Here is a 57,671-nt window from a genome sequence, read left to right on the forward strand (position 1 = left end):
ATGGTAACTACCGACACCGAAGAGTGACAAAATAATGCCAGCTACAACCAGTACCGCGAGGTTGGTAAGCAAAAACAAACCAATCCGCATCATTGAGAAAATCCTCTTATAAATAAAATGTTATCTGATTTACAAATTCTAAATCATGCAGCTAATATGCGGGGCTTAGGGGAAAAATTCAAGAAAAAAATAAGGAATTGATACATTCTTTCATTTAGCAGAATGTGCCTAAATTTAAAGAATAATTGGCTAAGTTCGTCAAAATGGTAAAGATCAGGTAATAGATCATTACAATTTAAAGCATCTGAACTTAACTATATAGAACCGTGAGCCACAGTTCTTCTTCATTGTTTATTCAATTCTTATATGGGCAATTGCGGTGGCATTATTGGTGACATAAGTGCCTGTCGGTGCATCTGTATAGCTACCGTCAGATAAGGTCACGATTTGACGAGAAGATGAATATTTCGGTGATTGAGTCGTGATTTGAGCTGTTGTGTTTTCTACCAAATTGGAAGAATGAGAAACGGTTTGTGCTGAAGTATTCGTAAAAGATGAAAAACCTGAACCCGATGCATATAGGTTTTGATATCGACTTGTCACACGGCGCACATAATCTTGTGTTTCGCGGAAAGGGGGAATACCACCATATTTATCGACATTACCTTCACCTGCATTGTAAGCCGCAAGTGCCATTTGTGTATTTCCATTAAAACGCTTGAGTAACCAGCTTAAATATTTCGCACCGGCAAAAATATTTTGTTGCGGGTCATACGCGTTAGATACGTTAAAACGACGGGCCGTCGCAGGCATAAGCTGCATTAAACCTTGAGCACCTACTGGCGAACGAGCTTTTACATTAAATCCAGACTCGGTGTGCATAACGGCTTTAATTAAACCTTCCGATACACCATGTTGCTGTGCAGCTTGTCTAATAATATGGTCGAAAGCATTTTTATTCTTGTTGTAACTTGGCAGAACAGAAGCTTCTGACGTTCCCCAGTTTGTATAACTGTGAATATTACTATCTGGATAATAGGTTACTTTTACTTTTTTTAGAGAGTGATCATAGCTTTTTCGGTTGGTGAGCAATGTACTACCGTTTTTATCTTGGTAAATATACATTTGACCTGCTGAACTTGATGTTATGCCGACCATAAAAGTGGTCATCCCCAGCGAACAAGAAATAAGAAATTGAACCGATTTTTTCATTTTATGTTATTCACAATTTTAAGGTACTCAAAACTTGCAAAAGAGTTTATCAAAAAATACAACTTAAAGAAGATTTGTGTAATTTTTTTTATTTCGACTCTTTCAAAAAATCAAGCTTATTTGTTCGAATGCTCATCAAAAAAAATTAAAAAATTTTTTTAAAATGATTCTATTGACTTGAATAACATGTTGATTATTAAAGGTAAAAAACATTGGTTAAAAAATGATCAATTTAAATAAAACCCTTAACAGAAGGTCAAAACAGTTTGTCAAGTACGAAGAAATCCACAATTTTATCCACAGGTTTTGTGGAAAACTGTGGAAAAGTCCAAAAAGTAAGCATTTTGCACAAAATTTGAACGCTTGAGTCAAAAATAAAGCATGTGTTTTGCATCATGCATGAGCAATGTGACGACTTCAAGAATTGAAACTATTCTTTTGATGCGATTCTCTTCTGAATCATATAAAATTGCGCGGTATTTTTATTTATGGGTATACCTCGTCTATGTACGCGCCAGTTGAGTCCAATCAGGGATTTAATTTTAAGCCTGAACTTCCAACAAGCTCGGCCTATTACCGTTTGCTCAAGAAGCTTCGCCGTCAAGTTGGGCATGCTATTCGTGACTTCAATATGATTGAAGATGGCGATAAGGTCATGGTGTGTGTGTCTGGTGGTAAAGACAGTTATACCTTGCTCGATATTTTGTTGCAGTTTAAGCGTATCGCACCGATTGATTTTGATGTGGTTGCGGTTAACCTTGACCAAAAACAACCAGGCTTTCCTGAAGATGTTTTGCCTCGTTATATGGAAGAGAACAACATTCCATATTACATTTTAGAAAAAGACACCTATACCATTACTAAACGTTTAACACCGGAAGGTAAAACCTACTGCGCAGTATGTTCACGTTTACGCCGTGGTTCTTTATATGGCTTTGCACAAGAGATTGGTGCAACTAAAGTGGCTTTAGGTCATCACCGTGACGATATCATCGCGACGTTCTTCTTAAACCTATTTCATGGCGGTAGCTTAAAGGCGATGCCTCCAAAGCTTTTATCGTCAGATAAAAAGAACATTTTGATTCGTCCTTTGGCATATGTTGAAGAAAAAGACATTATTAAATATGCCGAGTTGCGTCAGTTCCCAATCATTCCATGTAACCTTTGTGGTTCGCAGGAAAACCTACAACGTGCCATGCTTAATGAAATGCTACGTGAATGGGATAAACAATATCCAAAGCGCTTACACAGCATTTTCGGTGCGTTACAGAACGTATCTCCATCTCAGTTAGCGGACCGCGAGCTGTTCGATTTTGAAGCTCTAGACTCTCAGCGTGAGTTGGATATTAAAGATCCAGAAGAGCTTAAGAAACGTTTAGATGTAGTGAACTTAAGCTTTGCTGCTGAATAAACGCTAGCATAAAGAATGTTAAAGGCACTTTATAATCAAGTGCCTTTAATGTATCAAAATACTAAAAAATGAATGTTCCGTACAAAAAGTCATAGCCCAAAATTTAAATTACATGCTATAACAACCCACAAGCAGAATTGCTTCACATGATGTTGTCTGGATAGGCAACTAGAGAAATTGAACAAATAAATTTGAGGAAGAATCATGCCTGCATTTTTAACTGAAGATTGGTTTGCGACTGTCGAAAAATTAACTGCTGAAGCAGGTGATCTTAATTTGCCACCCGCTCTTGCGAATTTGGCAATTAATTTAGTAGTTACAGATGCTGCTGGAAATACCGAATTAGCTTTAGATGGGGGTAAAATCCAAAAAGGTTTGTCTTCAAATGCCAAAACAACTTTAAATATGGATGCTGAAACTTTACGTAAAGTATTCTTAGAGTTTGATATGGCTGCTGCTATGCAGGCATTCATGACTGGTAAAATTAAAGTTCAAGGCGATATGTCTCAATTGATGGCTCTACAAACAGCTAAGCCAAGCCAAGAACAAAAAGATTTGTTTAAGAAAGTATTAGAGCATACTGCTTAAACTTAAAAGAATTCATATAAAAAGCTTACCCAAAGAGGTAAGCTTTTTATTTATACAAACAATGAATTTATCAACTTTTAAATAATAAAAATTAGATATTGATTCGTGTTTGCGCCGTTTTAATATGTTCAAGATAAGCACGAATACGAGTGACATATTGAACCGCTTGCTTATATCGACCATTTCGCATTTTATTACTTTGCAAATAATCGTAAAGATTAACCCACTGATTTGGGTCTTTCCCTTGTGCTTGCAAGCGTTTCTGAATCTGACTTACCGCACCCGGTCCCATGTTATAGGCCACAAGCGCGTACCAGTTCCGATCAGGGAAGGGAATATTATCAAATTCACTTAACATTAAATCGTAATACTTCGCTCCACCTTGAATGCTCTGAGTTGGATCACTACGATTGCTCACACCCATTGCTCGAGCAGTGCTATTGGTCAGCATCATTAAGCCACGTACACCTGTGGGAGAAACAGATTCAGGCTTTAAATACGATTCTTGATAACCAATTGCGGCAAGTAAATGCCAATCTAGATCATACTTCGCTGCACTTTGCTTAAAGCTCGCTTTATAAATCGGTAAACGTGTGCTTAAGTCACGTTGAATGGTTGACCATGCTTCTGGTTTCACCACATTGCGATTATAAAAAGAAGCTAGCTGCTGGGTTACACCATTTTGCTTACTCTGGCATACAAAGCCACTGGCAGTCTGGGTGAGTGGGTCATCAGCCTGTTTAAATACCCAACTTAACTCTGGGTTTAAGCCATTTTTTTGCAAATTTGCTATATCACCACAACTTGCAGAAAACGACATCAAACCTTTGTTTTCGATTGTGCTTAAACCTGCTGTAGTCATTGCAAAGTTTGCTTTACCTTGCTGGACCCATCTAAGTGCAGTGGCATTGTCTGCCACGATTTTAAAGTCCAGCTTTACATTTAGGTTCTGTGCATAGTTACGCGCTAGGTCATAACCAAAACCATGTAAAAACTGATCTTCTTTAAAAACGGTTGTCGGGCTTTCTACCGCAACAACAGTTAGAGTGTTTGTGTTAACTACAGTATTGTACTGTAGGGTTTTACCTGCATTAAGACTATGAAATGGGAGAAGCATAGTACTGAGTGCAAGCGCTTTTAACGGGAGAGAAGAAAATAAAGAGTTAAGGCAAAGCCTCGACCCAGAACTTGAATTACTGTGCATGTTGTCTCCGCTACAGATAATTTATGCCCTAAAAGTCAGACAATAAGCTGCCATAACTTCTAAAAGTTGATAAATTCAATAAGGGGTGGGCAGTCATGACGTCATTCAAAATGACATGAAATGAAAAATATAAACTGTGTAGAAAATCTACATAGTTTTCGAGTGGGTTAAAAAATGCTCAACATTTAATCTGCGCGCATCATAATATTGAAAAAAAGTAATGTCAAATTTTGTACAATTAAATCTTCGATATAACATCATAAACACATGAATTTCTTAAGGAAGAAAATTTATACACTTCTGATGTGAGAAAATAGGGTATAAAATGCTACATCTTGTAAGCGATATGTTGTTGAACAGTGGTTTTTAATCATGAAATCTAACTTAATCACTCGGTCAGGGCATGACAAATTAGTTGCTGAATTAAAACAACTTTGGCATGAAGAACGGCCTGAAATCACCAAAAAAGTAAACTGGGCTGCAAGCTTGGGTGACCGCAGTGAAAATGCGGATTATCAATACAATAAGCAGCTCCTTAGAAAAATTGATCGACGTGTACGCTATTTAGGAAAACGCTTAGAAGAATTAAAAATTGTTGATTACTCACCAGAGCAAGACGGCAAGGTTTACTTTGGCGCTTGGGTACAGATTGAAAATGAAGAAGGCGAGCAAAAAACTTTACGTATTGTAGGAATCGATGAAATTTATGATCATCATGCACAACATATCTCAATTGAATCGCCAATGGCGCGCGCATTACTCGGTAAAGAAGTCGATGATGAGATCGAAGTGCACACGCCATCTGGGAAAAAGTTGTGGTATATCAATACAATTCGCTATGAAAAGACAGAAAACCCAGAAAATTAAACAGATTTGTGTTTATTTTGAGCGGTTGAATTAAAAATTAAATAAAAGATTTGCCAACTTGTGTTTTTGTTTATATTATAGCGCTCGTTGGAAGCGTGGCAGAGCGGTTTAATGCACCGGTCTTGAAAACCGACGAGGGTGTGAGTCCTCCGTGAGTTCGAATCTCACCGCTTCCGCCAAAATTCTTAAAAAGCCCTTGTTAATGACAAGGGCTTTTTTTTATCTATATTCTCTAGCACATAATAAATATAAATTATGACTTTTATATTTAATAAGTTGAAAATATATAAGAAATTATCTATTGATATCCGCTATTAAATTAGCACATTCATCTACTACTTTTTTCTCATGTGGTAATAATTCGTTACCACCCATTTCCCCAACCATGTCCATTAAAGGATCGTCGAGAGTATGCATTCCTGTTAAAGCTTCAATGACTGCAAGGCCGCAGAAAGGAAGGTAGTGTGGGCTATAGCCGCCTTCTTGCACGAATAAACACTTGCCACCATTGATTTCATTCGAAACTTCTAAGATTAAAGAAGCCATTTTTTTAAAACCTTCACTTGAAACCATCATTCGTGAAAGTGGATCTAAAATGCTTGCATCAAAGCCGCTGCCTACAATAATTAGTTCTGGTTCATATTTTTTTAAGGCAGGTACAATTACCTTTTCGAATGCATAGATATAAGCACCATTTCCACTGCCTGGAGGTAGGGGGATATTTAGGTTATAACCAAAACCATTGCCTGCCCCGCGCTCATTAATAAATCCAGAATTAGTTGGGAAACACTTATTTTGATGAATTGAAATAGTTAAAACAGAAGAATCTTCCCACCAAATATCTTGAGTGCCATTACCGTGGTGTACATCCCAATCAACTATAGCAACACGTTTTAATCCCAAAATATCTTTAGCATAGGCTGCGGCTATCGAAGTATTGTTAAAGATACAAAAACCCATAGAGTCTTTTTTTGTTGCGTGATGACCAGGAGGGCTCACTAGAGCATAACCTGTATGAAGTTCGCCACTAATTACTTTCTTAGTTAACTCTATTGCGCCACCAGCAGAAAGATACGCAATTTCAATCCCTCCATTTCCTAAATGAGTAATTCTATCGCCTATGTCTCCACCACATTCTTTGTTACTTACATTCTTTGCGTTATCTAGTAGTTGTTTATCATGTACACGCAAAATATCTGCATCTGTTGCAGGATGAGGTTTAATAGGTGTAAGGAAATCAATTTGACCCGATGTCATTACCAATTCATTAAACCGTCTTTTAGTATCCGGATGATTCATGTGGTGGGTTATGGGTTGAATCCTTTTAGATAAATTTGCAGCAAATACTCCACCCGTACCTGTGTCTACCCAGCTATATAGCGTATCCCATACATATCCTACTTTTTTCATTTCTTGCATTTCCTTATCTCCATGAAATTTATGCTGAGATTAAAAATTAGCAGGATTAAGAATAAAAAAAATCCGTAGTATTACGGATTTTTCTATTTCATTGTTGAAAAAATAAGCTATTCTGGAAGTTGTTAGGGACATTTTTGCGTTATAGCATGAAGCTATATTAAGGACGCATTAATTAATTTTTAAAGGAATAAATAAATTATTATCTAATAAATTATTAGGAATAGTTTAAATTGTTGAGTCTAGAATGTTATGAATATTCACTCACTGATTAAGACAATGCATAATTTCTTTTATTTTGATGCAATGCAAATATTATGGTATTGTCCAAATAATAATAAACATTATGAAATTTTTAATTTTGGTTATAATCAAGAATGTTCAGACTCTTTAGCTAATGAGTTTACATTATTATATCCTCCAGGTTTTACAAAGCTAGTCTCTAATGATTCACTTCCTGTGTCAATTTGTGAGACTGCTGAATTAATGAGTCCTTCTTTTATAGAAACTGAAATATATATTAATAATTTATATAAGTCGGGGTTTGAGGATGGACTTACACTAGAGCTTGATAGCTCTAATGATTATGTTGGTATTGTTCATTTTTCATCAAAAAATAAAAATACTTTCAATAGGAATATTAGAGTTTTGATAAATGGCTTTAAAGATATATTTGAGGCATGGATAAGTTCACAAGTAAATTCAAGTAAAATTGAAAATGGAAATATAATTTTTCTTAAAAACTCTAATTTTGAGTTAATTCAAGGAAGTTATGAAATAGCTAATAGTTTTATTTGTAGTAATTTTGATTTAATTAAAAAGCCAGTAGATGTTAAATTTTTATCAATAGTTTTAAATAATATTTACGAAGTTAGAACTGTTTTTTTGCCTAATGAGTCAAAAATAATATATTTATTGCCATTTAATAATAAGTTTCATTTGTCTCGCAAAGAATTAATTGTATTAAGTTGGATGGTGATAGGCTTAACGGATAAAGAAATATCTGAAATAATGAATATAGGTGTTAGAACAGTAAATACGCATGTTAATAATATCTTTAGAAAGTTAAATGTGAAAAATAGAGTGGAAGCAGCAGTATTTTCCGCACTAAATTGTCTGAATGTTGTTGATGATAAAATTTTATTGTCTTATAGGAATAAAAAATAATTTTTATTTATTACTAAGATGTTGCCACTTTATATTTATTTTTTTAAAGATAGTATGCCGAAAATTTATCGCTGAAGATATTTCTCCTAAAAATATTCTTCACTAAGCTGTTTTTTACACCTTTATAAACCCCAATTTAACAATAACTCTTTCATTATTTATCTTTACTTTTTAATGATCTAATTTAAAACAAATGTCATTTTGTGTGCTTGACTGCAAAAGGGTTGGGCACTATTCTTTGCCTGCTGGCCTACATTGCCAGTCGGTCGTCGCAGACCGCATAATAACTCCCGCATCAGAGTCATTCCTTCTGAGGAATAGTCTTGTGTGGTAGCTACTCGTCCCTTTCCCGTAGCGGTAGGACGGGAGAGGGACACCTTCGGGTGTGCTAGTTTGAGTTATTACTAGTCTGCGAACCCTTTCTCGTTCTGCCACCATAATTCTATAAATGTCTGGCAGAACTCCCAAAATAAAAAGGAGTTGGCTTTGCACATCCATTATTTCTTGGCAGCCTTTGCCAAAGTCTATATTGACACAACTTAAACTTTTAAAGCGGTTTGAACACCTAAGGGTTTTCAGGCTTTAAATCGTCACGACTAAAACTTAGCAACAATAAAACTTGAGATGTGCCAAGCACAGTCTTTATAGGCTTTGCTATGCCTTTTTTCTCCCCAAAAAAGCAAAGGTTTTTATATCTCTTTTATATACAACAAAAATTTATTTTATAACGGTAAAACTATGCCATATGTAGATCTCCCATTTCGTGCTTTAAGCGTGCTTCATACTTCCCGATATCTTTTTAATAAATATGGCTTCCATAAGGTCGGGGTAGATCGAATTATCGAATCAGCAAAAGTGCCGAAAGCGACTTTTTATAATTACTTTCACTCAAAAGCACGACTCATTGAAATGAGTTTAACCTTTCAAAAAGATGGCCTTAAACAAGAAGTGCTTTCAATTATCTATTCATATCGTGAACTTATGGTGTTTGATAAACTCAAAAAAATTTACTTTCTGCATGCCAATTTAGAAGGTCTTTATCATTTGCCATTTAAGGCAATTTTTGAAATTGAAAAGCTTTATCCTGCAGCCTATAAAGTCGTAATTGACTATCGAAATTGGTTTATTAATGAAATTTATAAATTGCTTTTAACGGTAAAACTTACGGCTACACTTGAAGATGCTCACATGTTTTTGTTTGTGATTGATGGGGCTATGGTTCAGCTTTTAAGTGAAAATAAAGTCGATGATCGAGAGCGGTTGTTAGATTATTTTTTAAAGCAGACTATGTCGATGTAGAGAATATATTTCTAGATTGGTTTTTTTAAAGCTCATCGAAAGATGGGCTTTTTTATTCTAAAACTGACCGTAATTATTGATTGGCCGCTTATAACGGCAACTGCTCAATAAGGACAATAGGTAATTACTTAAAGTGACAAAGATTCATAAAAAAGGGGAACAAAACTAAAATTTTTAATCATTCTTAAAAGTTATATATTAAAAAACTTAAATTTATGTATTGATTTTTTGATTTTTTTGGGAACTTATTTATGAATAAAAAGCACATTATTTTGTCTGCAATCATTGGTTTACTAGTGGGTGGTTTAGTAGGTGCATTTGGTTATGCAAAAACTGCTGCAAAATATGATGCGATCTCTACCGCTTGTGTAATGGTCAACCAAGCTGTAGAAAGTAAGCTTTTAGCTCCAGAACAAGTTAAAGAATACGGTGAGTTAACAGGAACTGCTTTAAAGAAAAATTATCCTGCTGTAGCGGCTAAATTTACCTTTTCACAAGAAGCGTTAAATAAAGCATCTGCTGCTTCTAGCTGTAGCCAGTTCTTAGTAGGTTTCAATAGCGCAAAATAAGTTAAATTTTGTGAAAGAGCTGCACTTATTGCATTAAATCAAGCCCGTCCAATAATCACTATTGACGGGCTTTTTATGTTTTTATTTTAATTCGGGGTATTTATGAAATTTCTTCCTTTAATTTTTATATTTTGCGTTTTTTCAACGAGTTGTACCACATTGAAATCACAACAAAATCATGAGACAAATGAATGTCTACGTTTTAGAAGCATGATGGTAGATTTGTTAGAACCCGCAGCACTTTATGCATTACAAGAAGCATGTATTAACTCTAAAGCTAGAAATCACTAATTCTCTATTAAGTGCTTTATTAGAAATTAAAAAATAACTCTATACACTTATATCGAGAACTTGTAATGAAAATGAAATTTATTGCGTATGACCCCAATACTGGTCAAAAAATTAAATTAATCGAGTATCGGTTTAACGAGAGAGGGAAAGCGACTAAATACTATTTTAGTGATGAGCACGGTAATTTTGTTTATAACCCACTCGATAAACAATTATTTGAGCGTGATTGTTATGCTTCAGTAATGAAAGTCATTATTGCCAAAAGAGATTATTACCTGATAGGTGAATGTTAAAAATAGTTTTTGACTTACAACCAATGATAGAAAACTCTACAGTCTTATAAATTGTATTTCAATCAAGATTAATGTAGGTTGATATTGCTAGGCATCCAAATGCTTAGAATTTCAGGTTTTGTGAATTTCACAAAGTTCATTTCTAAATAGGAAATGAGCTTTTTTTATTTTTATGCTTTTAACATAGTGCATTGTATTTACTATATTTTAATTAAGTTGTGGTTATGTATAGAAAGCTTTAATACTTGATTTGAAATGACAGAATTTAAACAATGACTAATGATCTTATGCGCTCCAATAGTTATAGTACAAACGAAATATTGTGAAGTGTAATACAAGTATGAAATATCTACCTTTTCTACTCATTTGTGGTCTTTTTACTGGTTGCGCAATGACTGGTAAAAACTCACCGCAAGAGACCAGTGAATGCATGAATTATAGAAGCATGATGACTGCCCCAATGGTGCCATCAGCTTTAGATGAGCTTAAAGAAAAATGTATTAAATCGAAAGCTCGTTAAATTGAGTTTGCTTAGGCGAGTTAAGAATATTAGCTATTACGCAATGTCCTCATAATGGCTAATTTTCAGCGGCTTTTACTTACATTCTTAGATAGGGTAGACTTTTTGGCCTTTTCTTTGTACTCAAGTGATAAGAGCGTGTCTATTTCAAATTGCTTAAAACTAATTTTTCTCATTACTACAATTCATCTTACCGCTTGTGCATCGTTATCATTGGAGTCTAAATATCCAAGCTACGAGCAGAAATTTACTAGTAAGGTATTACAAGAAGACAATATTATTGGAGTAGGCGAGACAAAATCTAAAAACCAACAATCGTCTGGTGCTCTACTTATCGGTGAGAAATTTAATTATCTACTTACCGAAGGTGGAACTGACTTATTAAAAATTATGCAAAAGTTACCTAACCAAGATCGTGTTCTACTTAATAAATTACCGCTTGAATTAGACGTTTATAATGACAATGTCTTTTATGGGCACATCTATTTTTATCATCCCGTACCAGTTAATCAGCTGAGTAATACAAAGAAGCAGGAGTTGCTTAAATTGGGTTTTCTGGAAGAATCTTTGCAGGTGAAGAATCAAGAGAAAGGAATATATTTAAGTAGAAATATTGCGATAAAAGGTACTGTTTATGAGGGTACAAAACAGACGAGTCAGTTATCGTTAGCGGGTTCTATCCCAATTGTACTTCAAGAACAGCGCTTAACTATGCAAGAAAATAAAAATAATACTTTAAAGAAAAATCTACTGTCTCCACTAGCACTAGGCTTGGATATTATTACTTTACCTATTCAGTTCGGTGCAGAGAAACTTTCTAAAAAATAGTTTAGAAGCATATTTATAAACGGTTTTAAATTGGTTAATAGCAAAGCTTTCAACTATTTATATTAAAAGTTAAAAATAGTTGAAAGCCTAAAACTTTAATAACTTAGAATGTGTTTTTAGTAATTACATCATCGTAAGGAAGTTTGCCCACACGTGGGTAAGGCTGAGAAGCCGACTTACCAACTGCAATCATTAAACACACCACGTGATCTTCAGGTAAGTTAATCAGTTTCGCCATCGCATCAAAGTCAAAACCATCCATAGGGCAGCTATCTAAACCATGCTCTTGAGCAAGCAGCATTAATGTTTGAGCAAAGATACCCGCACTACGCATAACTTCATCACGTTGGGTTTGTGGACGGTCACGGTAATATTGGTCAATCGCGCCAACCATAATATTTTGTACTTCCGGAGTCGCTCCATCCCATACACGTTTAGCATCAGCTTCCCATGTACTTACTTTTGCGCATAGTACAATCAGTAATGATGACTCTGTAACTTGTGGTTGGTCCCAAGCAATGGTACGGATGTTTTGTCTTAACTCAGCATCTTCAATGATGACTGGACGCCAGTGTTGTAAGTTGAAAGCGCTTGGGGCATTTGCTAAAACTTCTTGTAATAATTGCTTCTTGTCATCGTCAGAGATTTGAAAAGCAGGGTCAAAGCGTTTAACTGCGCGACGGTTACGGATGGCATCAATAACATTCATAAGATTTTCCTACTTAATAGGGGGTAGCGATACTAGTTAATTTTATAACGTTGAGCTACATCAGCCGAAGAAAAGTTTGGTAGTAATGTAATACGTAATTTTTCAAAATTATTCCATTGATTTTCGTCTTTCAGCACAGGAATTGTAATTATTTCTTTACGGTCAAAACCAATCAGAGCTGCATCTACCAAATCATTTACCTCCATTAATGGCGGTATTTGGCTTAAATCTATGCCTGAACGTTCCCAAATTTCGGTTTTAGTGGCAGAAGGCAATACGGCTTGCACATGCACGCCATGATCTTTTAATTCTAAATGTAAACCTTGGCTAAAATATTGGATGAAAGATTTACTTGCACCGTAAATGGTAGAACCAAATTCAGGCGCTAATCCAAGCACAGAACCTAAATTGATAATAGCGCCTTTACCTTTACGTATAAGTTGCTGGGAAATTGCATGAGATAACCGAACAACTGCAGTCATATTTAAAGTCAGAAGTTTTTCAATCTCATGACGATCTTGAGTTAAAAAGTTTCCGCTAAGGGCAATCCCTGCATTGTTGACTAAAATTTCAATATCAGCCTCGTTTTTGAGTACATCTTCAATTTTACTAATGTCTTGATCTTTTGATAAATCGGCTTGAATGAACTCGACCTGTACACCGTATTTTTCTTGAAGATCTTTTGAGATCTTATCTAAGCGGTTTGTGTCTCGTGCAACCAAGATTAAGTGATAGCCACGTTGAGCAAATCGATCTGCATAAACAGAACCAATTCCTGACGAAGCCCCTGTAATAAGTACTTTTGATTGAGCTGACATGTGATATCTCCACGCTTTAATTTTTAGATGATGGTTGTAATCTAAAATATACAGGTTTTGATGTCAATCATAATCAATGTATAATTATAATGAGCAGGGTAAATAAAAGTGGGTGCGCCATCATGAAAGTCAGTAAAACTCAGGTAAAAGAAAACCGAGATAAAATTGTTGAAAAGGCGACTCAACTGTTTCGCAGCAAAGGCTATGACGGCGTCGGTATTGCCGAGTTAATGTCTAGCGCAGGCTTTACCCACGGTGGGTTTTATAAACATTTCAGCTCGAAAACAGACCTTGTTTCCATTACCGCCAAATATGGTCTTGAGCAGGTTTTAAAAAGAATAGAAGGTCTAAACTTAACTCAATTTATTGAAATGTACGTATCTCGTACTCATCGAGACAATCGAGATCAGGGTTGCACTTTAACAGCACTATCTTGTGATGCCGCAAGACAGCCAGATGAAGTGAAAGTCGAATATGAACAGGGCGTCGAGCAGCTTATTCAGTTCATTATGAATGAACGAGCAAAACAAGCTTCTTTAGAAACGGCAGAGTTAAGAAAGCAAGCCATTAATATTCTTGCCCAGTCTGTAGGAGCAATTGCTTTATCTCGTGCATGCCCCGATCAGTCTACGCTTAGCGATGAAATATTAGAAAGTTGTAGAGAGAGCCTGTTAAAGTTAGCCGATTAAACTTTTTTATCTCTCAAACTTGTTTGGCTAAATTGAACTAGCCTCGCAATATCTACTGTTCGCTCATAAATCAGTTCGGCTGCATGTTCGCAGGCGTGTTCTAATGTAATTGGACCATTGGCCAGTGAAAAAACAGCCGTAACGCCGTGCTCATAAAGCGCTTGGTAGCCTTCACCTAATGTTCCTGCAATGACAATAACAGGAACATTGTGCGCTTTGGCAATTTGACTCACTCCAAACACTGTTTTGCCACTTAAGGTTTGTTGGTCAAATTTACCTTCACCTGTAATGACCCAATCTGCATTTGAAATTTTATGGGCCAGTTGGTTAAGTTCGGCGACAACTTCAACTCCAGCTTTAAAATCCGCATTTAAATAACTTTTGGCTGCGAAACCTAGACCACCAGCAGCACCAGAACCCGCTTCATCTCGTTTGTCGTAACCCAAAAGGTGTGCAGAGACATCGGCAAAATGGGAAAGCGCTTCATCGAGTAACTGGACTTGAGCAGGAGAAGCACCTTTTTGTGGTCCAAAAATATGTGATGCACCGTTTGCACCGCAAAGTGGATTAGTTACATCGGCAGCCAGTAAAAACCGTGTGTGCTGAATACGTGAGTCGAAATGTGTTAAATCAACTTTTGAAAGATGACTAAGGGCAAGGCCACCAGCAGGTAAAACGTTTTGGTTAGCATCGAGCAAAACTGCGCCTAAAGCACTGAGCAATCCTGTGCCACCATCATTGGTGGCGCTACCGCCCACAGTTAAAATGATGTCTTTTGCACCTGCATCTAAAGCATCCAAAATGAGCTGGCCCGTTCCAAACGTTGTACTGTGGCAGGCATCACGTTGTGAAGGCGGCACTAACTGTATGCCGCTCGCTTGAGCCATTTCAATCATGGCAATACTTTGATTTTCTAACCATCCCCATTTAGCTTGAACAGGCTGACCTAATGGTCCGACCACGGTTTTTTCACGCCATTGACCACCGCAGACTTCTAAAACAGCTTCAATGGTTCCTTCACCGCCATCTGCCATAGGACATAAAATCGTTTCGGCATGGGGGAAAACTGCTTGCCATCCTTTGGCAATTGCTTGAGCTACGTTTAAAGCAGATAAGCTGTCTTTAAAAGAGTCAGGGGCAATAATGACTTTCATAAGCACTCTAATTCTGATGGGTTTTTAATTGATTTATACTGCTTAATACGAAAAAAGCATAGATAAAACCAAATCAGAGTCAATTTGAAAAATCGGTCTAATCTGTTAAAAATGAAAACCAATAATAATGTTTTTATCTGTAAAAAACACATCCAATAAATTTTTAATTATTTGTTATATATAATTTTTTAAAAATAACACTAATAGACTGAATTATTGTAATTGTAAAGAATATGGCACATATTATAAGCAGGGTTGAGCCAGCTTTTAAAATATTGTGAATAAGATAAAAAGCGTACTCTCCTGACCAGCTAAACAGCAGATTGCCTAGATATAACCATAATTAAATTGTGATTTTATTGAATCTGTTGAGTGTGTAAGAAGAAATAAGAGGATGAAAAAGTGGATAATTCAGAAGAACAAAAGCACATACAGGAAAATAATGGCTTTGCGCGAATTGAGCCATATACTCATCCTGCTGGCGGTTGGGGAGCGCTTCTTAGTGTTGCTCGAAACTTAAAGCGACAAGATATTTTAAAAAAAGGTTCAATTACCTTACTCAACATTAACCAGCCTACAGGTTTTGACTGTCCCGGTTGTGCTTGGCCAGAAAAGAAAGATGCTCATGCATTTAACTTCTGTGAAAATGGCGCAAAGGCAGTTGCTTTTGAAGCGACCAGTAAAACCGTTACTCCTGAATATTTTGCAGGTCACACTGTTAGTTGGTTATCAGAACAAAGTGATTTTTTTCTAGAAGACTTAGGCCGCTTGACCGATCCAGTCCGCTACGATGCTGCAACCGATAAATATATTTCTATTTCATGGGATGAAGCATTTCAGATTATTGCGAAACACCTCCATGCGCTAGACCACCCAGACCAAGCTGCGTTTTATACCTCTGGTCGTGCCAGTAACGAAGCGGCATTTTTATATCAATTGTTTGTGCGAAGCTTTGGTACAAATAACTTTCCAGACTGTTCGAACATGTGCCATGAAACCACAAGTGTTGGCTTACTTGACTCGATTGGTTTAGGAAAGGGCACCGTCACCCTAGAAGACTTTGATTTGGCTGATGCTATTTTTAGTTTTGGACATAACCCCGGAACCAATCATCCGCGTATGTTAGGTACTTTACGAGAAGTGTCTAAACGTGGCGGTAATATTGTTGCGATTAACCCGATTAAAGAGCGAGGTCTAGAGCGCTTTCAAGACCCGCAAGCACCGCTTGAAATGATGACCAATGGTAGTACACCAATTAGTCGCTATTATTTCCAACCTAAAATTGGTGGTGACTATGCGCTAATGTTAGGAATTTTAAAGCACTTAAATGAGTGGGATAAAAAAGCAGTCGCTTCAGGTAAACCCAGTGTTTTTGACCGAAACTTTATTGCGGTTAATACAGTCGGTTTTGATGAGATGATTGCTGAGATCGAGAGAACTGAGTGGGAAGATATTTATAAACACTCGGGGCTATCACCAGAGCATTTAGAAAAACTCGCCCAACTGTTTTTAGAGTCCGAGCGTTCAATTTTCTGTTGGGGAATGGGTATTACTCAACACCGCCACGGAACAGCCAATGTGCATATGTTAGCCAATTTATTATTGGCGCGTGGTCAAATTGGTAGACCGGGTGCAGGGCTTTGTCCAGTTCGTGGGCATAGTAATGTGCAGGGCGACCGCACCATGGGTATTAATGAGCTACCTAGTCCTAAATTACTCGACAACATTGATCGCGTGTTTGGAATTAAATCACCAAGAAAAAATGGTTTTGGTGTGGTCGAAACCATTAAAGCCATGGCTGAAGGTGAGGTCAAAGTCTTTATTGGTTTAGGTGGAAACTTTGCTGTTGCAACGCCCGATACCACCTATACGCAAGAAGCACTTAGAAAGTGTGATTTAACTGTTCATGTTGCCACCAAGTTAAACCGTAGTCATTTGGTGTGTGGTAAAGATGCGCTTATTTTGCCATGTTTGGGGCGTACCGAAATTGATGAGCAGCTTCATGGTCCGCAGGCCATTTCTGTCGAAGATTCGATGAGTAATATTCATTTGTCGGCAGGGCGTAATACGCCAATTTCTGAAAATATTTTGTCTGAACCAGACATTGTGGCAAGAATGGCTGAAGCGGTGCTGCCAGACAGTAAGATCAAATGGAAATGGTACATTGAAAGTTATGACCGTATTCGTGACTCAATTGCCGATGTATTTGATGAGTTCCATGACTTTAATTTACGTGTCTATAAACCGGGTGGATTCCACCTAGAGCATCCGGCCAATCAGCACATCTGGAATACAAAAAGTGGCAAAGCGCAGTTTATAATTACACCGCTGAGTGAAGTCTATGCCGATAAAGAACATCAATATGCTGCTGCATATACCGAGAGTAAAGTTTATACCTTAATGACCACTCGCTCTCATGACCAATACAACACGACGCTTTATGGTCTCGATGACCGTTACCGTGGGGTGTTCGGTCAGCGCCGTGTGTTATTTATGAATCAAGCCGATATTGATGAAGCTGGTTTTGAAGCAAATCAGTGGGTTGATATTGAAAGTGTTTTCTCAGATGGCGTGAAGCGTATTGTGCACAGTTTCCGTATTGTGCCATACAACATTCCACGTGGCAGCTTAGCGGCTTACTATCCTGAAACTAATCCTTTAGTGGCCTTAAGCAGTCATGACAAATATGCCAAGATTCCGGCTTCCAAAAGTGTTCCGGTGATTTTGCATCCCGGTAATGCACCAGAGCACTTCAACTTGGCAACAGCAGTTGACCCTGAAGATGCAGATAGAAAAGTAAGCAGCCTTTAAATCAAAGGCGATATTAACAATATCATCTCAACAAGTGGTGCTATTCAAAGCGCCACTTCAAGATAAAGGAAATTATTTTGACACCAGATTCTTATGGGGTTGAAACATTACAAGTAAAGCGGTTTAAGAAAGCCGAGTCTAAAAGTGTTTTAGATCATATTGTTCAAGAGCATCCGATTGCTTTGGTATATAACGGTATTTCTCATGCGGTGATGATGGCAACACCGACAAATGTCGATTTATTTGCCAAAGGTTTTAGCCTCTCCGAAGGTATTTTAACGAGCTTAAAAGAACTATATGCCATTGAGGTGTATCAAAGTGAATTGGGCATTACGGTTGAAATGACTATTTCATCCAGAGCTTTTACTGCCTTAAAAGAAAGGCGACGTATGTTGGTGGGTCGTACAGGTTGTGGTTTGTGTGGTATTGAAAGTTTAGAGCAGCTTCAGCTCGACATTTCTAAAATTACGATCGAACCTTCCAAAAAGTGGCTTGAGCAAATTCCAGTTGCGATTTCTCAATTAAAAGATCAACAAAAAATTACTGCCTTAACAGGTGGAGCACATGCCGCAGCTTGGGTGGTTGAAGGCAAAATTATAGCTTTATTTGAAGATGTTGGCCGTCACAATGCCTTAGATAAATTGCTGGGTTATTTAGCTCAAGAAAACTATGACACCAGTGCAGGTTTTGTGGTGATGACCAGTCGTGCAAGCTATGAGCTGATACGAAAATGTGCCCAGCTTAATATTGGTTTATTGGCTTCAATTTCTGCTCCAACCAGTATGGCCATTAAGCTCGCAAAAATATCTGGTTTAACATTGGCAAGCTTTTGTCGCGGAGATGATTTTGTTTTATATACATGAGCATAGTGCTTTAAAATATTGATGAAATAAGTTCAAATCAAAAGAATGCTCAAAAATAATGGCAATATACATTTCTATTTTGCCCAATTTTAAGTTAAGCACGAGCTTTATACTTTATGATCAGATGTATGTAGTTCAGAGTGTGTCCCAATGGCTTGGTTGCAGTCTTTAAAAGATTGGGCAAAACGTCTAAAAAAACAAATTATTATGCTTTGGTTTGCATCAAAGCATCCTCAAATGCCGTGGTTACCCAAAATTATTGCTGTGGTGGCTGTGGCTTATGCTTTTAGTCCGATCGATTTAATTCCAGATTTTATTCCCATTTTAGGATTTATTGATGACGCTTTAATTTTGCCCATACTGATTTGGTTAGCGGTTCAATTTACGCCTAAACAAGTCATTTTAGAAGCAGAACAACAAGCTGAAGAATGGCTAGAACAGCAAGAGCGTCGACCTCAAAATTATTTGGTTGCTGTACTCATTATTTTAATTTGGATAACTTTGGCAATGATGGCTTATTTTTATTTTGGTGGTGGGTTGTAATTTATAAACCATCAAAGTTTAGAATCGTGAATTTAAAGGCATTAACATTGTGCTTTGCTACAACTCAAAGGATAATAACGTTTTTATAAGCTATGGGTTGCAGACAATGAAAATCGTCGCAGATGAAAATTTGGCATTTACCGATTACTTTTTTTCTGAGTTTGGCGATATTCAACACAAAGCAGGGCGCACTTTAACTCATGCAGATGTCAAAGATGCTGAAGCATTATTAGTTCGCTCAGTCACCGCAGTGAATGAAAGTTTAATTGAAAATACAGCATTAAAATATGTGGGCAGCGCGACAATCGGCACTGATCATTTAGACATTGCGGCTTTAGAAAAACAAAGAATTACATGGGCTAATGCCGCAGGGTGTAATGCACAGGCTGTGGCTGAATATGTCATTACTGCTTTACTTCATTTAGATGAGAGCCTTTTAGAACAACAAGAAAAATTTACGCTAGGCATTGTGGGTCTTGGAAATGTCGGTAAGCGTTTGGCCTATATGGCCCAGTTACTTGGTTGGAATGTGATTGGTTTTGACCCATATGTGCATTTAGATTCAATTGAAAATGTAAACTTTCAAACTTTATTGCAACAAGCCAATGCAATTTCAATTCATGTACCTTTAACCAAAAATGATGAACATGCCACATATCATCTGTTTGATGAAAAAGCTTTTGCAGCGCTTCAACCGAACACGATTTTAATTAATAGTGCACGTGGCCCAGTCGTTAAAGAAGCCGCTTTAATCGAAGACCTTCAACATACTCAGCGTAAAGTCGTGCTTGATGTATTTGAACATGAACCCGTCATCTCTGAAGAACTTATAGATATGTTGGCTTTAGCAACACCGCATATTGCAGGTTATAGCTTGGAAGGTAAGGCCCGTGGTACGCAAATGATTTATGAAGCGTTCTGCCAAAAGTTTGGATTCGATATAAATAAACGTTTCGAAACTCAGTTGCCTGCATGCGACGACTATTTTTCAGGAAATGATTTAAAAGCAGTGTTAAAGCAAAAATTAGCTCAAATTTATGATGTTGCTCAAGATGATGCCAACATTCGTGCCTGCATTAAAGATGGCAAAGTTGAGCAAAAAGCATTTGATTTATTACGTAAGAATTATCCGCTGCGCCGTGAATGGGCAGCACATGGGGGGCCACAGGCATGAGTTTAAGTTATCAACCAACTTGTTCAATTGATGCTTTAAAGGCTCGTGCTAAGCTTTACACTCAAATTCGTCAGTTTTTTGCTGAACGTGATGTGATGGAGGTCGAAACTCCCATTGTTTCACAAGCAGGTGTCACCGATGTACATTTAGCTTCTGTTCAGGTTTTACGTCATATTAATGGCAAATTGCGAACTCAATATTTACAAACCTCACCAGAGTTTGCCATGAAGCGTTTGCTGGCAAGTGGCAGCGGGCCGATTTATCAAATCTGTAAGGTTTTCCGAGACGATGAACATGGACGCAAACACAACAGTGAATTTACCATGCTTGAATGGTATCGTCCGGGTCTAGACTTAAAAGCTTTAATGCATGAAACCGCTGATTTATTGCAAACCTGTTTACAGCATCGTTTTGGTGAAGTTCGTCCGTTTATTCTAAGTTATAAGCATGCCTTTCAAGATCGCCTAGACATCAACCCTTTACAAGCAACGCTGAAGCAACTCAAAGATACGGCAAATCGTGTGGGGTTAAATCTTGATTTAGGCGATGACCGTTTAGCTTATATGGATTTGTTGTTTTCTCATTTTGTTGAGCCAAGTTTAGGTTTTGATGCGCCTGTCTTTTTAACTGACTTTCCGCCAGAAATGGCGTCTTTAGCAAAAGTAAAAGTAGATGAAGATGGGGAAGAGGTTGCAGCACGGTTTGAGGTTTATATTGAAGGTTTAGAGCTTGCCAATGCATACGATGAATTACTTGATGCAGACGTGTTACGTTCACGCTTTGAAGCAGACAATGCAGAGCGTGCTAAACAAGGCCTTCATGTCATGCCATTAGATGAGCATTTATTATCAGCGTTACCTCATATGCCTGAATGTTCTGGTATCGCTTTAGGTGTAGACCGTTTACTCATGGTTGCCACAGATCAGGTCAAAATTGAAAAAGTAGTTACCTTTCCAGCAGAAATTGCTTAAAACTGACAAATAAAAAAGCCACAAATTGTGGCTTTTTTATTTAAGACGGATTCAAATTAAGCTTGTTGAATACCAGCAACGACCCAGTCTTGCTGAGAACCAACTGGCTTAACAAAGTGCCAGATTTCAGTAAACGGTTGTGGCAAGCTGTTTAAATCTTCACTTACTGTACCAGTGAAGCGTACGCTTACTACGTATTGACCATTTTCAGTCGCACTGTCTACAACCATCGCATTCAAGTTACTAAATTCAGCAACGTCTTGATCTTGGTTTTCCATAATGTCGTTATACATAGAACTATAAAGTTCTGGTGTTAAGTAACGGCGAATCTCTTCAATGTTACTTGCAGTATTCATCGACTGGATGTGATTAAAACGTTGACGTGCAATACGCAAGAACGCAGCAGGCTCAGTACCATCTGGAAGTTGATTGCCATTGCTCGTTGTTGCACCACCAAAAGGCGCTTGGGTTGCTGCACCGCCACCCACAGATTGACCAAAGATATTTGTATTATCTCCAGCATTACGTGGAGCAGCTTGTGGTGCAGCAGAACGGCCAAATGGGTTTTGACCGTCATTATTTGGTGCGTAAGGGTTGTTACCCGCTAATTTTTTTTTTGATCCCAATTTACGGAATACAAAGAAAGCGAGAGCTGCGGCAAGTAAGACCCAAATCCAGCCAGGGATTCCGCCTTTTTTCTCTTCTTGGGCTTGAGCAGCTTGTTCATTTCCAGGTTGTGTTGCTTGCTGTTCAGTTGATGTTGATTTGTCATCAGCTAAAGCATTTGCTGCAACAGCACCTACGGCAGCACCAGCCACACCAGCCGCAACCATTGAACCTACGCCTGGACCTGATCTTTGAGGTGCCGTAGCAGGTTGTTGAGCAGGAGTCACTTGACGAGGTTGTTGATAAGACTGGCTTGAAGTAGTAGAACGTGCCATACCGTGGCTTTTACCACCACCTGCACGTTTAGCTTCAGCAAGAGGAGAAATTGCTAAAGCAGCCATTAAAATACCGGTAATCAAGCCACGCTGGTGTACTTCCATAGGAAATTCCTGTTTAAAGTTAATTTGTAATAGTATTTATGCAGGTATTTACTCTAAATTTCAACCTTAAAAGTATGTTTTTTTATGTCAATTCATCACTGAGTTGCATCGCTTCGGTCAACGCTTCATGCAAGCGGGCAACGGCAATGACTTGAACGCCCGGAATTGCTTTTTGAGGGGCGTTTCCTCTTGGTAAAATGACATATTTAAAGCCATGTTTTGCAGCTTCTTTTAGACGTTCTTGTCCGTTAGGAACTGGGCGAATTTCACCAGAAAGACCAACTTCACCAAAAACTGCAAGCTGTTGAGGTAACGCTTTAGTGCGCAAACTTGAAGCACATGCGAGTAAGACAGCCAAGTCAGAACCTGTTTCGGTAATTTTTAAGCCACCTACAATGTTGACATAAACGTCTTGTCCCGTGGTTTGAACACCACCATGACGATGCATTACAGCAAGCAGCATATTTAAACGGTTTTGCTCAAGACCCAAAGCAACACGTCGTGGTTGTCCTTGAGCATCATCAACTAACGCTTGTACTTCAACTAAAAGCGGGCGAGTTCCTTCACGGCTAATCATAACAATTGAACCGGGAATCGCTTCATCATATCGACTTAAGAAAATGGCAGAAGGGTTGGCAACTTCACGTAGGCCTTTATCAGTCATGCCAAATACGCCAAGTTCGTTCACTGCACCAAAACGGTTTTTAACTGCACGAATCATGCGATAACGAGAGTCTGATTGGCCTTCAAAGTAAAGTACGCAGTCCACCATATGTTCTAAAACACGTGGGCCTGCTAGTGCACCTTCTTTAGTCACATGACCAACAATGAAGAGTGCCGTGCCACTATTTTTTGCATAGCGGGTTAATAAAGCGGCAGATTCACGAATTTGTGAAACACCACCCGGAGCAGATTGGAGGGTTTCTGTATAAAGTGTTTGAATCGAATCTAGAATAGCCACTACAGGTTTTTCTTGTTCTAAAACTTCGCAAATTCGTTCTACACAGGTTTCCGCCATGACTTTTAATTGGTCAGTAGGTAAGTCAAGGCGTTGAGCACGAAGCGCAACCTGAGACAAAGATTCTTCACCGGTAATATAAAGCGCAGAGCTTTTTGCGCTTGCCATATGAGTTGCTGTTTGTAAAAGAATGGTCGATTTACCAATACCAGGGTCACCACCAATCAGCACAACAGAACCTGTCACCAAACCGCCACCAAGTACACGGTCAAATTCGCTAATACCTGTAGGTAAGCGGGTTTCATGCGAAACTGAAACTTTATTTAATGTTGTAATATTCGCGACTTGACCGGCATAGCCTCCAATTTTTGGACGTGCACGGTGAGCAGTGGTCGGCTCAAGTTTGACTTCAGTCAGAGAATTCCATTCACCACACTCTGAGCATTGACCAGCCCATTTAAGATGATCGGCCCCACATTGCTCGCAACGGTAAACAGTTTTGACTTTGCTCATATTCGATTCAGTTGAAAACTTCTTAATTAATAGTAGAAACGGAGTATAACAAAACCAAAATAGAGAATCAGTTTTGAAGTGGAATACATTTTGCTTAATTTAAAACAACGTAAAAATCAGGTCCTTGTCATGTGTTAACTAATCTAAAAGATTAAGATCGAGCAGAGTGTTTTTTATAAACAGATGAAGGACTGAAATGAAATTGAAAATTAGAGAAACAATCAAATTGAGTTGTCTTTTTAATTTAAAAATCAGACCAGTTCAAGTCATGTTTTTAGACCGTAAAGTGCGTTGTATTGCTATGGGCTTGTGCGTATTATCAGATTTAATTGTATGTAGCTTGAAATCATCAGCAATACAGATAAAAATCGGTTAGCTGAAAAATTGTCAAAAAATATACATTTAAAAGATACCTGCAAATGGTGCGATATCGTCTTTTTGATTTTAGCTAACGGACTAAAAAAAATTACTGGAGTGTATTAATAAGATGTCGAATCAAAATCTGAGTGAGTCTCATGAACATGGTGAGCTCCATCGTAGCCTCTCAAATCGGCATTTACAGCTGATCGCGATTGGCGGTGCAATTGGTACAGGATTGTTTATGGGATCAGGCAAAACAATTAGTCTTGCTGGCCCATCGATCTTATTCATTTATCTAATTATTGGTGTGATGGTGTTTTTTGTCATGCGTGCGCTTGGCGAATTACTTCTTTCAAATCTTGAATATAAATCATTTATTGACTTCTCTACAGATTTAATTGGTCCATGGGCCGGTTACTTTGTGGGATGGACCTATTGGCTGTGTTGGATCACGATTGGTATCGCCGATCTGTCTGCAATTATCTATTACTTACAGTTCTTCAATAATGGTCTGCCTTTCACACCTGTTGAGGGGGCGATGATCAGTGTTGCTGCCATTGTATTTATTATGGGTTTAAACCTATTAACTGTACGTCTATTTGGTGAATTAGAGTTCTGGTTTGCGCTCATTAAGATTCTTGCGATTATTATTTTAATCGCTGTGGGTCTATGGATGATCTTTACAGGCTTTACTTCGACTACAGGTGAAGTTGCTTCATTTACTCATCTATGGGCAAATGGTGGTTTCTTCCCAACAGGCGTACATGGCTTCTTGGCAGGCTTCCAAATCGCAATCTTTGCCTTCGTTGGTGTAGAACTTGTGGGAACAACAGCTGCCGAAACGAAAGATCCAGCACGTAACTTACCAAAAGCAATTAACTCAATTCCAATTCGTATCATTATTTTCTACGTATTGGCATTGTTAATTGTAATGTCAGTAACACCATGGAATAAAATTGATCCTGCAATCAGCCCGTTTGTAAACTTGTTCAGTCAAGCAGGGGTGGCAGCAGCAGCAATTTTGATGAACTTGGTGGTGTTGTCATCAGTGATGTCATCAATGAACAGTGGCGTGTTTTCAACAAGCCGTATGTTATTTGGTTTATCTCGTGAAGATCAGGGACCAAAAGCTTTTGGTAAATTGAACAGACGTGCAGTACCTGCAAATGCATTGTATTTCTCTGCTGCGTGTTTATTGTTAGGCGCAGCATTACAGTATTTTGTACCAAATACTGTTGAAGCATTTACGCTCGCAACAACACTTTCAACGATTTTGTTCATTTGCGTGTGGTTACTCATTATCTGGAGTTATATCCGTTACTACACGACGCGTCCTGAGCTACATGCAAAATCAACATTTAAATTACCGGGTGGTCTATTTACATGTTGGATCACGATTATTTTCTTTATTGGCATGATTTACGTGTTGTCTTTAGAACCGGATACGTTCAAAGCGCTTAAAGTCAGCCCAATTTGGTTTCTTATCTTGATCATTGGTTATTTCTTCTTCTATAAACCGCGTCATAAAAAGTAATTAAATTTATTTGGTTATGATCAAACGCTGGCTGAAAAGCTGGCGTTTTTTATGCATATTGTTTTTCTCTTTAAGTTTACTCTTTAGCCGCCTGCATGATCACGGTATACTGCATCGAATTGTTTAAATCAGGTGCTCAGATGCGTCGTGTCATTTGCCTCATCAGTTTATTGAGCAGCAGTATTTTGCTAAGCGCTTGTGGTCAGTCAGGAGCATTACAGCTACCTTCTGATCCGAATTATGACAAACGTGCGAAATACTTGCTCTATCGTAATAAAGAACAGAAACAAGTTGTGCAACAGGATGAACAAGCTGAACAGTCAGTTGAAGCATCAGCCCCAACCCAAACAACATCACCTTAAGCTTTGAAATAAGGACACATTCATGAGTTTCACTCGCATTAATGGAGTATTGCATGCAGAGCAATGTTCTATGGAGCAGCTTGCGCAGCAATTTGGCACACCTTTGTATGTTTATTCAAAAGCAGCTTTTGAAAAACATTACTTAGATATGGACCGTGCTTTTGATTTTATTGATCATCAAATCTGTTTTGCGGTGAAATCTAACTCAAATTTAGCTGTTTTGAATGTATTGGCAAAACTTGGTGCTGGCTTTGATATCGTATCGGGTGGGGAACTAGCACGTGTTTTAAAAGCGGGTGGAGATGCATCTAAAGTTGTTTTTTCTGGTTTAGGTAAAACCGAAGCCGATATCGAAACATCGTTAAATGTAGGTATTGCTTGCTTTAATGTAGAGTCTTATGCAGAGCTGGACCGTCTGCAAAAAGTCGCAGCTCGTCTAGGCAAAAAAGCGCCGATTTCTTTACGTGTAAATCCAGACGTAGATGCAAAAACTCATCCTTATATTTCAACAGGTCTTAAAGAAAATAAATTTGGTATTCCAAGTGATACCGTTTATGAAACCTATCAATATGCTGCATCTTTACCAAACCTTGAAATCATTGGTATTGACTGCCACATCGGTTCGCAATTGACCGAGACTAAACCATTCGTTGATGCTTTAGATCGTGTCATGTTGATGATCGAAGAATTGAAAAAGCTTGGTATCAATCTTAAACATATTGATATCGGTGGCGGTTTAGGTGTTTGTTATAAAGATGAAACACCACCAAGTGTTGAAGAATACGCTAACTCAATGAAACCTGCTTTAGAAAAGCTAGGTCTCAAGGTTTATATGGAGCCAGGCCGAAGCATTAGTGCAAATGCAGGTGCGCTTTTAACTAAAGTGGATTTGCTCAAGCCAACAAGCCACCGTAACTTTGCCATTATTGATGCAGCAATGAATGATTTAATTCGTCCTGCATTATATGAAGCTTGGATGGATATCCAACCTGTGGTGCCAAATTCAGATACTGAAGAAAAAACTTGGGATTTGGTGGGTGCAATCTGTGAAACAGGTGACTTCATTGGTAAAGATCGTTCATTGGCTTTAAAAGAAAATGACTTATTAGCTGTTCTTGGCGCTGGCGCTTATGGTTTTGTCATGAGTTCAAATTACAACACACGTGGACGTGCTGCAGAAGTAATGGTGTCTGGCGACAAAGCTCATTTAATTCGTGAGCGTGAAACGGTTGAGTCGCTTTGGGAAAAAGAAAGATTGTTGCCTGAGGAGTAAATGAAATGTTGTTAGAATTTACTAAAATGCATGGGCTAGGCAATGACTTTATGGTGGTTGATCTAATCAGCCAGCGTGCCTATTTGGATACAGAAACAATTCAACGCTTAGCTGACCGTCATTTCGGTATTGGTTTTGATCAGCTTTTAATTGTTGAACCACCAGATTTACCGGAAGCGGATTTTAAATATCGTATTTTTAATGCTGATGGCTCTGAAGTTGAACAATGTGGTAACGGTGTACGTTGTTTTGCTCGCTTTGTACATGAGCGTCATTTAACAACAAAAACGAGTATTACTGTTCAAACCAAAGCTGGGATTGTAAAACCTGAACTGGGGCAAAATGGTTGGGTTCGTGTGAATATGGGCTATCCGAAATTTTTGCCGAATGAAATTCCATTCATTGCTGAACAACCAGAAGCTTTATATACACTTGAGTTAGCCAACGACCAAAACATCAGTATTGATGTGGTCAATATGGGTAATCCTCATGCTGTCACTATTGTTCCAGATGTATTAACTGCAGATGTTGCTGGTATTGGTCCACAAGTTGAGTCACATAAACGGTTTCCTGAACGTGTGAATGCTGGTTTCATGCAAATTATTGATGAAAAACATGTGCGTTTACGTGTATTTGAACGTGGTGTAGGTGAAACACTTGCATGTGGTACAGGCGCTTGTGCTGCTGCGGTCAGTGGTATGCGCCGTGGTTTACTTGCTAACTCAGTTGAAGTTGAACTGGCTGGTGGTAAGTTACAAATTGAATGGCAAGAAGGTGATGTGGTCTGGATGACGGGTCCGACAACTCATGTATATGATGGGCGTTTGGATTTACGTTATTTTCAAGGTTAATTGAATTACCTAAAAAGAAGCCTCTTTTTATCAGCTAAAGTGATAAAAGAGGCTTTCTTTTATATGTACAATAATTTTTTAATTTAATTACCTTTTACTCAAAGCCAATTTCAAAGCAAACAACACAAAAATACTGCCTGTAATTCGGTCCATATATTTCATAAATTTAGGTTGCTTTAGATAACGTGACAGTGGTTGCATAGCCAAAATTAATAAAATTGACCATAAGGTTCCAATCACCACATGAATCATCACAAGTCCCATCACCCAAGTCACAGCCGATGCTTGCGGCGGAATAAATTGTGGAAGAAATGAAATATAAAAAATCCCAACTTTCGGGTTAAGTAAGTTACCGAAAAAACCTTTAATGAACCAATTCTCTGAAGTAGAGCGATTTGAATGACTTTCTTGTGTGTCTGCAAGTTGGCTTCGGGGTTTTAAAATCATATTTAAACCCAGCCACGCGAGATATGCTGCTCCCATCCATTTCAGAATATTAAAAGCTAAATCAGATGCCATGAGCAAAGCCCCTAGACCACAAGCAACCACAATTCCCCATGCAATACAACCAAGGCTAATACCTACTGCTGCTTGAAATGCTTTAGATTTACCTTCCAGTGTAGCGGTGCGAATGATTAAAGTCGTATCCAGACCAGGAGTAAGCGTAAGTAATGTAATCGCAATTAAGTAAGGAATAAGTATGGTGGTCATGACAGCAGATTTCCGACAAATACTTGAGGTGAATTGTAATATATAAGGTTATTCATCGTTATGCTGTGTGCTATCAAATTTTCCTGATTTAATAGTTTTTGGTACACTCAAAAAAATGAGTAAATAAATGGAGAGCAATTTGGATTTTGCATTACAACTGCTCTCGATGTGGTTAAAAGAAAGAAAAATTCAGAACCAATCTGAGCATACAATTACGGCTTATGAAAGGGATGTGAAAAGCTTTCTTGAGTTCTGTGAACAAAAACAACTAGATTTAAGAAATATTGAAGCTTCAGATTTAAGAGAATATTTGGCCCAGCGTGTTGAGCAGGATCAGTTAAGTTCAAGCAGTATGCAACGTCATCTCACCTCAATTCGTCAGTTCATGAAATGGGCGGAACAAGGTAAATATTTAGAAATTAATCCGACTGACGATTTTAAATTAAAACGACAACCTAGACCTTTGCCGGGTATGATCGACATAGAAACAGTCAATCAAATTTTAGATCAACCTATGCCTGAAAAACCTGTGGATCAGCAATTATGGTTAAGAGATAAAGCCATGCTCGAGTTACTTTACTCAAGTGGTTTACGTCTGGCTGAATTGCAGGGTTTAACAGTTAAAGATGTAGATTTTAATCGTCAACTGGTACGTATTACAGGTAAAGGAAATAAGACCCGTATTGTACCGTTTGGAAAAAAGGCAAAAGAAAGCCTATTGAATTGGTTGAAAGTTTACAAAATTTGGAAAGGGTATTTCGATCGAAACGATTCTGTCTTTATTTCTTTACGAGGCGGAGCGCTCACCCCAAGGCAAATCGAAAAAAGAGTAAAGCTTCAAGCTCAACGGGCTGGTGTAAATGTCGATTTACATCCCCATTTACTGAGACATTGTTTTGCTAGCCATATGCTATCAAGTAGCGGTGATTTGCGTTCGGTACAAGAAATGCTAGGTCATAGTAATTTATCTACGACACAAATTTACACCCATATTGATTTTGATCATTTGGCGCAAGTTTATGATCGTGCTCATCCAAGAGCACATAAAAACTAAAAGTTAAAAAATAGACCGAATAAAAAGATAATTAAATTGAGAAGTTTTAGAGGAATGTAGAGATCATTTGTCTTTTTTTACAAATTTGTTTAATAGAAATAGCTAAAACAGCCTAATTGACCATTTTGATCTTTGCATATTTTGTCGACGACTGAGTCTAAAAAACCTCGAATTTAAGGTTTTTAAACGTAATCTTATGTTTCTGGCTAATATGCTAAATAAGATAAAAAGATAATAAAAATCAATGTATAAAATAGAGTTTAAAAAGAATAAAATAGCTTTTAATAGTAGTCTAAATTTTTTTTATGAACTGATGATTTCATTTTTTTTGTACTGTTCCAGAAAATTGTGACTTGACCGAAATGCCAAACACATTGCAAGATAGGGTACCTAAAAAATTTTAATTGAAGAGTTAATATACTTTTCTCAACATTTACTTTTGCTAGAACAGCCGAGGATTACATGAAGGCTCTTGTTGCTGTAAAACGCGTGGTTGATGCCAACGTTAAAGTTCGTGTTAAGCCGGACAATAGTGGGGTTGACCTAACTAACGTTAAAATGTCAATTAACCCATTTTGTGAAATCGCAGTGGAAGAAGCGGTTCGCTTAAAAGAAAAAGGAACAGTATCAGAAATCGTTGTTGTTTCTGTAGGTCCTAAAGAAGCTCAAGAACAAATCCGTTCTGCAATGGCTCTAGGCGCAGATCGCGGTATTTTAGTTGAAACTACTGATGAAATTGGCGCTTTAGAAGTTGCTAAAATTTTAAAAGGTGTTGTTGACGCTGAAAAACCAGAACTTATCCTTCTTGGTAAACAAGCAATTGATGATGACTCTAACCAAGTAGGTCAAATGCTTGGTGCTTTACTAGGTGCTGGTCAAGGTACATTTGCTTCTGAAGTGAAAGTTGATGGCGGTAAAGTACAAGTAACTCGTGAAGTTGACGGTGGTTTACAAACTGTTGAACTTACACTTCCTGCAATCATCACGACTGACTTGCGTTTGAACGAGCCACGTTATGCAGCATTGCCTAACATCATGAAAGCTCGTAAGAAGCCACTTGATACTAAATCTCCTGCTGATTATGGCGTTACAGCTGGTACTAAGCTTAAAACTGTTAAAGTTGAAGCTCCGGCAGAACGTAAAGCTGGTGTACAAGTGAAATCTGTAGATGAGCTTGTTGAAAAATTGAAAAATGAAGCGAAAGTGATCTAATACGGAAGGATAAAATCATGAGTATTTTAGTTATCGCTGACCACAACAACCAAGTACTTAACGGTGCTACTTTAAACGTTGTTGCTGCAGCACAAAAAATCGGTGGTGATATTACTGTATTAGTTGCTGGTTCTGGTGCTCAAGCAGTTGCTGATGCTGCTGCTAAAGTTGCTGGTGTAAGCAAAGTTTTACTTGCTGACAACGCTGCTTATGCAAACCAATTAGCTGAAAACGTAGCTGGCTTAGTTGCTGACTTGGCTAAAGGTTACAAATACGTATTAGCTGCTTCTACAACAACTGGTAAGAACATTCTTCCACGTGTTGCTGCTCTTCTTGATGTGAGCATGATCACAGATATTATTTCTGTTGAATCTGCAAACACATTCAAGCGTCCTATCTACGCTGGTAACGCGATTGCAACTGTTCAATCTGACGAAGCAATCATTGTTGGTACTGTTCGTGGTACAGCATTTGATCCAGTTGCTGCGGAAGGTGGTTCAGCTGCGGTTGAAACAGTTGGCGAAGTAAAAGATGCAGGTATTTCTAACTTCGTATCTGAAGAAATCGTTAAACTTGACCGTCCAGAATTAACTGCAGCGCGCATCGTAGTTTCTGGTGGTCGTGGTGTAGGTTCTGGTGAGAACTACCATAAAGTACTTGATCCATTAGCTGACAAGCTTGGTGCAGCACAAGGTGCTTCACGTGCAGCAGTTGATGCGGGCTTTGTACCTAACGACTTCCAAGTGGGTCAAACTGGTAAAATCGTTGCGCCTGAGCTTTACGTTGCTGTAGGTATCTCTGGTGCGATCCAGCATTTAGCTGGTATGAAAGATTCTAAAGTTATTGTTGCAATCAACAAAGACGAAGAAGCGCCAATCAACAGTGTTGCTGACTACTGGTTAGTTGGTGATTTGAACACTGTAGTACCTGAATTGGTATCTAAACTTTAATCTTTATCGATTAAAGTTAAAAGACCCTTAGTTTTTACTAGGGGTTTTTTTATTGTGGGTAGTGTCCTGAAATGTATAAGTGAGACTTTTAGCTCATTTGAGGTTTGATTTTTATAGAATAAAAATCACATAGTTTTACGAAGATGAGAAGATGCTCGTTATATCGATATGATAAGAATAATATGCAATTAAATTATACAAATATCACTAGATTGGCGGTGTAGATTCCGCACATTACAAAGTGCTTTTATGCTATAGTATACAGCTATATTTTTTTCGATTTTAGTTCAGTTTCCGGAACTAAATTTTTTGCAAGATCAAGACATATAAGCAGATGGAAATTTCTATCTGTAAGAAGGAGTATGCATGAGCGTATCGGAAATCCGACCGATTGCCATTGAGGACGAACTCAAGCATTCATATTTAGATTACGCGATGAGTGTAATCGTATCTCGTGCATTGCCGGATGTGAGAGACGGTCTTAAACCTGTTCACCGTCGTGTGCTATATGCCATGCACGAATTGGGCAATGACTATAACAAAGCCTACAAGAAATCTGCACGTGTTGTTGGGGACGTAATCGGTAAATATCACCCTCATGGTGACTCAGCTGTTTATGAAACCATTGTACGTATGGCTCAGGACTTTAGCTTACGTTATTTATTGGTAGATGGTCAGGGTAACTTCGGTTCGATTGATGGTGATAGTGCAGCTGCGATGCGTTATACCGAAGTCCGTATGACTAAGCTTGCACACGAGCTTCTTGCAGATCTAGAAAAAGACACGGTTGATTGGGAAGACAACTACGACGGTTCTGAGCGTATTCCTCAGGTACTTCCGACACGTGTTCCAAACTTGTTAATTAATGGTGCTGCTGGTATTGCCGTAGGTATGGCAACCAACATGGCACCACACAACATGACAGAAGTTGTGAATGCATGTTTGGCCTATGCTGACAATCCGAATATCTCTATTGAAGGATTGATGGAATACATTACTGGTCCTGACTTCCCTACAGGCGGTATTATTTACGGTAAATCAGGCATTGTTGATGCCTACCGTACGGGTAAAGGTCGTTTACACATTCGTGGTAAGTACCATTTCGAAGAAGATGAAAAGACAGGTCGTACAACCATCGTCTTTACTGAAATTCCATATCAAGTAAACAAAGCAAGAGTTATTGAACGTATTGCCGAGTTAGTGAAAGAGAAAAAACTTGAAGGTATTTCAGAACTTCGTGATGAATCTGACAAAGAAGGTATGCGTATTGCAATTGACTTAAAGCGTGGCGAAAACGCTGAAGTGGTTGTAAATAACTTATTCCTAAATACCCAGCTTGAAAACTCATTCAGCATCAACATGGTTTGTCTAGACAATGGACAACCAAAATTGATGAATCTGAAAGATATTATTGCGGCATTTATTCGTCACCGCCAAGAAGTTGTGACACGCCGTACTATGTTCGAACTGCGTAAAGCACGTGAACGTGGTCATATCTTAGAAGGCTTGACAGTTGCTTTAGCCAATATCGATGAAATTATTGAAACCATCAAAACTTCTGCTAACCCTGCTGAAGCGCGTGAGCGTTTGCTTGCTGGTGAGTGGGCTGGTGGTGGTGTTGTTTCATTACTTGAAAAAGCGGGTGCTATTTCTGTTCGTCCAGATGAAATCGAAGGTGAAAACCCAGATCGTCCATTTGGTTTAACTGAGTCGATTTACCGCTTATCGCCAACACAAGTAGGTGCAATTTTAGAATTACGCTTACATCGCTTAACTGGTCTTGAACAAGACAAATTACATGCAGAATATACTGAAATTTTAGGTCAAATTGCTGAACTTACGGCAATTTTGAATGATTTCAATTTATTGATGGCTGTAATTCGTGAAGAGTTAGCACTTGTACTACAACAGTATGGTGATGGACGTCGCACTGAAATTATTGAATCACGTATTGATTTTAGCCGTGAAGATTTAATTCCTGAAGAGCAAGTTGTATTAACAGTTTCACAAACAGGTTATGCAAAAACTCAACCACTTTCAGACTATCAGGCTCAGCGCCGTGGTGGACGTGGTAAGTCTGCAACCTCAATGAAAGATGATGACTTTATTCAACATCTCATTGTGGCTTCAAACCATGCGACTGTGCTTTGCTTTACCAATGTAGGTAAAGTATATCGTCTTCGCGTGTTTGAAGTGCCTCAAGCATCACGTGGTGCCAAAGGCCGTCCAATTGTGAACTTGTTACCTTTAGATGCGAATGAAACAGTAACAGCTATCTTGCCGTTAACTGAGTTCCCGGAAAACCATTATGTATTTATGGCGACTGCGTCAGGTACGGTTAAACGTGTTGATTTAGAGCAATTCGCTAACATCCGTTCAAATGGTTTACGCGCAATTGAACTCAATGAAGAAGATACCTTAATTGGTGTTGCGATTACTGATGGTAATCAGCAAATCATGTTGTTCTCGAACGAAGGTAAGGCAATTCGTTTTGCTGAGACCGATGTGCGTGCAATGGGTCGTACCGCGAAAGGTGTTCGTGGTATGCGTGTAAGCTTTGCAAGCAGTATCTTAAGCGAAGAAGATGCGGAAGTTGAAAATGATGATTCTGATGATAGTGAAGATTCAGCAGATTTAAATCTAGTAAGCCGTATCGTATCGCTTGTAGTTGTACCTGAGACAGGTGAAGTACTGTGTGCAAGTGCCAACGGTTATGGTAAGCGTACTCCTGTAAATGACTTCCCAACCAAGAAACGTGGTGGTAAGGGTGTCATTGCGATTAAGACAAGCGAACGTAACGGTGAGCTTGTTGGTGCAGTTTCTATTGATGAAACCAAAGAGTTGTTACTTATTTCTGACGGCGGTACATTAGTTCGTACTCGCGCAGCAGAAGTTGCAATGACTGGTCGTAATGCACAAGGTGTACGTCTGATTCGTTTAAGCGAAGAAGAAACTCTAGTGGGCGTTGTGTCTATTGAAGCTGTTGAAGATGAAGAAGAGTTTCTCGAAGGAGAAGTTGATACTTCAGATGTAGATGGTGAAGATGCAGTTTCTACGAATGACGATGTGTCAGAAGAGTAAGTAGAAATTAAATAAAAAAGGAAGCGTAAGCTTCCTTTTTTTATTTTATAAAGACGTTTTTTTAACAATCCGATAATAGGCTAAGCTTCCCAATAATAATCCAATGGTTCCAAGAAAAATCAGTTTCGGTACAACTGTCGCTAAGGGAACACCCATCTGGTTAAGTTGCACAAACATTTGTACCGCATGTGTGGAAGGTAAACACCACGCCAACCATTGTAACCATTCAGGCATTGCTTGATGAGGCCAAGCTGCTCCAGTGAGTAAGAATAAAGGTACTGAACTAAACACAATAATATGTCCGGCACGCTCTGGCATATCTAAAAGTGAGCCGATCAACATACCTAGTCCAATCACACAACTAATAAAAATTGGAACAGCAATGAGTAGACCAATAAAATTTCCACCGTGTGGATAGTCATTGAACCACAAGGTAAAACCAAAAAGATAAAAACTGCTTAAACAACCAATGGTCAATATACTTGCGAAAATTCCAGCAAAGCGAACAGTTGTAATTTTTTGATTTTGTTCACGGTAACTTGCAATTAGCATTGCTAAACCGAGCACAATCGTTTGATGAATAATTAACGATGCCACAGCCGGAAAAATATAACTTCCATATCCTGAAAGCGGATTAAATAGCGGCATTTGATGAATAGAAAGCGCTGGCTGGAAATGCGTGCGTTGTCCGAATTTTTCAATATATTCTTTTAATGTAGCTTCAATCGATGTAGCAAGACCTAAGCCAATTTCTTTAGTTTTTAAAAAGTTGGTTGTACTTAAGTATAAGCCAATTCCACCAGTTTCACCTCGGCGTAAGCTTTGAGTTAAGTTGTTTGGTAAAAGTAAAATACCATCAGCTTTTTGCTCACGTACCATTTGTTCAGCTTGTAAAAAATTGCTTGTAACGGTCACAATATGAACATGCGGGCTATTTGCACTTTGGCCGATTAATTGAGAAGTTAAGAGGCTTTGCTCTTCATCAACAATCACAATAGGAATAGATTCTGCACGCTCAGCTTTATAGGCAGTAGGATAAAAAAAGCTATAAAGAATGACCGATAAAATCAGAGTCGTGAAAACTGAGCTATTACTTACAATATCTTTAAATGTTTGCCCATACGCCTTTAAGAATTCTTTCATTGTGTTGCCCCCTGAACTAATTTTTTAAGTAATAGACAACTTAAAAAGAAATAAATCAGGCAATAACCCAAGAGTATTAAAAAAGGAATCATGGAAATGAAAACTGGACTGCCGATAACCCATTGTTCGGTTTGCAATTTGGCATAAGGGGTATAAGGAATAATGAGTGACCAAAACTTAGTAAAAATAGGGGCATTATTCAAAGGTAGCGTAACACCTGCAAAACTTAAAGAAGACCCACCATAGACTGCAATAAAGCCGAAAGTTTTACTTAGATTTTTGGTTGCAAGAATGACCGTGCTGCTAATCAAAGCATAAGCAAAATAAAGTAGGAACTGTGCGCATAGCAATAGACTAAGAGAACTTGCTACGAACCAGCCACGGATTTCAATTAGCCAGAACATCCATAGCCATGTCCACGCACAAAATATAAGGCTATAAAGCAGATTTTTAGCCAATAAGCCTTGAACAAAACTTTCTCGGTTTACCCATGTTGTTAACGTGCCACGTTTCAGTTCTTGTCCAATAGCAAAGGCAACACAACAACATAACAATAAGTGCAATACCGCTGGAACCATGAAAGGTTCTAAATAAAATTCATAACTCATGCTTGGGTTGTAAAGCGTTGAGATTTTGACATGAGCGGTAGGTACATCTAAATAGGGAATACTATTTGCAAGATAACTTTGACCTGCATAATCTGCTAAAGCATTGAGCGTACTGACTAGCATTGCAGAGGAAATCGTGTTCCCGACACTAAAAAAAGACTGGTTAAATGCAATGCTGATTTGAGCATCTTGAGCTTTTACAAATCGTTTTTCAGCGCCGTCTGGAATGAAAACATAACCCCATATTTTAGTTTCATTAAGTAATTGTTCAGCCTCAGTAGAGCTTGCCGTAATTGTCTTAATATCTACCGTATGATTTAAAGAAAGATATTTTTCAATATTACGGCTGAGTTCACTTTGGTCCTGATCAATAATTGCAATTGGTAAATGTTCAGCTTTACCTGCGTAAAACATGCTGCTAAACATAAAAATGATAAAAGCAGGGATAAGTGTCACCATACACAAATCCCATTTATTGCTTCTTAGATAGTTTAGTTCACGTAATATACTGGCAAACATGCTTTATTTTTCTTCTTTAATTTTAAATAGAACGCTCATTCCAACCTTTAAATCTTTGACAGGACTTTCAGGCACCAAATGTAATTTGAAGCTACGAATATCATAGCCTCCGGTTTGGCGAGTCGTTTTTATGGTGGCAAATTCACCTTCAGCATCAATATTCTTAATTTTAAAATTTACCTTCTGATTAAGAGCCGGAATGAATCCTTCAAGGGTTTTGTTTTTATAAACAGAGGCATATTGATTTTCACCGACGTTTAAACTTACCCACAAATCATCATCTTCTAAAATGCTGACAACAGGTACACCCATAGCGACTAATTCAGAAGGCTTACCGTAAGTTTTTGAAACTGTGCCCGAAATCGGAGAGAGTAAGCGTGTCTCTTCCTCTAAAGCTTTTGCTTCAGCTACCGCAGCTTTTGCAATTTCAACCTGTGCATCTGCTGTAGATTTTTGCTGGCTGGTGCTTCCACGTTTTGCACGAGCATATTGTTGATAAGAGGCTTCACTTAATTCTTGAGCAGAGGTCTGTGCTGCGAGCATTTCATCTCGTCTTTGACGCGAAATTACCCCTTGTCTATATAAATTTTCCCCACGTTGGTAAGTGGTTTTTGCAAGATTTGCTTGCGCTTTGGTGCTTTGCCAGTTGGCATAAAGGGTATCGATATTTTCTTGTTGAGAACCGCGATCTACCGTAGATTGAAATGCTAAAGCTGATTGTAAGGTAGCCAAGGCTTGTTGCTTTTTAGCTTCTATTTCAGGGCTAACCAAACGAACAAGTGGCTGACCTTTGGAAATTTTCTGGCCTTCTTGTACATAAATTTCTTCAATACGACTCGGAACTTTTGTACTTACGTGGATAGTTTCAGCTTCAACACGGCCTTGTAGTTCAATAGGTTTCGGCTGATAGCTTTTCCACAAACCAAAAATAATTAAACCTAATAAGGCAATGATGATAAGGCCAATAATCAGTTTGATTTTAGAATTTTTAGGAGGATTGGCGTCATTTTTATTTGTGCTTGTTTCTTGCTGATTACTAGCTTGATCATGTTTTGGAGCTTGGCTGTTTTCTGCCGTATTCGCAGCAGGAGAATCTTGTTCTGAATGAGCTGAGTCTTGATTCATTTTATACTCCCCTTAACGAATATAGTCGGTATGTGGTTGATTAACGTAAGCTTTAAACTGGTCAATTGAGCCATGACTTTGCAGTAAAGTTGCAAGTGACATGACATATTTATAAGCATTTAAAGCCATTTCAGTTTTTAACGCACTTAATGCATTTTGCGCATCAATCACTTGGGTTGCTGTGCCCATTCCTTCGCGGAAAGAAAGTTCTTGAATACGTAGGTTTTCTTGAGCAGCATTTACGTTTCTTTGTAAAAGCTGATGACTTTGCTGAGCAGAGTTAAGCTCGTTATATGATTTATTCAAAAGAGCTTCGATCTCTTGTTTGGTTCGTTCAGTCATGAGTTCAGAAGCGTAACGCTTTAATTCGGCGGCATGAATATTCTTATTTTTGTCTACACCAGAAAATAGATTGTATTTTGCCATTACACCCACAATCCAGTTTTCATTTTCATCAAGCGCATATTCTCCAAAGGCAAAAAGACTTGGTTTTTTTGCAGCTTGTTGAGCTTGAATATTTACATTAGCCAGCTGAGTATCCATTTGCATTTTTTGTACTAAGCTAGATTTTTGCGAATAACTGGTTAAAAGTGATTCTAGAGTTTGGCTTGGTGTATTGTTTACAAATAATGGGGTACTTAAATCCACATTATTTTGTTGATGTAAAAGGTTATTAAGGCTAAAACGACTGGCATTTAAGTTGGCTTGAGCATTTTGTAAAGTACGTTCCGCATTATTACGCGCTACTTCAAACTGCATGCGTTGCCCTTTGCTAATAAACCCTTGTTGCTCGAGCTTTAGGGCATTGCTGTAATGTTTTTGCATCGCATTAAAGTTAAATAGGCTACTTGCGACCAATTGCTGTTGTAATTGAACATTGAAGTAACTTTGTACAACTTCGAATCGCTGTATATCTTGTTGTTGTTGGCTTGAAAGTTCCGAACGCTGCGCTTGGATATTTGCTATTTTTTTAGCACTACTGGTTAAGCCGCCTGTATAAAGTGGCATAACAACTGAAATAGAAGGGCGTACAACCTGATCTTCAATAGTTAGATTTGCATAATTTGGAAAACGATTTACACCATCATGGATAGTTTGGTTTGCGCCTTCCTGAACTTGCCCCAGCACATCTGATGGAATGACATTGTTCCACTGTGAAAGTTTATCATTTAGCCCTTGGCTTAAATCATTCTCAAGTTTTTGTTTAAAAGAGCCCAGAGGTACATCTGTTTCACTGTGAAAAGCATATGCTCTGACATTTAAATCAACTCGAGGTAATCCGAGGCCCTTGACTGCCTCAGCTTCTAATTGAGATGCTTGCTGTAATGCTTGATTGGCTTGAGTACTATACGAACTTTTCAAAGCTTGTTGTTCTGCTTCGGCATAACTTAAACTTTCGGCATATAAATGATTAGTAAAAAAAAGACCTAAAGCCAAAGCAAGATGTTTTGGTTTAAATGGAAAGGGAAAAATAGACTGTCTATATCGATGTGCTGGCATTTTAAATAACAATTTTTGGCATCCCTTATAGTTTAAATTTCTTGTTATTAAATTCAATTATCATCTTGTTTATTATACATTTGTATAAAAACATGGCGGTTTTTAGCTCCTTTAATTATTGAATTTACTAAGCCAATATTTTTGTAATAGCTATCAAGGTATGTGAAATGATAATCACAAGTCAAGTTGATCTTTTTGCTTAAAAATTTTTTAAATGAGGGAAGGTGGTCATTTAAGCTAAAGAAATAACTGTCACAATAATTGAAAAAATAAACCTAAATACAGTCCAGCATTGAAATATTTACTTGAGAAGCTGCTGCAAGCTTAAGCAATCTGTGGTTAAATGCCATTTTTATTGTGTTTGACTTTATACAAGGGAAAAATCATGCGCGCGTACAATTTCTGTGCTGGTCCTGCTGCATTACCTACTGCCGTTTTAGAAAAAGCTCAACAAGAATTGTTGGATTGGCAAGGTAAAGGTCTATCCATCATGGAAATGAGTCACCGTAGTGCTGACTATGTTGCGGTAGCTGAAAAAGCTGAGGCAGATTTACGCAAGCTAATGAATATTCCAGAAAACTATAAAGTACTGTTTTTACAAGGCGGTGCATCATTACAGTTTTCTGCGATTCCTTTAAACCTTTTAGGTAAGAACAGTAAAGCCGACTATATTCATACTGGCATCTGGTCTGAAAAAGCGTTAAAAGAAGCAAAACGTTATGGCGATATTAATGTTGTCGAAGCTGGTATTAAAGTAGATGGCAAGTTCGCAATTTCTGAACAAAGCGAATGGAATTTGTCTGATGATGCAGCCTATGTACATTATGCAGATAATGAAACGATTGGTGGTTTACAGTTCGCAGGAATTCCTGATGTAAAAGCGCCACTTGTTTGTGATTATTCATCAAGTATTTTATCTGCGCCATTAGATGTGACCAAGTTTGGTTTGATCTATGCTGGCGCACAAAAAAATATTGGTCCTGCTGGTTTAACAATTGTCATTATTCGTGATGACTTACTTGATCAAGCTAAACCGGAAATTCCAAGCATTTTAAAATATGGTGACCAAGCCAAAAATGGTTCTATGGTAAATACACCATCGACTTATGCATGGTACTTGTCTGGTTTAGTATTTGAGTGGTTGCTAGAGCAGGGTGGGGTAGATGCGATCCATAAAGTGAACCTTGAAAAAGCTCAATTGCTTTATGGTTATATCGACTCAAGTGATTTCTACAATAACCCGATTGCCATTCCAAACCGTTCAATTATGAATGTACCGTTTACTTTGGCAGATGAAGCTTTAGAAAAGCAATTCTTAAAAGAAGCGGAAGCTAATCACTTGTTGAATTTAGCTGGACACCGTTCTGTAGGTGGTATGCGTGCAAGTATTTATAATGCCGTACCATTAGAAGGTGTACAGGCTTTAATCAACTTTATGGATGATTTTGCAAAGCGTAATGGTTAAGCAAAACAAAAAAATAAAGCCCTCAAAATGAGGGCTTTTATTTATTGAATAAGTTATAAATTAAAAAGGCACTAGGCCAAACTGGTGCATGAATATGGCAGCTAAGAACATACCCAAGACAAAAAAGCAAAACGCACCAGTATCGACCTTTACGCGCAGGCTACTGGATTGAATGAGGCTGGTAGTTTGTTCGGGTATAATCTTCATTCAATAACCTAATTATTAAAATATTAGTGAAATTCAATTAGTTTCACCCTTTTTAGCACAAATAGTCGCCTGAATCCAGATATTACCGCGAATATATTCGCCAATATTAAAGTTTTTATACAAATCGTTTTTGGTTGCAATGCGCACTAATATGGCAGGAAGATCATCTTCTAAAACCAAAGTAACATCATAAAGGGTATATTCTTCTCCCATAAATGTCATAGAAGTTTTGCCAACAATATTACCTTGGAACCATGCTTCATCTTCTTGACCAAGATTTTCACCGTATAAATAAGCAACCATTTTAGAAAAATCAACAGTTACAGGTTCTTGATCTTCTGGAGTTTTTGGTTGCCATTCATTAATGAGTTCCTGTAAGTTTTCAGGAGCAACACCATTATGTTCAGTCAAAATTGCATTTAATGCACGGTGATGTTTAATCGAGGCAGGATCATCAACAATAATTTTTTCGCCTGCTGGCACAGGTTCTAATTCATATGCCCATGCATTAAATTGGACTTGATAGTTTTGATTTTTGTCATATTGACAGTAGTTAACACTAAATAAATTATCAAACGCATAAACAGTTGTATTTTTATTTAGTCTTAAACTTAACACGGCTTGTGTCGCAGAGTCACAAGTAATGATGCGTTCAATTTTTGCATTATATTGATACGGACTTTCAAAACTAGGAAAGGCTGTTTTAAGCGCACGAGGTTTTTGGTTTTCAACAGCAATAATTTGATTGATGGTAACCTTTTGATCTTGTGGACCTTGAATAAGCCAAAAAGATGGGTCCATGTCTTCTTCATGTTCACACAAACCCATTGGCATTACAGGTGCATCAAGTGCCAGTCCTAACCATTTTGGTACATCTGTTTCGGGATGGGACGTCAATAGATTCCAATGTTCTCCATGACTACCAAAATTTTGGTCATTTACTTTAATAACTTCTGGACTGTTTTGATTTTTCATAAGCACGATGCTGTTGGGTTCACATTACTTGTTATATTAAATCGAGGGTGTTTGCTATTTTTCAAGTCACCATATGTAAATTCTCTTGTAAAAGCGCGTATTTAGTCATTTAAAGAGAAATACTACTTTTATTGATAAATTAAAAACAAACCTAATCTATAAAAACTTCAATGTTGAAATTAAAAATAAGTTTAATGTTTATTTCTACTCACCTTAGAAAAGCATCTGTTAGACTAATATTTTTAGTGGAAATAGAGAATAACGTGCTGCCATTTAAACTATGGGTAGACGCAGACGCCTTACCAAAAATTTTACGCGAAGTAATTTTACGTGCATCAGATCGTTATCAATTAGAAGTTATTTTTGTTGCCAATCAAAATGTTGGGATTACGCCTTCTGTTCGCATTAAATCAATACAGGTTTTAAGCGGCGCCGATCAGGCAGATAAAGAAATAGTCGAGCGTATGGTTGAAAATGACATTGTCATTACGCAGGATATTCCACTGGCAGCTCAGGTGATTGAGAAAGGCGGAGTGGCTATTCATCCGCGTGGTGAAGTTTATACAACTGCGAATGTTAAAGCACGTTTACATCTACGTGATTTTATGGACACGCTTCGTGGCGCGGGTGTGCAAACTGGTGGACCGCCTCCTATTTCTGAACGAGATAAACGTGAATTTTCAAGTTCATTAGATCAAACGATTTTAAAGCAAAAACGTAAAACAGCTAAGTGAGCATCACATGCCATCGCAAACCAATTTGGCTTTAACCTATGCATTGTTAGTGTTTATCTGGGCAACAACTCCTTTGGCAATCGTCTGGAGTGTGTCAGATCTACATTTGATGTGGGCATTGTTATTACGCTTTTTTATTGCATTACCTTTGGCAGTCATCATATTGCTAATTTTAAGAACACCTTTTCCGACTCATCGGCAAGCAGTACATAGTTATATAGCTGGTTCTTTTAGCTTAATTGGTTCTCAAATTTTTACCTATGCCGCGACTCAATATTTAAGTTCAGGCATGATTGCGCTTATGTTTGGTTTGGCACCTATTATGGCGGGGCTTATTGGGCGGTTTGCATTTGGCCAACAACTTTATAAGCTACAATGGTTGGGCATGGCAATTGCGGTCAGTGGGTTAGCTATTATTTGTTTGAGCGGTGCAAATCAGCATGTACACCCGTTTGGTATTGTTCTTATGCTGATCAGTGTGTTTGTTTATTCTTTTTCAATTTTCTGGGTTAAGAAAGTTAATGCACAAATTCAGCCGATGGCTCAGGCAACAGGTTCTATTTTAGTTTCTTCTATTTTTGCTAGTTGTTTTATCCCATTTATTTGGCAATATGCACCGACACATTTACCAGAAGCCAAATCTTTATTTGCCTTAATTTATACGGTACTTATGGCCTCACTGGTTGCCATGTTCTGCTATTTCAAACTTATACAAAATATTCAGGCAACGACTTTATCTCTAACGACAGTAATTACGCCAGTGATCGCTATGTTAATTGGGGCAGCTTTAAATCATGAGCAGCTTTCAATTATGGTTTTTGTCGGTGCTTTCATTATCTTGTCTGGACTCTTTTTATATTTCTATAAAGACATTCAAGCAAACCGGAACTTTGCTCAACATATGAAGTCTAAATAGGAGAAGATTTGGGTAATTTGTTGAGCTTATTCATTAAATTGTTCTAATTCGTAGCGAAATGCATGATCAAATTGATCTCCTAACTTAAGTAGTAGAAAATAGCGCAGCAATATCATATTAGGATTGTTAAGGATAAGTCAGAACTTACTGATTTTTAAACCTTAATACAGCATCTAACGGTATGGTCAAATAGTCGATGTGGGTGCAATTTGACATCAACATCTTTTATTTTCCATCAATGACCTTGGATTTAGAAGGTATGTTTAAACCAATCTCACTGTATATAGGGTTGAGATATACTCGCGCAAGACGCAGTAATCATTTTATTTCTTTTATTGCATTGGTTTCGATGGTCGGTTTGACACTCGGTGTCGCTGTATTGATTACGGTACTTTCTGTCATGAACGGTTTCGATCGCGAATTGAAAAACCGTGTGTTAGGAATGGTGCCGCAAGCGACAGTTTCATCTACTCAAATCCTCACGGATTGGCCTGAGCTGGTGAAGCGAGTTGAACATCATCCACATGTAACTGGGGTTGCACCTTTTACGCAATTGCAAGGTATGTTAACTGCGCAAGGGCAAGTCGCTGGTATTATGGTGACGGGTATTGACCCAAAATATGAAAAGAATGTTTCTATTATTCAAAATCATATTGTTGCCGGAAGCTTAGATTCACTTAAAAAAGGTGAGTTTGGTATTGTGCTTGGTAAAGATATGGCTGATTCATTGGGCTTACGTCTAAATGACAGTGTGACATTGGTTTTACCTGAAGCAACGCCATCTCCAGCAGGAGTTGTACCGCGTTTCAAGCGTTTTAAAGTGGTTGGTATTTTTAGTGTAGGGGCCGAAGTTGACTCTATGGTGGGTTATATTGCCCTATATGATGCTTCAACCTTATTACGCTTACCAGATGGTGCCCAAGGTGTTCGTTTAAAACTAGATGATATTTTTGCAGCGCCACAAGTTGCTGACGACTTAGTAAAAAGTTTACCAAGTAATTTCTATGCAACGAACTGGACTTATACACATGGCAATTTGTTTAATGCCATTCAAATGGAAAAAACTCTAGTTGGTTTGTTGCTTGTACTTATTATTGTGGTTGCAGCATTTAATATTGTTTCGTCATTGGTCATGGTTGTAACTGATAAAAAATCAGATATTGCAATTTTGCGTACTTTAGGCGCTTCGCCATCAATGATTACTAAAATATTTATGGTTCAAGGCACCGTGATTGGGGTGATTGGTACCGTTGCAGGTACGGTTTTAGGTGTTATTTTAGCTTTAACCATTAGCGATATTATTTCATGGTTTAACAATGTGTTGGGCTTAAATCTATTTGATGCTTACTTTGTGCATTACCTTCCTTCTTATTTAAGATGGCAAGATGTGACGATTATCGTGATTGTTTCTTTACTTTTAAGCTTCTTGGCGACTATCTATCCGGCGCTTCGTGCTGCCAAAGTTCAACCTGCCGAGGCTCTGCGCTATGAGTAAAATTGTTTTAGAAGCGAAAGAAATATATAAACATTTTGATGACGGTAAATCTAAAGTTGAAGTCATTAAAGGTCTTTCTTTACAAGTTGAAGCAGGGCAGTTTGTTTCTATTGTCGGTGCAAGTGGTTCAGGTAAAAGTACTTTGCTTCATGTGCTAGGTGGTTTAGAGCAACCAACTCAAGGGCAAGTATTTTTAAATGGTCAGCGTTTTGATAATTTAGGTGAAGCCGAGCGTGGTTTTCAACGCAACCAATACCTCGGTTTTGTTTATCAATTTCACCATTTATTACCTGAGTTTTCTGCGCTTGAAAATGTAGCAATGCCTCTTATGCTTCGAGCAGATAGCCAATTTAAATCGGTAAAAGCACAAGCTGAATATTTACTTGATCGAGTTGGGTTGTCTCATCGTATGGACCATAAGCCAGGTGAGCTTTCAGGTGGTGAGCGCCAACGCGTGGCTTTAGCGCGTGCTTTAGTCACTAAACCAGCAGTTGTTTTAGCAGATGAGCCAACAGGTAATTTAGACCGTAAAACAGCTCTAGGTATTTTTGAGTTGCTGACCGATCTTAAGAAAGAACTCAACATGGCAATGTTAATTGTGACCCATGATGAGCATTTAGCTCAGGCAGCAGATTCTATTTTGCATATGCAAGATGGTCTTTGGGTGAGTGGTTCTTAAAAAATTGTCATTAAATCACATTGTTAAAGCCCACTCAGTTGGGCTTTAATTTTGCCCCTAAAAAGATAATGATTATGACGTTGAATGTTAAAATTTATTTTAATGGGGTGGATTGGTGGTATTGCATTTATGGGGATAGATATCTCTCTCATCATGCAATATGGTTGGATCGGTAAAGTATTAATCGTTATAGGTTTTATTTTTTATGTTTTTAAGGGGTATACATTTTTAAATCGACCCATATTAAAAGCCATTTACTGTCTAGTCTGCGCTATTAGTCTTTTTACTATAGGACATCAATATGCTCAGAATGCCTTAAATGAAAGATTACAACTGCGAAAAATGCAGCCTAAATCTTTAGATATAGTTGTGTATGTAGACCGCATAAGTGAAGAAAAACAAGATAAGACACAGCAACCCGTTCAGGTAATAGGGCAGTCCTTACATCCCGTTAACTGGCTATTATATTTAAAAAGCCAAAAAGTAAACTCAGCGATAGATGAACCAAAATTACAATTAGGTCATTACTATCGAATTTCGGGTAAAACCAGACCAGCTCATAGCTATGCAGTGGCAGGAGCTTTTGATCAAGAACAATGGTTTATTCAGCGAGACATAATGTCTGGTTTTAGTGTTCAGCATATTGAGTCTTTAAGCTCTGATGAAATTTATCGGTTGGGTTATCAATATCATTTAAAAGAGCAACAAAAGTTTTTTAACAGACAAAAATTAAATATAGAAAAATTGCGTCTAAAATTTAGATTGATGCTACAAAAATCTCCTTTGCAAAATAAAGGGTTATTATTAGCTTTATTAACAGGGGACGAAAGTCTCTTAAATGATGAGATTAAAAATCAATTTAAGGAATTAGGAGTCTCTCATTTGTTGGCGATTTCAGGGCCTCATGTGCTCATTTTTGCCATCATATTGTCTTGGGGATTACATCAATTAGTACGGCGTTATTATCCGCAGCTTTATTTGTATCAGCCTAAACAAATTTGGGCCATGATTCCATTATGTTTCGGTGTTTTGATTTATACGGCATTTGTTGGTTTTGAAATTCCCGCCTTAAGAACTTTACTTTCAGTATTTTTATTTACTTCTTTATTATTGATCAAATTGCCTGTTAAGCCATTTTCATTGTTAGTTTACAGTGCAAGTCTACTTTTATTTTTCGATCCTTTCAGTGTTTTATCTGCAGGCTTTTGGCTCTCTTATGGTTCCTGCTTTATTTTATTACGTATTTATCAAACTATAGAACAAGTTCCAAAACTAGTTTCAATGAGTCTGTTATCTAGAATCATTCTTTTCGGCAAAATCTTAATTGATTCTCAAGGCAAAATATTTATTGCTCTATGTCCTTTAATGTTGGTTTTCTTTCAACAGATTTCATGGGTTGCGCCTTTTACAAATATTATTGCGGTGCCTTTACTCGGAGGGTTAATTGTACCTTTAAATATTTTTGCTGCTTGTGTATGGCTTATTTTTAATCCTATTGGAAATTTATTTTTTCAAATTAATGACGTCCTGATTAGTATAGTACTGACATGTTTTGATCTCTTAGAAAAACTATCATTACCATTACAAGGCTTTAGCCTGACAACACTTGATTTAGTTTGCCTTAGCTTCGTTATTATTATCTTATTTTTACCGCGTGGGGTTTTACCAAAATCTTGGGGACTCATATGCTGTTTACCCTTGGTTATTCCAAATAAGTCGTCCCAGCAAATTCAATTAAATATTATAGATGTGGGACAGGGGCAAGCTATTTTCTTGCAACATCCAGAGCAGACATGGCTCATCGATACAGGTGGTTCTTATGATGAGAAGGCTTTTAGTATTGGTCAAAATGTGGTGATTCCATATTTACGTCAAAAGGGAATTAAACAATTAGATCACGTCGTACTATCTCATCTCGACCAAGATCATAGCGGAGCATTTCCATCTATCGCGCGGGCTTTTCCTATTAAACAAGTTATATCAAATGAATTATGGAAAGAACAAATTAAAGAACCTTTTACTTATTGTCATCAAGGGCAAAAATGGCAATATCCACAATTAGATATTGAAGTCCTTTGGCCTAAAGAAAAAGATTTAAATTTAGTTCCTTCAAATCAAAACCAATATTCTTGTGTGGTTTATATTCATTTAAAACAGATTAATGGTTATCAAAACTATTTAATTATGGGGGATGCTGGGTGGGAAGCAGAATATCAACTAATGAAAGAATATCCTGATTTAAAGGTAGATGTTTTGGTATTAGGACATCATGGAAGTAAACATAGTTCAGCTTATGACTTCCTAGCGACTTTAAAGCCAAAGCTTGTGGTGGCTTCTGCTGGTTTTAATAATCGATATGGACATCCAAGCAAAGAGGTTTTAGCGAGAGTACAAGCACTTCATATTCCATTTAAAAGCACAGTTGAACAAGGAACATTAAGCTTTGTATCTCGCAATCATGAGATGGTTTTATATACTCGACGTTTCGAGCGTACTTGGCTTCACCGGAATTTGTGAAGCTTCTGCTTTAAGCTTAGCAATGATTTGTAACGCTTCATCTGGATCAAGATTATAAATATTATCTAAAGCAGGATTTGCTTTAAAACGTTTATAACTCCAGTGATAGTGTTCAGGATAGTGCTGGATCAGTTGTTCAATGGCTTGATGGATAACAAAGGTTCCATCATCGGCACTACCTTCGTAAATTTTCTCATCCATAGGCTCAATATGCATCGTAAAGCCATCGTGTTCATTACGAATCGCATAAAGAAATAATGCTTTGGCTTTTGTTTTTTGGATGAGCTTGGCACTTAAATTACTTGAAGCAAGTGGCACACCAAAATAATTGATCATATCCCCACCAACATTAGGTGTATGGTCGGGCAGAATTACAGTGGTTTCGCCTTGTTTTAACGCTTTAAAAATTTGCCTAACACCAGTTTCATCGGTAGGAACCAAGTTGGCCTGTTCGCGACTACGTGCTTCTCGAACAAAACGGTCTGCATCTACATTTTTTACTGGTTTGTATAAGATAGTCATTGAAGTGAATTGGGCACACCAAGCATTCATGATTTCCCATGTGCCAAAATGTGGAACAATTAAAACCACACCTTTTTTCGCTGCTAGTGCTTCATGAAAGTAATGTTCACCCTCAATATGGTGAATTCTTTCGATATTTTTACTATTTGACGAGCCCCAAATACTTAAAAATTCAAAGTATGAGGTTAATTCGTTACGTATAGCTTGTTGTGTAATATCTATTCGTTGCTGCGGTGTTAAATGCGGAAGTGCAATTTGTAAGTTAAGTTCTATACTTTTTGATGTTCTAGTAATTTTTAAAGTATTAACTAATCCTGCCAACATACGGGCAATAAAACGTCCAAATTGAATTGGCTGACGGCTAAAAGTTCTGAGTAAGTAATAGTTCATGCTTTTTACATCTAGTTTGGTCATCTATCGCGGTAAAAAGGAGGCAACAAGTAAAAAAAGATAAAAATATTATAAATGAAATCATATAATTTAGACAGTTTTTATCAAATCAACGTATATAATGACATCATTTTAGATTGATTTGGATTGGAATTTTATGTCCGATTGGCCACCAAAACCACAAAATGAACCTATAATCCCTAAACAAAATGGACCAGAATGGCAAATTCTTGAGAAAGCTGTACTCGCTTCCGTAGAAGAACAGCGTCGTAGTCGCCGTTGGGGTATCTTCTTCAAAACATTAACTTTTATTTATTTACTATTTATTATTGTACTTATGGGCAAAGGCTGTTCAACCAGCAAAGAAGGTTCTGCTGTAAGTAGCAGTAGCGCTCATTTGGCAGTGGTGGATATTATTGGAACGATTGATGCTTCAAGCAATCAAGCAGTAAATAGTGAAGATACCAATAAAGCGCTTAAACGTGCTTTTGAAGCTTCAAATAGTAAAGCTGTTGCACTTAATATTAACTCACCTGGCGGTTCTCCAGTTCAGTCTGATGAAATTTGGCAGGAAATTCGTTATTTGAAAAAGCAGCATCCTGATAAAAAAGTTTATGCCGTTATTGGTGATATGGGTGCGTCAGGTGCTTACTATATTGCGTCTGCTGCCGATGAGATTATTGTCAATCCATCAAGTTTAGTGGGTTCAATTGGCGTTATTATGCCTAACTATGGAATTACTGGTTTAGCTCAGAAACTCGGTATTGAAGACCGTACTTTAACAGCGGGAACGAATAAAGACATTTTAAGTATGACAAAACCGATTGATCCTGCTCAAAAGCAACATATTCAATCTGTTCTTGATAATGTCCATACTCACTTTATTACTGCAGTTAAAGAAGGGCGTGGCAAGCGTTTGAAATCGAATGATCCAGCTATTTTTTCTGGTTTATTCTGGACTGGTGAACAAGCAATCCAGTTAGGTGTTGCTGACCGTTCAGGTAATATTACGAGCTTGATGCGTGAACTAAACCTTGATAATAAAGTTGACTACACAATTGAGCGCAACCCATTACAATCCATTTTAGGTCGTATGGGTGCACAAATCGGGCAAGGGGTAAGTGAATCTATTGCTCAAGAGGTGCAGACTCGTCAAAGCGCAAAATTACAATAAATCTGTATTTTTTAGGATAGCTGTATGTCAATGAAACCAGTTATACACTTTGCTCATGCCAATGGCGTACCATCAAAAGTGTATCAAAAACTGTTTGACCAATTGAAAGGGGAATATGACGTTATTTATGTTCCCTTGATTGGTCCTGATAAGCGCTATCCTGTGACGAATCATTGGCCTGCTTTAGTTGACCAGGTTATTGATAGTATTGTGCGTCAAGCGAAAGGACGTAAAGTCATTGGACTGGGCCATTCTCTTGGTTCGGTTTTAACATTGATGGCCTCTTTCCGACGTCCTGAACTTTTCTCTCAAGTCATTATGTTAGATCCGCCTCTTATTTTAGGAAGATATTCATTTGCTTTTCATATGGCAAAATTATTTCGTCCTAAATTAGTTGATGCAATGACACCAGCGGGTTTATCTGCACGTCGCCGTGAACATTGGGAATCGAGAGAACAGGCTGCTGAATTACTACGTCCTAAAGGATTTTACAAAGATTTTGATGAAGATTGTTTCCAAGCTTATATTGATTATGCTTTGAAAGAGGATTCGGTTCGCGGTGGAGTAACTTTAACCATTTCCCGTGAAGATGAAGTTGCGATTTTCCGTAAAAATCCTTCTTGGTGGTGGTTACCTATGCCAAAACCTAAGATGCCTGTGCATTTAGTTGTGGGCAAAGAAAGTGCTTTTTTAAAAAGAGGCTTTCCTCAAATGGCAAAGCGGAAAATGGGTATCCCATTTACTGTGGTTGAAGGAGGGCATATGTTTCCACTAGAGCATCCTATCGACACAGTAAACTCTATAAAGAAATTGATTCATCAACAGCTAAATTAATTTTTAAACATATAAAAAAGGACATGCCAGCATGTCCTTTTTTATTTTTTGTTTGTTAGTAAAAGATTTTACCAACTTGCAAAACGAATAGGGTCTTTTAGAACTTGATTACGGAAATAGGCTTGTCCATCTTTCCAAGTAAGTTGACCGTTACACAACCACTCTGCAACTTGTGGGTAGATAAAATGCTCAAGTGTATGGACTCGATCTGCTAATGAAGCAGCAGTATCATGTTCTTTAACTGATATAGCTGATTGGGCTATAGATTGACCAGAATCCAGTTCAGCAGTTACAAAGTGCACGGTACAACCATGTAAACGATCACCTGTGTTTAAAACACGTTGATGCGTATTCACACCTTTGTAAGCTGGAAGAAGCGAGGGATGTATATTCAGCATTTTCCCTTGCCATTTGTTGACAAAGGTTGGCGTTAAGATACGCATGAAGCCAGCTAAAATAACTACATCTACTTCCCAAGCTAAGAGTTGCTGATGCATTGCTTCATCAAACACTTCACGAGTTGGAAAGTCTTTATGGGAGATAACAGCGGTAGCAATATTAGCTTTTTGAGCGCGCTCTAAGGCATAAGCATCTGCTTTATTAGACAGTACACCTACAATTTGCCCTGATAGATTTGCATCTATCAAGGCTTGTAAATTACTGCCGTTCCCAGAGACTAGAACAGCAATTTTTATCATGCAAAGATCACACGAATTTTTTCGTCTGCACCTTCTACTGATTCAGCATTTTCTTGGATATGACCAATCTTCCAAGCTTTTTCGCCTTGCGCATTAAGCACTTCAATGGCTTTTTCAGCATCATTTGCATCAACCGCAATAACCATACCTACGCCACAGTTAAAAGTACGGTACATTTCAAAGCGTTCTACATTGCCTTCGCGTTGTAGAAGTTGGAATAATTCAGACCATTCCCAAGAAGACTCATCAATTACTGCTTGTGCACCATTTGGTAATACGCGAGGTAAGTTACCTGGTAAACCGCCACCAGTAATATGTGCCATAGCATGAACATCAACTTGTTTGCAGAGTTCAAGAACTGGTTTTACATAAATACGAGTTGGTTCCATTGCTACATCAGCAAGAGGACGACCATCAATTATTTGAGTTAAATCAACATTTTTAACATCTAAAATTTTACGTAGTAATGAATAACCATTTGAGTGAGCACCACTTGATGCAACACCGATAAGTACATCACCAGATTTTACTTTAGAGCCATCAATAATTTTGCTTTGTTCAACGACACCCACGGCAAAACCAGCAAGATCGTAATCTTCGCCTTCATACATGCCTGGCATTTCTGCGGTTTCACCACCTACAAGTGCACAACCTGCAAGTTCACAACCTTTACCAATACCAGTAACAACATTTGCAGCAACGTCAACATTTAAGTGACCAGTCGCGTAATAATCAAGGAAGAATAATGGTTCTGCGCCACAAACTAAAAGGTCATTTACACACATAGCCACAAGGTCTTGGCCAATTGTGTCATGACGATTGAGATTAAGTGCCAAACGTAATTTAGTTCCTACACCGTCAGTTCCAGAAACTAAAACAGGCTCTTCATAACCTTTAGGAATTTTGCATAGTGCACCAAAGCCACCAAGTCCGCCCATTACTTCAGGACGACTTGTACGTTTAGCGACTGACTTGATACGATCGACCAGTGCGTCGCCCGCTTCAATGTCAACACCCGCATCTTTGTAGCTTAAACCGGTATTTGGGGTAGAAGTTGAGTTGCTCATAAATGAAGTCTCCGCATTGGCGGCAGATTATAACCTGAATATACGAAACTCTTATGTTATTTATGCTCGAAAATGCTATCTTTAATAAAAATATTTTTTCATTTATAACGATTAAATCAAAAAAGGCTAGATTTTATGCAAGATCGTATACTGCGCCGTATTTTTTTACTCGCAGGTATTGTATTGCTGGTATGGGTGTTGTACTTACTCAAGCCTGTAGTCATTCCTTTTATCGGTGCTTTTTTCCTCGCTTATTTATTCAGTCCACTTGTTGATGTGCTGGTAAAAATGAAATTGCCTCGCTGGTTGGCAATTAGCATGGTATTTGTGGGAATAGGCGTAACCCTAACTATTGCACTTTGGTATTTAGTTCCACTGATTTGGAAACAATTAGTTTATGCCCGAGATAGTATTCCAGCAGGCATTCACTGGATTAATGCTACTTTTTTACCTTGGGTATCTTCGACATTTAATGTCCAGCAAATGGAAATTGACACCGAGCAGTTGTCTAAAGCCGTGATGGAATATGTCCAAACCAATTATAGTGCAGACAGCATTCAGGCAGTGTTATTAAAATTGGCTCAATCGGGTTTGAATTTTATTCAGATTGGTGGGACAGTTGTTTTAATTCCTATTATTGCCTTCTATTTCTTGCTTGATTGGGAACGTATGTTACAAAACTTACGTCGTCTCATTCCGCGTCCATATGAAGCAACTACTTTACAGATCGTTGGCGAATGCCATAGCGTTTTAGGAGCATTTGTTAAAGGTCAGTTTCTCGTCATGCTATTGCTTGGCGTAGTCTATGCAGTTGGTTTGCAGCTCATTGGTTTGGAAGTTGGTCTTATTATTGGTATGGTGGCCGGCCTTGCCAGTATTATTCCTTATTTAGGATTTGCCGTAGGTATTATTGCAGCTGTTATTGCTAGCTTGTTCCAATTCGGATTGGATTGGATGCATCTATTACTGGTTGGTGTAGTTTTTATGATTGGCCAAGCGGTAGAAGGCTATATTCTACAGCCATTCCTATTGGGCGATAAAATTGGTCTATCTCCTGTAGCAGTTGTTTTTGCAGTATTGGCAGGTGCACAGCTTGCAGGTTTCTTAGGAATGTTAATTGCTTTGCCGGTTGCAGCTGTTATTGTGGTGTTGTTGAAGCATTTAAGAGAGAATTATGAAAGAAGCTCACTTTATGCTCCACCTTCTACATTAGTGATCCAACATGGCGATATTGAGCAAATTCATGTACAAACTGAGAGCACTAAGCTTGATCTTGAAGTTAAAACACAGCAAGATACAGATGAACTGAAATCCCCTAACCAGAAATAATTTCAAGGTTAATTCAATATATGCGTCAACTCCAACTGGATATAGAACCTCAACTTGATGCCCGAATCAGTGATTTTTCGGGACCGGGTTGGGGGCATGTAGTTGATGCCGTGCGTCAATTACATGCTGGTCTGGTGAGTAGATTTTATATCTACGGTGGAGCAGGGACAGGAAAGAGTCACTTACTTTCTGCAATTTGTGATTCTTATTTAGAATTAGGCAAATCTGCGATTAAAGTCTCTTTGCTTGAACTACTTGATGCTCCTATTGAAGCTATTACTTCTTTAGAACATTATGACCTTGTTGCTTTGGATGATATTGAATCAATTAGTGGCGTACCTCACTGGCAAAAAGCTGTTTTTCATTTAATGAATAATCACGAAGGACAACTTGTATTTTCTTCGCGTGTAGCACCGATCGAATTAAAGCTTGAATTGCCAGACTTACAGTCACGACTTACACAGGCAGTTAGTGTAAAAGTGCCGAGTGGAAGTTTATATGCAGACCGCTATGCCTTGGTTACATCTGTAATGGCTAGACGTGGTATCCACTTCGATCAGCAAATTGTTGACTACTTATTATTACATGGTCCTCATCAAGCATCTCTTTTACTAAAGACTGTTGCGCAGTTGGAAAAGTTGCTCAAAGGTGAAAAAACAAAACTATCTAATGCGACTTTAAGGCAAATTTATGCTTTGATTGATGAGTATCAACAATAAAATTTTTACCTTAAGTTTGCTATTTTGCCTAAATTTATTTCATATAATTAAAGAATTTCTTTCTAGACAGAATTGTTTTTCATTTCAGAATAAATAGTTGTATTTATAACTTCTAATTTTTAATAAGCTAGCTTTTTGTATTAAAAAAACTTTTTTTAACTATAAAGCTTTTTGTAATTTAGCTCAAAAATGACTCTATAGACCGATCAAAAAGTCTTGAGAAATTCTACTTCCTGTGACAAAGTACGCACAAAGGATGCGGTTGCAAAAGCGGAAATTTTGCAATTTTGACAAAGAAAAATGAAAAAAGATGTAAGGAGATGGGTATGCTCAAACGGAGCATTGCTTTTGCTTTATTGGCTATTGCTGGACACGCTTATTCTGCCGATATTCAAGTTACAACTACAACTGATGAAGACGTCGATAACAAGGTCTGTTCATTACGTGAAGCAATACAATTTCTAAAATATCGCGCATCTTCCAATGCTGCTGATGTTGAAAAATATGCAAACGGTTATAATGGTTGCGGAAATAAAGATGCTTCATCAAATATCATTTTGCAGCGTGATAAAGAATATACTTTAAATAAAAGTATAGTAATTACTGTTCCTGTAGCTATTAGTACAGCAAAAAATGATTCTACTCTGGTTGAGGAAGGAGCACCCAACTCTCATAATGCAACTATTAAAATGGTCGGTACGGATCAACTATTCCGTATAGATGATGGTAGTGTTGAAAAAGCTTCTTTTTCAGTTTTATTTGTTGATGTTAATTTAAAAGGTGCTGGCTCAAAGAGTGTAATACCTCAAGGTAACGGTGGATTAATTTATAATCATGAACAATTGGTTATTCAAAATTCGCGTTTAATGGATGGGTATGCAACAAATGGGGGAGCAATTTATAACGCTGGTAATTTATCAAATACTCCAAAAACAGCGGGTTCAGTAACGATTATTAATAGCCTGATGCAAAATAATAAAGCAAGTCAGGGAGGCATTTTATATACTGATATGCCACTTTACTATGTTACGCAATCTGTGGTGCGTGATAATGAAGTGACTGCAGCAGATGGTGCATTATTTCATGCTGCAACTAAATTTGCAGATGAAAGTACGGGCGGATATTTAACTTCTCGTATCATTGGTTTGAGTAATAGTACAATTTTTCATAATAAAGGTAGTTTCATTGCCAATGTTCGTGATGGCATGGTAATCAATAATATTACTCTTATTAAAAATGTGGGAGGCTTGTATTTTGATGCCCCACAAGGAAAAGCGTCTGTCTCTAATAGTATTTTAGTAGGCAACACAACAAACTGTAAGGTATCTGCAACAGATAAAACGATTGTGCAAAGCAATTTAGTAACAACAGAATGTAATCGTAATGCTTCTGCAGAGTTACCAAATATTCTATACCCTGCAAGTGAAAAACTAATTGCTGGAAATGCAGATGAAGGAACCTGTGATGTTCCACCAGCAGATGGTTTGTTATGTCCGTATTCAACACCGAGCAATAGCTTTTTAGGGTTCTTTAAACCAAGAGTTTTAGATAAATATACCAGTCTTTCGCAATCATTATTAATTAACAAAGGTCGTTTATATAGCGATGGGACTTCTGTAGGTCTGGCGAGTTGTGAAAAACAAGATCAACGTGGAAAAAATCGAAGTGGTTATGATGAGTTGTGTGATTTAGGGGCAATTGAATTAATTACTAACCGCGATGATATTAGTACACATGGCCAAGATATTAAATA

General features: G+C 37.8%; 52 protein-coding genes, 1 tRNA gene and 1 pseudogene (2 of these 54 cut by a window edge). 35 read left to right on the forward strand and 19 right to left on the reverse strand.

All coding sequences use genetic code 11. The features are described from left to right. A protein-coding gene (gene htpX, locus F931_RS04225; RefSeq protein ID WP_002118851.1) for a protease HtpX crosses the window boundary here: on the reverse strand, positions 1–93 show its 5' portion. 813 nt of this gene lie to the left of the window's left edge; the window shows 93 of its 906 coding nt (coding positions 1–93); the start codon lies at positions 91–93; the stop codon falls past the left edge of the window. Positions 94–351: 258 nt separating this feature from the next. Continuing rightward, positions 352–1,212: a lytic transglycosylase domain-containing protein gene (locus tag F931_RS04230; protein WP_025470247.1), complete on the reverse strand. Its 861-nt coding sequence runs from the start codon at positions 1,210–1,212 to the stop codon at positions 352–354. A gap of 505 nt (positions 1,213–1,717) precedes the next feature. Here F931_RS04230 and ttcA point away from each other — a divergent pair. Beyond that, entirely contained in the window at positions 1,718–2,623 is a 906-nt protein-coding gene (gene ttcA / locus F931_RS04235) for a tRNA 2-thiocytidine(32) synthetase TtcA (protein WP_016140202.1), read from the forward strand. 204 nt (positions 2,624–2,827) lie between these two features. After that, on the forward strand, positions 2,828–3,211 hold the full coding sequence (locus F931_RS04240) for an SCP2 sterol-binding domain-containing protein (protein WP_016140203.1): 384 nt from the start codon (positions 2,828–2,830) through the stop codon (positions 3,209–3,211). A 91-nt stretch (positions 3,212–3,302) separates the two neighbouring features. On the opposite strand, the gene yfhD is transcribed toward F931_RS04240, so the two are convergent. Beyond that, complete coding sequence (gene yfhD, locus F931_RS04245) at positions 3,303–4,415, reverse strand: MltF family protein (RefSeq protein WP_016140204.1); 1,113 nt, start codon at positions 4,413–4,415, stop codon at positions 3,303–3,305. Between the two features lie 372 nt (positions 4,416–4,787). Between yfhD and greB the strand changes: the two genes are divergently transcribed. Then, positions 4,788–5,282, forward strand: a complete 495-nt coding sequence (gene greB / locus F931_RS04250; protein ID WP_016140205.1) for a transcription elongation factor GreB — start codon at positions 4,788–4,790, stop codon at positions 5,280–5,282. An 89-nt stretch (positions 5,283–5,371) separates the two neighbouring features. After that, positions 5,372–5,461 (forward strand) — tRNA-Ser (locus F931_RS04255). Positions 5,462–5,576: 115 nt separating this feature from the next. Here F931_RS04255 and F931_RS04260 read toward each other — a convergent pair. Next, positions 5,577–6,701: a class II histone deacetylase gene (locus tag F931_RS04260; RefSeq protein ID WP_228681254.1), complete on the reverse strand. Its 1,125-nt coding sequence runs from the start codon at positions 6,699–6,701 to the stop codon at positions 5,577–5,579. Positions 6,702–6,950: 249 nt separating this feature from the next. Here F931_RS04260 and F931_RS04265 point away from each other — a divergent pair, with 249 nt between their 5' ends. The 6 genes from F931_RS04265 (at position 6,951) to F931_RS04285 (ending at position 11,665) form a co-directional block, all read left to right on the forward strand. Next, complete coding sequence (locus tag F931_RS04265; RefSeq protein ID WP_016140207.1) at positions 6,951–7,865, forward strand: helix-turn-helix domain-containing protein; 915 nt, start codon at positions 6,951–6,953, stop codon at positions 7,863–7,865. Between the two features lie 738 nt (positions 7,866–8,603). Next, positions 8,604–9,164, forward strand: a complete 561-nt coding sequence (locus tag F931_RS04270) for a TetR/AcrR family transcriptional regulator (RefSeq protein WP_016140208.1) — start codon at positions 8,604–8,606, stop codon at positions 9,162–9,164. A 251-nt stretch (positions 9,165–9,415) separates the two neighbouring features. Continuing rightward, the gene (locus F931_RS04275) at positions 9,416–9,733 is read left to right on the forward strand and encodes a hypothetical protein (protein ID WP_016140209.1); all 318 of its coding nucleotides are present in this window, start codon (positions 9,416–9,418) and stop codon (positions 9,731–9,733) included. A 356-nt stretch (positions 9,734–10,089) separates the two neighbouring features. Then, a complete protein-coding gene (locus F931_RS04280) occupies positions 10,090–10,317 on the forward strand; it encodes a hypothetical protein (RefSeq protein WP_016140210.1) in 228 nt (75 codons plus the stop codon). 340 nt (positions 10,318–10,657) lie between these two features. After that, positions 10,658–10,837 (forward strand): hypothetical protein, encoded by a 180-nt coding sequence (locus tag F931_RS0103625; RefSeq protein WP_025470249.1) that lies wholly within the window; start codon positions 10,658–10,660, stop codon positions 10,835–10,837. Positions 10,838–10,891: 54 nt separating this feature from the next. Further along, on the forward strand, positions 10,892–11,665 hold the full coding sequence (locus F931_RS04285; RefSeq protein WP_016140211.1) for a YidX family protein: 774 nt from the start codon (positions 10,892–10,894) through the stop codon (positions 11,663–11,665). 103 nt (positions 11,666–11,768) lie between these two features. Here F931_RS04285 and drgA read toward each other — a convergent pair whose 3' ends face one another. Further along, positions 11,769–12,374 carry a nitroreductase family protein gene (drgA, locus tag F931_RS04290; protein ID WP_016140212.1) on the reverse strand — a complete coding sequence of 202 codons (606 nt, stop codon included), beginning with the start codon at positions 12,372–12,374 and terminating at the stop codon, positions 11,769–11,771. 32 nt (positions 12,375–12,406) lie between these two features. Next, the gene (locus tag F931_RS04295) at positions 12,407–13,192 is read right to left on the reverse strand and encodes an SDR family NAD(P)-dependent oxidoreductase (RefSeq protein ID WP_016140213.1); all 786 of its coding nucleotides are present in this window, start codon (positions 13,190–13,192) and stop codon (positions 12,407–12,409) included. Positions 13,193–13,314: 122 nt separating this feature from the next. Between F931_RS04295 and F931_RS04300 the strand changes: the two genes are divergently transcribed. Next, positions 13,315–13,881, forward strand: a complete 567-nt coding sequence (locus tag F931_RS04300) for a TetR/AcrR family transcriptional regulator (protein WP_016140214.1) — start codon at positions 13,315–13,317, stop codon at positions 13,879–13,881. Here the strand turns inward: F931_RS04300 and glxK are convergent. Further along, positions 13,878–15,035 (reverse strand): glycerate kinase, encoded by a 1,158-nt coding sequence (glxK, locus tag F931_RS04305; RefSeq protein ID WP_016140215.1) that lies wholly within the window; start codon positions 15,033–15,035, stop codon positions 13,878–13,880. The two genes, F931_RS04300 and glxK, sit on opposite strands and share 4 nt — an antisense overlap. Before the next feature lie 402 nt (positions 15,036–15,437). On the opposite strand from glxK, the gene ydeP reads away from it, so the two are divergent. From ydeP to epmA, 5 genes are all read left to right on the forward strand, one after another. Next, positions 15,438–17,846, forward strand: a complete 2,409-nt coding sequence (ydeP, locus tag F931_RS04310) for an FdhF/YdeP family oxidoreductase (RefSeq protein ID WP_016140216.1) — start codon at positions 15,438–15,440, stop codon at positions 17,844–17,846. A gap of 77 nt (positions 17,847–17,923) precedes the next feature. Then, the gene (fdhD, locus tag F931_RS04315) at positions 17,924–18,709 is read left to right on the forward strand and encodes a formate dehydrogenase accessory sulfurtransferase FdhD (RefSeq protein WP_016140217.1); all 786 of its coding nucleotides are present in this window, start codon (positions 17,924–17,926) and stop codon (positions 18,707–18,709) included. A gap of 150 nt (positions 18,710–18,859) precedes the next feature. Beyond that, positions 18,860–19,252, forward strand: coding sequence for a YkvA family protein (locus F931_RS04320; RefSeq protein WP_016140218.1), 393 nt, complete (start codon positions 18,860–18,862; stop codon positions 19,250–19,252). 106 nt (positions 19,253–19,358) lie between these two features. Next, entirely contained in the window at positions 19,359–20,426 is a 1,068-nt protein-coding gene (gene pdxB, locus F931_RS04325) for a 4-phosphoerythronate dehydrogenase (RefSeq protein WP_016140219.1), read from the forward strand. Continuing rightward, positions 20,423–21,397, forward strand: a complete 975-nt coding sequence (gene epmA, locus F931_RS04330; protein WP_016140220.1) for an EF-P lysine aminoacylase EpmA — start codon at positions 20,423–20,425, stop codon at positions 21,395–21,397. The genes pdxB and epmA overlap by 4 nt, the downstream gene beginning before the upstream one ends. A gap of 56 nt (positions 21,398–21,453) precedes the next feature. Here epmA and F931_RS04335 read toward each other — a convergent pair whose 3' ends face one another. Then, complete coding sequence (locus F931_RS04335) at positions 21,454–22,443, reverse strand: Tim44 domain-containing protein (protein ID WP_016140221.1); 990 nt, start codon at positions 22,441–22,443, stop codon at positions 21,454–21,456. An 82-nt stretch (positions 22,444–22,525) separates the two neighbouring features. Beyond that, positions 22,526–23,914: a DNA repair protein RadA gene (gene radA, locus F931_RS04340; RefSeq protein ID WP_005073053.1), complete on the reverse strand. Its 1,389-nt coding sequence runs from the start codon at positions 23,912–23,914 to the stop codon at positions 22,526–22,528. Positions 23,915–24,401: 487 nt separating this feature from the next. Between radA and F931_RS04345 the strand changes: the two genes are divergently transcribed. The 4 genes from F931_RS04345 to dapF all read left to right on the forward strand — a co-directional run bounded on the left by F931_RS04345 (position 24,402) and on the right by dapF (position 28,294). Beyond that, on the forward strand, positions 24,402–25,808 hold the full coding sequence (locus F931_RS04345; protein WP_016140223.1) for an amino acid permease: 1,407 nt from the start codon (positions 24,402–24,404) through the stop codon (positions 25,806–25,808). Between the two features lie 140 nt (positions 25,809–25,948). Then, on the forward strand, positions 25,949–26,170 hold the full coding sequence (gene lptM, locus F931_RS04350) for an LPS translocon maturation chaperone LptM (RefSeq protein WP_016140224.1): 222 nt from the start codon (positions 25,949–25,951) through the stop codon (positions 26,168–26,170). 22 nt (positions 26,171–26,192) lie between these two features. Further along, entirely contained in the window at positions 26,193–27,443 is a 1,251-nt protein-coding gene (gene lysA, locus F931_RS04355; protein ID WP_016140225.1) for a diaminopimelate decarboxylase, read from the forward strand. 5 nt (positions 27,444–27,448) lie between these two features. Continuing rightward, a complete protein-coding gene (dapF, locus tag F931_RS04360) occupies positions 27,449–28,294 on the forward strand; it encodes a diaminopimelate epimerase (protein ID WP_016140226.1) in 846 nt (281 codons plus the stop codon). Positions 28,295–28,381: 87 nt separating this feature from the next. Here dapF and yrhP read toward each other — a convergent pair whose 3' ends face one another. Next, the gene (gene yrhP / locus F931_RS04365; protein ID WP_016140227.1) at positions 28,382–29,005 is read right to left on the reverse strand and encodes a LysE family translocator; all 624 of its coding nucleotides are present in this window, start codon (positions 29,003–29,005) and stop codon (positions 28,382–28,384) included. A gap of 166 nt (positions 29,006–29,171) precedes the next feature. Here yrhP and xerA point away from each other — a divergent pair, with 166 nt between their 5' ends. The 4 genes from xerA (at position 29,172) to gyrA (ending at position 35,302) form a co-directional block, all read left to right on the forward strand. Continuing rightward, positions 29,172–30,059: a site-specific tyrosine recombinase/integron integrase gene (gene xerA, locus F931_RS04370; protein WP_080649568.1), complete on the forward strand. Its 888-nt coding sequence runs from the start codon at positions 29,172–29,174 to the stop codon at positions 30,057–30,059. Between the two features lie 462 nt (positions 30,060–30,521). Next, positions 30,522–31,271, forward strand: a complete 750-nt coding sequence (etfB, locus tag F931_RS04375; RefSeq protein WP_016140229.1) for an electron transfer flavoprotein subunit beta/FixA family protein — start codon at positions 30,522–30,524, stop codon at positions 31,269–31,271. Positions 31,272–31,288: 17 nt separating this feature from the next. Further along, on the forward strand, positions 31,289–32,221 hold the full coding sequence (locus tag F931_RS04380; RefSeq protein WP_016140230.1) for an electron transfer flavoprotein subunit alpha/FixB family protein: 933 nt from the start codon (positions 31,289–31,291) through the stop codon (positions 32,219–32,221). 366 nt (positions 32,222–32,587) lie between these two features. Then, entirely contained in the window at positions 32,588–35,302 is a 2,715-nt protein-coding gene (gene gyrA, locus F931_RS04385) for a DNA gyrase subunit A (RefSeq protein WP_016140231.1), read from the forward strand. A gap of 45 nt (positions 35,303–35,347) precedes the next feature. Here the strand turns inward: gyrA and ybhR are convergent, their stop codons facing one another. The 4 genes from ybhR to F931_RS04405 are packed head-to-tail and all read right to left on the reverse strand — an operon-like array spanning position 35,348 to position 40,197. After that, complete coding sequence (gene ybhR, locus F931_RS04390) at positions 35,348–36,445, reverse strand: A1S_2622 family ABC transporter permease subunit (RefSeq protein WP_016140232.1); 1,098 nt, start codon at positions 36,443–36,445, stop codon at positions 35,348–35,350. Beyond that, a complete protein-coding gene (locus F931_RS04395; protein ID WP_212749809.1) occupies positions 36,442–37,572 on the reverse strand; it encodes an ABC transporter permease in 1,131 nt (376 codons plus the stop codon). The genes ybhR and F931_RS04395 overlap by 4 nt, the downstream gene beginning before the upstream one ends. A gap of 3 nt (positions 37,573–37,575) precedes the next feature. After that, positions 37,576–38,697 (reverse strand): HlyD family secretion protein, encoded by a 1,122-nt coding sequence (locus tag F931_RS04400; RefSeq protein ID WP_016140234.1) that lies wholly within the window; start codon positions 38,695–38,697, stop codon positions 37,576–37,578. 12 nt (positions 38,698–38,709) lie between these two features. Further along, positions 38,710–40,197, reverse strand: coding sequence for a TolC family protein (locus tag F931_RS04405; protein ID WP_016140235.1), 1,488 nt, complete (start codon positions 40,195–40,197; stop codon positions 38,710–38,712). Between the two features lie 385 nt (positions 40,198–40,582). Here F931_RS04405 and serC point away from each other — a divergent pair, with 385 nt between their 5' ends. Then, the gene (gene serC, locus F931_RS04410) at positions 40,583–41,662 is read left to right on the forward strand and encodes a 3-phosphoserine/phosphohydroxythreonine transaminase (RefSeq protein ID WP_016140236.1); all 1,080 of its coding nucleotides are present in this window, start codon (positions 40,583–40,585) and stop codon (positions 41,660–41,662) included. 240 nt (positions 41,663–41,902) lie between these two features. Here the strand turns inward: serC and F931_RS04415 are convergent, their stop codons facing one another. Then, positions 41,903–42,844 (reverse strand): hypothetical protein, encoded by a 942-nt coding sequence (locus tag F931_RS04415; protein ID WP_016140237.1) that lies wholly within the window; start codon positions 42,842–42,844, stop codon positions 41,903–41,905. Between the two features lie 245 nt (positions 42,845–43,089). On the opposite strand from F931_RS04415, the gene F931_RS04420 reads away from it, so the two are divergent. After that, positions 43,090–43,578 carry a YaiI/YqxD family protein gene (locus F931_RS04420; protein ID WP_080649425.1) on the forward strand — a complete coding sequence of 163 codons (489 nt, stop codon included), beginning with the start codon at positions 43,090–43,092 and terminating at the stop codon, positions 43,576–43,578. A gap of 7 nt (positions 43,579–43,585) precedes the next feature. After that, positions 43,586–44,494: a DMT family transporter gene (gene pagO, locus F931_RS04425; RefSeq protein WP_016140239.1), complete on the forward strand. Its 909-nt coding sequence runs from the start codon at positions 43,586–43,588 to the stop codon at positions 44,492–44,494. Between the two features lie 29 nt (positions 44,495–44,523). Here pagO and F931_RS22675 read toward each other — a convergent pair. Next, positions 44,524–44,604 (reverse strand): annotated as a pseudogene (locus F931_RS22675) (PilZ domain-containing protein); the annotation flags it as partial. A gap of 149 nt (positions 44,605–44,753) precedes the next feature. Here F931_RS22675 and lolC point away from each other — a divergent pair. The 3 genes from lolC (at position 44,754) to comEC (ending at position 49,185) form a co-directional block, all read left to right on the forward strand. After that, positions 44,754–45,989 carry a lipoprotein-releasing ABC transporter permease subunit gene (lolC, locus tag F931_RS04430; protein ID WP_004790618.1) on the forward strand — a complete coding sequence of 412 codons (1,236 nt, stop codon included), beginning with the start codon at positions 44,754–44,756 and terminating at the stop codon, positions 45,987–45,989. Next, positions 45,982–46,668: a lipoprotein-releasing ABC transporter ATP-binding protein LolD gene (gene lolD, locus F931_RS04435; protein ID WP_002118798.1), complete on the forward strand. Its 687-nt coding sequence runs from the start codon at positions 45,982–45,984 to the stop codon at positions 46,666–46,668. Before lolC ends, lolD begins: the two co-directional genes overlap by 8 nt. A gap of 84 nt (positions 46,669–46,752) precedes the next feature. Then, entirely contained in the window at positions 46,753–49,185 is a 2,433-nt protein-coding gene (gene comEC / locus F931_RS04440) for a DNA internalization-related competence protein ComEC/Rec2 (protein WP_016140241.1), read from the forward strand. Here comEC and F931_RS04445 read toward each other — a convergent pair. Continuing rightward, positions 49,138–50,121, reverse strand: coding sequence for a lysophospholipid acyltransferase family protein (locus tag F931_RS04445; RefSeq protein ID WP_016140242.1), 984 nt, complete (start codon positions 50,119–50,121; stop codon positions 49,138–49,140). The genes comEC and F931_RS04445 overlap by 48 nt on opposite strands. 133 nt (positions 50,122–50,254) lie before the next feature. On the opposite strand from F931_RS04445, the gene sppA reads away from it, so the two are divergent. Both sppA and F931_RS04455 read left to right on the forward strand, forming a co-directional pair. Further along, complete coding sequence (sppA, locus tag F931_RS04450; protein ID WP_016140243.1) at positions 50,255–51,271, forward strand: signal peptide peptidase SppA; 1,017 nt, start codon at positions 50,255–50,257, stop codon at positions 51,269–51,271. 24 nt (positions 51,272–51,295) lie between these two features. Beyond that, positions 51,296–52,105: an alpha/beta fold hydrolase gene (locus F931_RS04455; protein WP_016140244.1), complete on the forward strand. Its 810-nt coding sequence runs from the start codon at positions 51,296–51,298 to the stop codon at positions 52,103–52,105. A gap of 68 nt (positions 52,106–52,173) precedes the next feature. On the opposite strand, the gene purN is transcribed toward F931_RS04455, so the two are convergent. Then, positions 52,174–52,803, reverse strand: coding sequence for a phosphoribosylglycinamide formyltransferase (gene purN / locus F931_RS04460; protein WP_016140245.1), 630 nt, complete (start codon positions 52,801–52,803; stop codon positions 52,174–52,176). Then, entirely contained in the window at positions 52,800–53,870 is a 1,071-nt protein-coding gene (gene purM, locus F931_RS04465) for a phosphoribosylformylglycinamidine cyclo-ligase (RefSeq protein WP_016140246.1), read from the reverse strand. The genes purN and purM overlap by 4 nt, the downstream gene beginning before the upstream one ends. 135 nt (positions 53,871–54,005) lie before the next feature. On the opposite strand from purM, the gene cxpE reads away from it, so the two are divergent. The 3 genes from cxpE to rbtA all read left to right on the forward strand — a co-directional run. After that, entirely contained in the window at positions 54,006–55,199 is a 1,194-nt protein-coding gene (gene cxpE, locus F931_RS04470) for a chloramphenicol efflux transporter CxpE (protein ID WP_016140247.1), read from the forward strand. A 20-nt stretch (positions 55,200–55,219) separates the two neighbouring features. Further along, on the forward strand, positions 55,220–55,918 hold the full coding sequence (gene hda / locus F931_RS04475) for a DnaA regulatory inactivator Hda (RefSeq protein ID WP_016140248.1): 699 nt from the start codon (positions 55,220–55,222) through the stop codon (positions 55,916–55,918). 320 nt (positions 55,919–56,238) lie between these two features. Next, on the forward strand, positions 56,239–57,671 hold the 5' portion of the coding sequence (rbtA, locus tag F931_RS04480) for a rhombotarget A (protein WP_080649426.1). Its footprint extends 427 nt past the window's final position; only the first 1,433 of its 1,860 coding nucleotides appear in the window; the start codon lies at positions 56,239–56,241; its stop codon lies beyond the right edge, outside the window.

Origin of the sequence: Acinetobacter pittii ANC 4050, assembly GCF_000399685.1 — a bacterium.
GTDB lineage: Bacteria > Pseudomonadota > Gammaproteobacteria > Pseudomonadales > Moraxellaceae > Acinetobacter > Acinetobacter pittii_E.

Bases quoted from the DNA above. Each gene is read 5' to 3' on its own strand.
- F931_RS04230 (WP_025470247.1), bottom strand. From the start codon at position 1,212: ATGAAAAAATCGGTTCAATTTCTTATTTCTTGTTCGCTGGGGATGACC.
- ttcA (WP_016140202.1), top strand. From the start codon at position 1,718: ATGTACGCGCCAGTTGAGTCCAATCAGGGATTTAATTTTAAGCCTGAA.
- F931_RS04240 (WP_016140203.1), top strand. From the start codon at position 2,828: ATGCCTGCATTTTTAACTGAAGATTGGTTTGCGACTGTCGAAAAATTA.
- yfhD (WP_016140204.1), bottom strand. From the start codon at position 4,415: ATGCACAGTAATTCAAGTTCTGGGTCGAGGCTTTGCCTTAACTCTTTA.
- greB (WP_016140205.1), top strand. From the start codon at position 4,788: ATGAAATCTAACTTAATCACTCGGTCAGGGCATGACAAATTAGTTGCT.
- F931_RS04260 (WP_228681254.1), bottom strand. From the start codon at position 6,701: ATGCAAGAAATGAAAAAAGTAGGATATGTATGGGATACGCTATATAGC.
- F931_RS04265 (WP_016140207.1), top strand. From the start codon at position 6,951: ATGAATATTCACTCACTGATTAAGACAATGCATAATTTCTTTTATTTT.
- F931_RS04270 (WP_016140208.1), top strand. From the start codon at position 8,604: ATGCCATATGTAGATCTCCCATTTCGTGCTTTAAGCGTGCTTCATACT.
- F931_RS04275 (WP_016140209.1), top strand. From the start codon at position 9,416: ATGAATAAAAAGCACATTATTTTGTCTGCAATCATTGGTTTACTAGTG.
- F931_RS04280 (WP_016140210.1), top strand. From the start codon at position 10,090: ATGAAAATGAAATTTATTGCGTATGACCCCAATACTGGTCAAAAAATT.
- F931_RS0103625 (WP_025470249.1), top strand. From the start codon at position 10,658: ATGAAATATCTACCTTTTCTACTCATTTGTGGTCTTTTTACTGGTTGC.
- F931_RS04285 (WP_016140211.1), top strand. From the start codon at position 10,892: ATGGCTAATTTTCAGCGGCTTTTACTTACATTCTTAGATAGGGTAGAC.
- drgA (WP_016140212.1), bottom strand. From the start codon at position 12,374: ATGAATGTTATTGATGCCATCCGTAACCGTCGCGCAGTTAAACGCTTT.
- F931_RS04295 (WP_016140213.1), bottom strand. From the start codon at position 13,192: ATGTCAGCTCAATCAAAAGTACTTATTACAGGGGCTTCGTCAGGAATT.
- F931_RS04300 (WP_016140214.1), top strand. From the start codon at position 13,315: ATGAAAGTCAGTAAAACTCAGGTAAAAGAAAACCGAGATAAAATTGTT.
- glxK (WP_016140215.1), bottom strand. From the start codon at position 15,035: ATGAAAGTCATTATTGCCCCTGACTCTTTTAAAGACAGCTTATCTGCT.
- F931_RS04320 (WP_016140218.1), top strand. From the start codon at position 18,860: ATGGCTTGGTTGCAGTCTTTAAAAGATTGGGCAAAACGTCTAAAAAAA.
- pdxB (WP_016140219.1), top strand. From the start codon at position 19,359: ATGAAAATCGTCGCAGATGAAAATTTGGCATTTACCGATTACTTTTTT.
- epmA (WP_016140220.1), top strand. From the start codon at position 20,423: ATGAGTTTAAGTTATCAACCAACTTGTTCAATTGATGCTTTAAAGGCT.
- F931_RS04335 (WP_016140221.1), bottom strand. From the start codon at position 22,443: ATGGAAGTACACCAGCGTGGCTTGATTACCGGTATTTTAATGGCTGCT.
- radA (WP_005073053.1), bottom strand. From the start codon at position 23,914: ATGAGCAAAGTCAAAACTGTTTACCGTTGCGAGCAATGTGGGGCCGAT.
- F931_RS04345 (WP_016140223.1), top strand. From the start codon at position 24,402: ATGTCGAATCAAAATCTGAGTGAGTCTCATGAACATGGTGAGCTCCAT.
- lptM (WP_016140224.1), top strand. From the start codon at position 25,949: ATGCGTCGTGTCATTTGCCTCATCAGTTTATTGAGCAGCAGTATTTTG.
- lysA (WP_016140225.1), top strand. From the start codon at position 26,193: ATGAGTTTCACTCGCATTAATGGAGTATTGCATGCAGAGCAATGTTCT.
- dapF (WP_016140226.1), top strand. From the start codon at position 27,449: ATGTTGTTAGAATTTACTAAAATGCATGGGCTAGGCAATGACTTTATG.
- yrhP (WP_016140227.1), bottom strand. From the start codon at position 29,005: ATGACCACCATACTTATTCCTTACTTAATTGCGATTACATTACTTACG.
- xerA (WP_080649568.1), top strand. From the start codon at position 29,172: ATGTGGTTAAAAGAAAGAAAAATTCAGAACCAATCTGAGCATACAATT.
- etfB (WP_016140229.1), top strand. From the start codon at position 30,522: ATGAAGGCTCTTGTTGCTGTAAAACGCGTGGTTGATGCCAACGTTAAA.
- F931_RS04380 (WP_016140230.1), top strand. From the start codon at position 31,289: ATGAGTATTTTAGTTATCGCTGACCACAACAACCAAGTACTTAACGGT.
- gyrA (WP_016140231.1), top strand. From the start codon at position 32,588: ATGAGCGTATCGGAAATCCGACCGATTGCCATTGAGGACGAACTCAAG.
- ybhR (WP_016140232.1), bottom strand. From the start codon at position 36,445: ATGAAAGAATTCTTAAAGGCGTATGGGCAAACATTTAAAGATATTGTA.
- F931_RS04395 (WP_212749809.1), bottom strand. From the start codon at position 37,572: ATGTTTGCCAGTATATTACGTGAACTAAACTATCTAAGAAGCAATAAA.
- F931_RS04400 (WP_016140234.1), bottom strand. From the start codon at position 38,697: ATGAATCAAGACTCAGCTCATTCAGAACAAGATTCTCCTGCTGCGAAT.
- F931_RS04405 (WP_016140235.1), bottom strand. From the start codon at position 40,197: ATGCCAGCACATCGATATAGACAGTCTATTTTTCCCTTTCCATTTAAA.
- serC (WP_016140236.1), top strand. From the start codon at position 40,583: ATGCGCGCGTACAATTTCTGTGCTGGTCCTGCTGCATTACCTACTGCC.
- F931_RS04415 (WP_016140237.1), bottom strand. From the start codon at position 42,844: ATGAAAAATCAAAACAGTCCAGAAGTTATTAAAGTAAATGACCAAAAT.
- pagO (WP_016140239.1), top strand. From the start codon at position 43,586: ATGCCATCGCAAACCAATTTGGCTTTAACCTATGCATTGTTAGTGTTT.
- lolC (WP_004790618.1), top strand. From the start codon at position 44,754: ATGTTTAAACCAATCTCACTGTATATAGGGTTGAGATATACTCGCGCA.
- lolD (WP_002118798.1), top strand. From the start codon at position 45,982: ATGAGTAAAATTGTTTTAGAAGCGAAAGAAATATATAAACATTTTGAT.
- comEC (WP_016140241.1), top strand. From the start codon at position 46,753: ATGTTAAAATTTATTTTAATGGGGTGGATTGGTGGTATTGCATTTATG.
- F931_RS04445 (WP_016140242.1), bottom strand. From the start codon at position 50,121: ATGACCAAACTAGATGTAAAAAGCATGAACTATTACTTACTCAGAACT.
- sppA (WP_016140243.1), top strand. From the start codon at position 50,255: ATGTCCGATTGGCCACCAAAACCACAAAATGAACCTATAATCCCTAAA.
- F931_RS04455 (WP_016140244.1), top strand. From the start codon at position 51,296: ATGTCAATGAAACCAGTTATACACTTTGCTCATGCCAATGGCGTACCA.
- purN (WP_016140245.1), bottom strand. From the start codon at position 52,803: ATGATAAAAATTGCTGTTCTAGTCTCTGGGAACGGCAGTAATTTACAA.
- purM (WP_016140246.1), bottom strand. From the start codon at position 53,870: ATGAGCAACTCAACTTCTACCCCAAATACCGGTTTAAGCTACAAAGAT.
- cxpE (WP_016140247.1), top strand. From the start codon at position 54,006: ATGCAAGATCGTATACTGCGCCGTATTTTTTTACTCGCAGGTATTGTA.
- hda (WP_016140248.1), top strand. From the start codon at position 55,220: ATGCGTCAACTCCAACTGGATATAGAACCTCAACTTGATGCCCGAATC.